Source organism: Cellulomonas sp. NPDC058312, from assembly GCF_042880135.1.
Classification (GTDB): domain Bacteria; phylum Actinomycetota; class Actinomycetes; order Actinomycetales; family Cellulomonadaceae; genus Cellulomonas.
In genome coordinates, this window is sequence record NZ_JBHVZE010000006.1 from 57,672 (window position 1) to 113,661 (window position 55,990).

54 protein-coding genes and 2 tRNA genes (2 of these 56 only partly in view) are annotated in these 55,990 nt (G+C 75.2%); 38 read left to right on the forward strand and 18 right to left on the reverse strand.

Annotation, left to right across the window (positions count from 1 at the left end; all coding sequences use genetic code 11):
* Positions 1-47 carry the beginning of a VIT1/CCC1 transporter family protein gene (locus tag ACFVXN_RS16690; RefSeq protein ID WP_389235003.1) on the reverse strand. The gene continues 571 nt to the left of window position 1, outside the view, so the window shows 47 of its 618 coding nt (coding positions 1-47); it begins with the start codon at positions 45-47; its stop codon lies off the left edge, out of view.
* 115 nt (positions 48-162) lie between these two features.
* Positions 163-2,751, reverse strand: a complete 2,589-nt coding sequence (locus ACFVXN_RS16695) for a DEAD/DEAH box helicase (protein WP_389235006.1) — start codon at positions 2,749-2,751, stop codon at positions 163-165.
* A gap of 44 nt (positions 2,752-2,795) precedes the next feature.
* Between ACFVXN_RS16695 and rnhA the strand changes: the two genes are divergently transcribed.
* Positions 2,796-3,257 carry a ribonuclease HI gene (rnhA, locus tag ACFVXN_RS16700; protein ID WP_389235009.1) on the forward strand — a complete coding sequence of 154 codons (462 nt, stop codon included), beginning with the start codon at positions 2,796-2,798 and terminating at the stop codon, positions 3,255-3,257.
* Positions 3,258-3,361: 104 nt separating this feature from the next.
* Positions 3,362-3,631: an HPr family phosphocarrier protein gene (locus tag ACFVXN_RS16705; protein WP_389235012.1), complete on the forward strand. Its 270-nt coding sequence runs from the start codon at positions 3,362-3,364 to the stop codon at positions 3,629-3,631.
* 91 nt (positions 3,632-3,722) lie between these two features.
* Here the strand turns inward: ACFVXN_RS16705 and ACFVXN_RS16710 are convergent, their stop codons facing one another.
* Positions 3,723-5,153: a PTS transporter subunit EIIC gene (locus ACFVXN_RS16710; RefSeq protein ID WP_389235014.1), complete on the reverse strand. Its 1,431-nt coding sequence runs from the start codon at positions 5,151-5,153 to the stop codon at positions 3,723-3,725.
* Between the two features lie 175 nt (positions 5,154-5,328).
* On the opposite strand from ACFVXN_RS16710, the gene ACFVXN_RS16715 reads away from it, so the two are divergent.
* From ACFVXN_RS16715 to ACFVXN_RS16735, 5 genes are all read left to right on the forward strand, one after another.
* On the forward strand, positions 5,329-6,135 hold the full coding sequence (locus tag ACFVXN_RS16715) for a GntR family transcriptional regulator (protein ID WP_389235017.1): 807 nt from the start codon (positions 5,329-5,331) through the stop codon (positions 6,133-6,135).
* A 17-nt stretch (positions 6,136-6,152) separates the two neighbouring features.
* On the forward strand, positions 6,153-6,398 hold the full coding sequence (locus ACFVXN_RS16720) for a PTS transporter subunit EIIB (protein WP_389235020.1): 246 nt from the start codon (positions 6,153-6,155) through the stop codon (positions 6,396-6,398).
* A gap of 74 nt (positions 6,399-6,472) precedes the next feature.
* On the forward strand, positions 6,473-6,703 hold the full coding sequence (locus tag ACFVXN_RS16725) for a glucose PTS transporter subunit EIIB (protein WP_389235023.1): 231 nt from the start codon (positions 6,473-6,475) through the stop codon (positions 6,701-6,703).
* Positions 6,703-7,167: a PTS glucose transporter subunit IIA gene (locus ACFVXN_RS16730; protein ID WP_389235026.1), complete on the forward strand. Its 465-nt coding sequence runs from the start codon at positions 6,703-6,705 to the stop codon at positions 7,165-7,167. Before ACFVXN_RS16725 ends, ACFVXN_RS16730 begins: the two co-directional genes overlap by 1 nt.
* 103 nt (positions 7,168-7,270) lie before the next feature.
* Positions 7,271-7,933 (forward strand): pyridoxal 5'-phosphate synthase, encoded by a 663-nt coding sequence (locus tag ACFVXN_RS16735; protein ID WP_389235029.1) that lies wholly within the window; start codon positions 7,271-7,273, stop codon positions 7,931-7,933.
* A 28-nt stretch (positions 7,934-7,961) separates the two neighbouring features.
* Here the strand turns inward: ACFVXN_RS16735 and ACFVXN_RS16740 are convergent, their stop codons facing one another.
* Positions 7,962-8,993, reverse strand: coding sequence for a heparan-alpha-glucosaminide N-acetyltransferase domain-containing protein (locus ACFVXN_RS16740; protein ID WP_389235032.1), 1,032 nt, complete (start codon positions 8,991-8,993; stop codon positions 7,962-7,964).
* 98 nt (positions 8,994-9,091) lie between these two features.
* On the opposite strand from ACFVXN_RS16740, the gene ACFVXN_RS16745 reads away from it, so the two are divergent.
* The 6 genes from ACFVXN_RS16745 to ACFVXN_RS16770 all read left to right on the forward strand — a co-directional run bounded on the left by ACFVXN_RS16745 (position 9,092) and on the right by ACFVXN_RS16770 (position 13,439).
* Positions 9,092-9,916: a methyltransferase domain-containing protein gene (locus tag ACFVXN_RS16745; RefSeq protein ID WP_389235035.1), complete on the forward strand. Its 825-nt coding sequence runs from the start codon at positions 9,092-9,094 to the stop codon at positions 9,914-9,916.
* Positions 9,917-9,933: 17 nt separating this feature from the next.
* A complete protein-coding gene (locus ACFVXN_RS16750) occupies positions 9,934-10,716 on the forward strand; it encodes a fumarylacetoacetate hydrolase family protein (protein ID WP_389235038.1) in 783 nt (260 codons plus the stop codon).
* A 41-nt stretch (positions 10,717-10,757) separates the two neighbouring features.
* A complete protein-coding gene (gene gltX, locus ACFVXN_RS16755; RefSeq protein WP_389235041.1) occupies positions 10,758-12,275 on the forward strand; it encodes a glutamate--tRNA ligase in 1,518 nt (505 codons plus the stop codon).
* Positions 12,272-13,006 (forward strand): HAD family hydrolase, encoded by a 735-nt coding sequence (locus tag ACFVXN_RS16760; RefSeq protein WP_389235044.1) that lies wholly within the window; start codon positions 12,272-12,274, stop codon positions 13,004-13,006. The genes gltX and ACFVXN_RS16760 overlap by 4 nt, the downstream gene beginning before the upstream one ends.
* 187 nt (positions 13,007-13,193) lie before the next feature.
* Positions 13,194-13,265: transfer RNA gene (locus ACFVXN_RS16765), tRNA-Gln, on the forward strand.
* Between the two features lie 101 nt (positions 13,266-13,366).
* Positions 13,367-13,439 (forward strand) — tRNA-Glu (locus ACFVXN_RS16770).
* A gap of 136 nt (positions 13,440-13,575) precedes the next feature.
* Here the strand turns inward: ACFVXN_RS16770 and ACFVXN_RS16775 are convergent.
* Positions 13,576-14,295, reverse strand: coding sequence for an IclR family transcriptional regulator (locus ACFVXN_RS16775; protein WP_389235047.1), 720 nt, complete (start codon positions 14,293-14,295; stop codon positions 13,576-13,578).
* A gap of 97 nt (positions 14,296-14,392) precedes the next feature.
* On the opposite strand from ACFVXN_RS16775, the gene leuC reads away from it, so the two are divergent.
* The 3 genes from leuC (at position 14,393) to murA (ending at position 18,029) form a co-directional block, all read left to right on the forward strand.
* The gene (gene leuC, locus ACFVXN_RS16780; RefSeq protein ID WP_389235050.1) at positions 14,393-15,844 is read left to right on the forward strand and encodes a 3-isopropylmalate dehydratase large subunit; all 1,452 of its coding nucleotides are present in this window, start codon (positions 14,393-14,395) and stop codon (positions 15,842-15,844) included.
* A gap of 48 nt (positions 15,845-15,892) precedes the next feature.
* Positions 15,893-16,558, forward strand: a complete 666-nt coding sequence (gene leuD / locus ACFVXN_RS16785) for a 3-isopropylmalate dehydratase small subunit (RefSeq protein WP_389235053.1) — start codon at positions 15,893-15,895, stop codon at positions 16,556-16,558.
* A 154-nt stretch (positions 16,559-16,712) separates the two neighbouring features.
* Positions 16,713-18,029, forward strand: a complete 1,317-nt coding sequence (gene murA, locus ACFVXN_RS16790; protein WP_389235056.1) for a UDP-N-acetylglucosamine 1-carboxyvinyltransferase — start codon at positions 16,713-16,715, stop codon at positions 18,027-18,029.
* A 6-nt stretch (positions 18,030-18,035) separates the two neighbouring features.
* Here murA and ACFVXN_RS16795 read toward each other — a convergent pair whose 3' ends face one another.
* The gene (locus tag ACFVXN_RS16795; protein WP_389235059.1) at positions 18,036-18,494 is read right to left on the reverse strand and encodes a MarR family winged helix-turn-helix transcriptional regulator; all 459 of its coding nucleotides are present in this window, start codon (positions 18,492-18,494) and stop codon (positions 18,036-18,038) included.
* Between the two features lie 66 nt (positions 18,495-18,560).
* On the opposite strand from ACFVXN_RS16795, the gene ACFVXN_RS16800 reads away from it, so the two are divergent.
* The 6 genes from ACFVXN_RS16800 (at position 18,561) to ACFVXN_RS16825 (ending at position 25,424) form a co-directional block, all read left to right on the forward strand.
* Entirely contained in the window at positions 18,561-20,096 is a 1,536-nt protein-coding gene (locus tag ACFVXN_RS16800; RefSeq protein ID WP_389235062.1) for an MFS transporter, read from the forward strand.
* A 185-nt stretch (positions 20,097-20,281) separates the two neighbouring features.
* On the forward strand, positions 20,282-21,616 hold the full coding sequence (locus ACFVXN_RS16805; protein WP_389235065.1) for an extracellular solute-binding protein: 1,335 nt from the start codon (positions 20,282-20,284) through the stop codon (positions 21,614-21,616).
* Positions 21,613-22,563, forward strand: a complete 951-nt coding sequence (locus ACFVXN_RS16810; protein ID WP_389235068.1) for a carbohydrate ABC transporter permease — start codon at positions 21,613-21,615, stop codon at positions 22,561-22,563. The genes ACFVXN_RS16805 and ACFVXN_RS16810 overlap by 4 nt, the downstream gene beginning before the upstream one ends.
* The gene (locus ACFVXN_RS16815) at positions 22,560-23,393 is read left to right on the forward strand and encodes a carbohydrate ABC transporter permease (RefSeq protein WP_389235071.1); all 834 of its coding nucleotides are present in this window, start codon (positions 22,560-22,562) and stop codon (positions 23,391-23,393) included. Before ACFVXN_RS16810 ends, ACFVXN_RS16815 begins: the two co-directional genes overlap by 4 nt.
* Entirely contained in the window at positions 23,390-24,427 is a 1,038-nt protein-coding gene (locus ACFVXN_RS16820; protein ID WP_389235074.1) for a glycoside hydrolase family 43 protein, read from the forward strand. The genes ACFVXN_RS16815 and ACFVXN_RS16820 overlap by 4 nt, the downstream gene beginning before the upstream one ends.
* 25 nt (positions 24,428-24,452) lie before the next feature.
* Complete coding sequence (locus tag ACFVXN_RS16825; protein ID WP_389235077.1) at positions 24,453-25,424, forward strand: LacI family DNA-binding transcriptional regulator; 972 nt, start codon at positions 24,453-24,455, stop codon at positions 25,422-25,424.
* Between the two features lie 52 nt (positions 25,425-25,476).
* Here ACFVXN_RS16825 and ACFVXN_RS16830 read toward each other — a convergent pair whose 3' ends face one another.
* From ACFVXN_RS16830 to ACFVXN_RS16840, 3 genes are all read right to left on the reverse strand, one after another.
* Entirely contained in the window at positions 25,477-26,337 is an 861-nt protein-coding gene (locus ACFVXN_RS16830) for an ANTAR domain-containing protein (RefSeq protein ID WP_389235080.1), read from the reverse strand.
* Positions 26,338-26,339: 2 nt separating this feature from the next.
* A complete protein-coding gene (locus ACFVXN_RS16835) occupies positions 26,340-26,510 on the reverse strand; it encodes a hypothetical protein (RefSeq protein WP_389235082.1) in 171 nt (56 codons plus the stop codon).
* A gap of 98 nt (positions 26,511-26,608) precedes the next feature.
* The gene (locus ACFVXN_RS16840) at positions 26,609-27,619 is read right to left on the reverse strand and encodes an ANTAR domain-containing protein (protein ID WP_389235085.1); all 1,011 of its coding nucleotides are present in this window, start codon (positions 27,617-27,619) and stop codon (positions 26,609-26,611) included.
* A 189-nt stretch (positions 27,620-27,808) separates the two neighbouring features.
* Between ACFVXN_RS16840 and ACFVXN_RS16845 the strand changes: the two genes are divergently transcribed.
* Both ACFVXN_RS16845 and ACFVXN_RS16850 read left to right on the forward strand, forming a co-directional pair.
* The gene (locus ACFVXN_RS16845; RefSeq protein WP_389235088.1) at positions 27,809-28,582 is read left to right on the forward strand and encodes a lysophospholipid acyltransferase family protein; all 774 of its coding nucleotides are present in this window, start codon (positions 27,809-27,811) and stop codon (positions 28,580-28,582) included.
* Positions 28,579-29,580 carry an NAD(P)H-dependent glycerol-3-phosphate dehydrogenase gene (locus ACFVXN_RS16850; protein WP_389235091.1) on the forward strand — a complete coding sequence of 334 codons (1,002 nt, stop codon included), beginning with the start codon at positions 28,579-28,581 and terminating at the stop codon, positions 29,578-29,580. The genes ACFVXN_RS16845 and ACFVXN_RS16850 overlap by 4 nt, the downstream gene beginning before the upstream one ends.
* Before the next feature lie 61 nt (positions 29,581-29,641).
* Here the strand turns inward: ACFVXN_RS16850 and ACFVXN_RS16855 are convergent, their stop codons facing one another.
* The gene (locus ACFVXN_RS16855; protein WP_389235094.1) at positions 29,642-30,814 is read right to left on the reverse strand and encodes a trans-sulfuration enzyme family protein; all 1,173 of its coding nucleotides are present in this window, start codon (positions 30,812-30,814) and stop codon (positions 29,642-29,644) included.
* 70 nt (positions 30,815-30,884) lie between these two features.
* On the opposite strand from ACFVXN_RS16855, the gene ACFVXN_RS16860 reads away from it, so the two are divergent.
* Positions 30,885-32,030 (forward strand): D-alanine--D-alanine ligase family protein, encoded by a 1,146-nt coding sequence (locus tag ACFVXN_RS16860; protein WP_389235097.1) that lies wholly within the window; start codon positions 30,885-30,887, stop codon positions 32,028-32,030.
* A 25-nt stretch (positions 32,031-32,055) separates the two neighbouring features.
* On the opposite strand, the gene ACFVXN_RS16865 is transcribed toward ACFVXN_RS16860, so the two are convergent.
* Complete coding sequence (locus tag ACFVXN_RS16865; protein ID WP_389235100.1) at positions 32,056-32,592, reverse strand: DUF3515 family protein; 537 nt, start codon at positions 32,590-32,592, stop codon at positions 32,056-32,058.
* 41 nt (positions 32,593-32,633) lie between these two features.
* On the opposite strand from ACFVXN_RS16865, the gene ACFVXN_RS16870 reads away from it, so the two are divergent.
* The gene (locus ACFVXN_RS16870) at positions 32,634-33,629 is read left to right on the forward strand and encodes a thiamine-phosphate kinase (RefSeq protein ID WP_389235103.1); all 996 of its coding nucleotides are present in this window, start codon (positions 32,634-32,636) and stop codon (positions 33,627-33,629) included.
* An 81-nt stretch (positions 33,630-33,710) separates the two neighbouring features.
* Here the strand turns inward: ACFVXN_RS16870 and ACFVXN_RS16875 are convergent, their stop codons facing one another.
* From ACFVXN_RS16875 to rpmB, 3 genes are all read right to left on the reverse strand, one after another.
* Entirely contained in the window at positions 33,711-36,680 is a 2,970-nt protein-coding gene (locus ACFVXN_RS16875; RefSeq protein WP_389235106.1) for a glycosyl hydrolase family 18 protein, read from the reverse strand.
* Between the two features lie 234 nt (positions 36,681-36,914).
* Entirely contained in the window at positions 36,915-37,433 is a 519-nt protein-coding gene (locus ACFVXN_RS16880; RefSeq protein WP_389235108.1) for a GNAT family N-acetyltransferase, read from the reverse strand.
* A 96-nt stretch (positions 37,434-37,529) separates the two neighbouring features.
* The gene (gene rpmB, locus ACFVXN_RS16885; protein WP_122150310.1) at positions 37,530-37,721 is read right to left on the reverse strand and encodes a 50S ribosomal protein L28; all 192 of its coding nucleotides are present in this window, start codon (positions 37,719-37,721) and stop codon (positions 37,530-37,532) included.
* Between the two features lie 366 nt (positions 37,722-38,087).
* Between rpmB and ACFVXN_RS16890 the strand changes: the two genes are divergently transcribed.
* The 11 genes from ACFVXN_RS16890 to mutM all read left to right on the forward strand — a co-directional run bounded on the left by ACFVXN_RS16890 (position 38,088) and on the right by mutM (position 48,749).
* Entirely contained in the window at positions 38,088-39,773 is a 1,686-nt protein-coding gene (locus ACFVXN_RS16890; RefSeq protein WP_389235111.1) for a DAK2 domain-containing protein, read from the forward strand.
* A complete protein-coding gene (locus tag ACFVXN_RS16895; protein ID WP_389235114.1) occupies positions 39,770-42,028 on the forward strand; it encodes an ATP-dependent DNA helicase RecG in 2,259 nt (752 codons plus the stop codon). Before ACFVXN_RS16890 ends, ACFVXN_RS16895 begins: the two co-directional genes overlap by 4 nt.
* An 89-nt stretch (positions 42,029-42,117) precedes the next feature.
* Positions 42,118-42,810 carry an ATP-binding cassette domain-containing protein gene (locus tag ACFVXN_RS16900; RefSeq protein ID WP_389235117.1) on the forward strand — a complete coding sequence of 231 codons (693 nt, stop codon included), beginning with the start codon at positions 42,118-42,120 and terminating at the stop codon, positions 42,808-42,810.
* Positions 42,807-44,501 (forward strand): DUF6297 family protein, encoded by a 1,695-nt coding sequence (locus ACFVXN_RS16905; RefSeq protein WP_389235120.1) that lies wholly within the window; start codon positions 42,807-42,809, stop codon positions 44,499-44,501. Before ACFVXN_RS16900 ends, ACFVXN_RS16905 begins: the two co-directional genes overlap by 4 nt.
* Positions 44,498-45,136 (forward strand): 16S rRNA (guanine(966)-N(2))-methyltransferase RsmD, encoded by a 639-nt coding sequence (rsmD, locus tag ACFVXN_RS16910; protein WP_389235123.1) that lies wholly within the window; start codon positions 44,498-44,500, stop codon positions 45,134-45,136. Before ACFVXN_RS16905 ends, rsmD begins: the two co-directional genes overlap by 4 nt.
* Positions 45,137-45,146: 10 nt before the next feature.
* Positions 45,147-45,653 (forward strand): pantetheine-phosphate adenylyltransferase, encoded by a 507-nt coding sequence (coaD, locus tag ACFVXN_RS16915; RefSeq protein ID WP_389235126.1) that lies wholly within the window; start codon positions 45,147-45,149, stop codon positions 45,651-45,653.
* Positions 45,650-46,135 carry a hypothetical protein gene (locus ACFVXN_RS16920; RefSeq protein WP_389235129.1) on the forward strand — a complete coding sequence of 162 codons (486 nt, stop codon included), beginning with the start codon at positions 45,650-45,652 and terminating at the stop codon, positions 46,133-46,135. The genes coaD and ACFVXN_RS16920 overlap by 4 nt, the downstream gene beginning before the upstream one ends.
* Before the next feature lie 186 nt (positions 46,136-46,321).
* Positions 46,322-46,822 (forward strand): YceD family protein, encoded by a 501-nt coding sequence (locus ACFVXN_RS16925; protein ID WP_389235132.1) that lies wholly within the window; start codon positions 46,322-46,324, stop codon positions 46,820-46,822.
* A gap of 2 nt (positions 46,823-46,824) precedes the next feature.
* A complete protein-coding gene (gene rpmF, locus ACFVXN_RS16930; protein WP_389235135.1) occupies positions 46,825-47,019 on the forward strand; it encodes a 50S ribosomal protein L32 in 195 nt (64 codons plus the stop codon).
* Between the two features lie 73 nt (positions 47,020-47,092).
* A complete protein-coding gene (gene rnc, locus ACFVXN_RS16935) occupies positions 47,093-47,812 on the forward strand; it encodes a ribonuclease III (protein ID WP_389235138.1) in 720 nt (239 codons plus the stop codon).
* A 13-nt stretch (positions 47,813-47,825) separates the two neighbouring features.
* Positions 47,826-48,749, forward strand: a complete 924-nt coding sequence (gene mutM, locus ACFVXN_RS16940) for a bifunctional DNA-formamidopyrimidine glycosylase/DNA-(apurinic or apyrimidinic site) lyase (protein WP_389235141.1) — start codon at positions 47,826-47,828, stop codon at positions 48,747-48,749.
* A gap of 51 nt (positions 48,750-48,800) precedes the next feature.
* Here mutM and ACFVXN_RS16945 read toward each other — a convergent pair whose 3' ends face one another.
* Complete coding sequence (locus ACFVXN_RS16945) at positions 48,801-49,748, reverse strand: phosphoglycerate dehydrogenase (RefSeq protein WP_389235144.1); 948 nt, start codon at positions 49,746-49,748, stop codon at positions 48,801-48,803.
* A gap of 167 nt (positions 49,749-49,915) precedes the next feature.
* Here ACFVXN_RS16945 and ACFVXN_RS16950 point away from each other — a divergent pair, with 167 nt between their 5' ends.
* On the forward strand, positions 49,916-50,545 hold the full coding sequence (locus tag ACFVXN_RS16950) for a response regulator (RefSeq protein ID WP_389235512.1): 630 nt from the start codon (positions 49,916-49,918) through the stop codon (positions 50,543-50,545).
* A gap of 51 nt (positions 50,546-50,596) precedes the next feature.
* On the opposite strand, the gene ACFVXN_RS16955 is transcribed toward ACFVXN_RS16950, so the two are convergent.
* The 3 genes in view from ACFVXN_RS16955 to cydD are tightly spaced (each overlapping or abutting the next) and all read right to left on the reverse strand, a layout consistent with a single transcriptional unit that may run on beyond the window.
* Positions 50,597-52,420 (reverse strand): GAF domain-containing protein, encoded by a 1,824-nt coding sequence (locus tag ACFVXN_RS16955; protein ID WP_389235146.1) that lies wholly within the window; start codon positions 52,418-52,420, stop codon positions 50,597-50,599.
* Positions 52,405-54,366 (reverse strand): thiol reductant ABC exporter subunit CydC, encoded by a 1,962-nt coding sequence (cydC, locus tag ACFVXN_RS16960; RefSeq protein WP_389235149.1) that lies wholly within the window; start codon positions 54,364-54,366, stop codon positions 52,405-52,407. Before cydC ends, ACFVXN_RS16955 begins: the two co-directional genes overlap by 16 nt.
* Positions 54,363-55,990: the 3' portion of a thiol reductant ABC exporter subunit CydD gene (gene cydD, locus ACFVXN_RS16965; RefSeq protein ID WP_389235152.1), read on the reverse strand. The gene runs 82 nt beyond the window's last position; the window shows 1,628 of its 1,710 coding nt (coding positions 83-1,710); its start codon lies beyond the right edge, outside the window — the gene reads right to left on this strand; the stop codon is at positions 54,363-54,365. The genes cydC and cydD overlap by 4 nt, the downstream gene beginning before the upstream one ends.

A 55,990-nucleotide genomic window follows, 5' to 3' on the forward strand; every position in this document is an offset into this window, starting at 1 on the left:
GCGGGGGTGCGGTCGGTGGTCAGCAGGAGGTTCGACAGCGTGCTCATGGCGCTCACGGTAGGCCGTTCCTGACGGCGTGTCATCACAGGAAAGGCTGCCCTGACCTGCACAAACGCAGGTTTGCCTTGCCTTGTCTGGAACGACTCCAGCCGTTCTCGCAGGTCAGAGCGGGCCCACCGCGAGCACCCGCAGCACGGCCTCGCCGGCGGCGTCCGAGGCGGGCAGGTCGACCAGCGCGTCGACCCGCCAGTCGTGGTCGCCGGCGGGGTCGTCGAGGATCTGCCGGACGAACCACAGGTCGCCCCGCCGCCCCGCCTCGCCGTGGCCCTCGGGGCGCTGGTCCACCTGGAACAGCGCCGGTCCGCGCGCGGCCGGTCCGGTGAGGATCTCGTCGTGGTCGTCGTAGAACGGGTCGAGCGCGTCGGCCCAGCGGTCGGCGGTCCACGGCTCGTCGGCGGCGTCCCGGTCGCCGAGCGCGGCCAGCGCCGGGTAGGCCTCGCGCGCGGCCAGGTCGACCCGGCGGAACAGGGCCCCGCGGACCAGCGCGCGGAACACCCGCGTGTTGGTGGTGACCGGCGGCGGCGCGTCGTCCTCGGGCCGGGAGGCGGTGACCGTCGCGTCGTCGAGGTCGGCGGGGTGCGCCAGGCGCTCCCACTCGTCCAGCAGGCTCGAGTCGGTGCGGCGCACCAGGTCCCCGAGCCAGTCGATGATCTCGTGCAGCTCCTCGGTGCGGGCGTCCTCCGGGACCGTCTGGCGCAGCGCCCGGAACGCGTCGGCGAGGTAGCGCAGCAGCACGCCCTCCGTGCGGTCCAGCTGGTAGAGCGAGACGTACTCGGCGAACGTCGCGGCGCGCTCGTGCATCTCGCGGACCACGGACTTCGGCGACAGCTCCTGGTCGGCGACCCACGGGTTGGTCTGCTTGTAGATCTGGAAGGACGCGCCCAGCAGCTCGGCGAGCGGCCGCGGGTAGCTGACGTCCTCGAGCAGCGCCATCCGCTCCTCGTACTCGATGCCGTCGGCCTTCATCGCCGCGACGGCCTCGCCGCGGGCCTTGTTCTGCTGGGCGGCGAGCACCTGGCGCGGGTCGTCGAGCGTCGCCTCGATGATCGAGACCACGTCGTGCGCGTACCCCGGGTCCTCGCGGTCCAGCAGGTCCAGCGCCGCGTAGGCGAACGGGGACAGCGCCTGGTTCAGCGCGAACGTCGGGGGCACGTCCACCGTGAGCCGCACCGTGCGGCGCAGGCGCTCGGGGCCGGGGCCGGGCTCGACGAACCGCTCGACCACACCCGCGGCCCGCAGCGACCGGTAGATCGCCACCGCCTGCCGGACGAGGCGCCCCCGGGAGGACTCCGGCTCGTGGTTGTCCAGCAGCAGGTGCCGCATCGCCTCGACGGGGTCGCCCTCGCGCGCGAGGACGTTCAGGACCATCGCGTGCGACACGGCGAACGACGAGGTCAGCGGCTCCGGCTCGGCGTCCCGCAGCCGCTCGAAGGTCTTGTCGGTCCAGTTGACCATGCCCGCCGGGGCCTGCTTGCGGACGATCTTCTTGAGCTTCTTCGGGTCGTCGCCGGCCTTCTGCAGGGCCTTGCGGTTCTCGATGACGTGCTCGGGCGCGAGCACCAGGACCTCACCGGTGGTGTCGTAGCCGGCCCGGCCCGCGCGCCCGGCGATCTGGTGGAACTCGCGGGCGGACAGGTGCCGCATCCGGACGCCGTCGTACTTGACCAGCGAGGTGAGCAGCACGGTGCGGATCGGGACGTTGATGCCGACGCCCAGGGTGTCGGTGCCGCAGACGACGCGCAGCATGCCCTTCTGCGTCAGGCGCTCGACGACCCGGCGGTACTTGGGCAGCATGCCCGCGTGGTGCACGCCGACGCCGTGCCGCAGCAGCCGGGAGAGCGTCTTGCCGAACCCCGGGCCGAACCGGAAGTCACCGAGCTCGGCCGCGATCAGGTCGCGCTGCTCGCGGCTCGCGAGGTTCGTCGACAGCAGCGACTGCGCGCGCTCGACCGCCTCCTTCTGCGTGAAGTGCACGACGTAGACGGGGGAGCGGCCGGTCTGCACCAGCATCTCCAGCAGCTCGTGCAGCGGCTCGATCTCGTAGGAGAACGTCAGCGGCACCGGCCGCTCCGCGCCGGCGACCACGGAGACGGGCACGTCGGTGCGCCGCTCGATGTCCTCCGCGAAGAACGACACGTCGCCGAGCGTCGCCGACATCAGCAGGAACTGGGCCTTCGGGAGCTCGAGCAGCGGCACCTGCCACGCCCAGCCGCGCTGCGGGTCCGCGTAGAAGTGGAACTCGTCCATCACGACCTGGCCGACGTCCGCGCGCGGCCCCTGGCGCAGCGACAGGTTCGCCAGGATCTCGGCGGTGCAGCAGATGATGGGCGCGTCGGCGTTCACGGCCGAGTCGCCGGTCATCATGCCGACGTTCGCGGACCCGAACGCCTCGACCAGCGCGAAGAACTTCTCGCTGACGAGCGCCTTCAGCGGGGCCGTGTAGTAGGTCCGGCGCCCCTGGGCGAGGGCGACGAAGTGCGCCGCGGTCGCGACGAGGGACTTCCCGGAGCCGGTGGGCGTCGACAGGATGACGTGCGAGCCGGTGACCAGCTCGAGCAGCGCCTCCTCCTGGTGCGGGTACAGGGTCAGGCCCTGGTCCTGCGCCCAGCCGGTGAACGCGGCGTAGAGCGCGTCGGCGTCGTGGGGGTCCGCCGGGACCCGGTCGGCGAGGGTCTGGCGGGAGGCTGGCACCCGTCGATCCTTTCACGCCGGGGGCGCCCCTACAGTGGTCGACCATGAGCGCCGCCGAGAACCCCCCGCCCGCCGTCGAGATGTGGACCGACGGGGCCTGCAAGGGCAACCCGGGGCCCGGCGGCTGGGGCGTGCTGCTGCGGTCCGGCGGCCACGAGCGCGAGCTGTTCGGCGGCGAGCCGCTGACGACGAACAACCGCATGGAGCTGACGGCCGTCATCGAGGGGCTGCGGGCCCTGACGACCACGTGCCGGATCGACCTGCACATCGACTCGCAGTACGTGATGAACGGCGTCACGAAGTGGATCGCGGGCTGGAAGCGGAACGCGTGGCGCACGGCGGACAAGAAGCCGGTGAAGAACCAGGACCTGTGGCAGGCGCTCGACGCCGAGGTCGCCCGGCACGCGATCAGCTGGCACTGGGTGAAGGGCCACGCGGGCGACCCGGGCAACGAGCGCGCGGACCAGCTGGCGAACAAGGGCGTGGACCAGGTCCGGGCCGGCTGAGCGCACCGTCGCGGCGGTCGACTTCCCCGGTAGTGGTCCAGACCAGTACCCTCGACGACGTGCCCACTGCCGGGCACGATCCCGCTCGCACCGGAGGTCGGTCAATGGAACGGTCCGTCGTCGTCGCCATCGCGGAGGGCCTGCACGCCCGCCCCGCCGCCCTGTTCGTCGCGGAGGCCGGCAAGCAGCCGGTCCCCGTCTCGGTGCGCAAGGGCGACGCCGCCCCCGTGCAGGCCGCGAGCATCCTGGGCGTCATGACGCTCGGGGCCGCCGCGGGCGAGACCGTCGTGCTGACCACCGAGGTCGACGGCCCCGAGGCCGAGGCGTCCCTGGACGCGCTCGAGGCGTTCCTCAGCCAGGTCGAGATCGCCTGACCGACCGCGTCCCGCCCCGCACAGGAAGGTCCTGCCCGACACGCCCGGCGTGTCCGGCAGGACCTTGCTGTCGGTGCGTGGTGGTCGACCGTCAGGGGGTGCGGCCGGGGGGCGCCGAGGTCGCGGCGGCGGTGCCCGCGGTCGCGGGGACCTCGACCTCCGACGCCGGGTCGGCGGTGGCGTCGGCGGCCGTGTCGTCCTCGCGGCCCGGCGTCTTGAAGTTGAACTTCACGATCATGAACCGGAACAGGAAGTAGTAGACGACCGCGTACCCGAGCCCGATGACGATCAGCAGCAGCGGCTGGTCGGCGATCCGGAAGTTCAGCAGGTAGTCGATCGCGCCCGCCGAGAAGCCGAAGCCGCTGCGGATCTCGAGCGCGTTGACCAGGGCCAGCGAGGTGCCGGTGAGCACCGCGTGGATCGCGTACAGCGGGTAGGCCACGTAGACGAACGCGAACTCCAGCGGCTCCGTGACGCCCGTGACGAACGCGACCAGCGCGGCCGAGCCCATGATGCCGGCGATCTTCTTGCGGTTCTGGGGCTTGGACGTGTGCACGATCGCGAGCGCGGCGGCCGGGAGGGCGAACATCATGATCGGGAAGAACCCGGTCATGAAGCCGCCGGCGGTCGGGTCGCCGTGCAGGAACCGGGCGATGTCGCCGTTCCACACCTGGCCGTCGGCCTCGTAGGCCCCGAACTGGAACCAGGGCAGCGAGTTCAGCAGGTGGTGCAGGCCGAAGGGCAGCAGCAGCCGGTTGAGCGTGCCGAACACGAAGCCGCCGACGACCGTCGACCCGGTGACCCACTCGCCGACGGACGTGAACCCGGCGTCGAACGCGGGGTAGATCAGGGCCGCGACGACGGCGATGAGGACGGCCGCACCCGCGGTGACGATCGGGACGAACCGGCGGCCGCCGAAGAACGCCAGGTACGGGGGCAGCTTGATCCGGTAGAACTTCTGGAACAGCAGCGCCGCGGTCAGGCCGATGACGATGCCGCCGAGCACGCCGTAGTTGATGAGCTCCTGCTTCGGGCCCGCCAGCGCCTCGGTGATCGAGTGCAGGACGAGCCCGTTGTAGTCGCCGTCGGCCGCCGCCTGGAGCGCCGCCGGGTCGGCCGAGTCGAGCACGCCCCCGGGCTCGACCGCCGCCGGCTTGCCGAGGATGTACGGGGACAGGGCGTCGGTGACGCCCTTGAACACGAGGTAGCCGATCAGGGCCGCGAGCCCGGTGGACCCGTCGGACTTGCGGGCGTACCCGATGGCGACACCCAGCGCGAACAGCAGCGGCAGGTTGCCCAGCAGCGCGTTGCCAGCCGCGGCGAGCACGTCGGCGACGGGCAGCAGCCAGTCCGCGTTCGCGCCGAGGCCGTCCGCGCCGAGCATGTCGGCCTGGCCGAGCCGGAGCAGCAGCGCGGCGGCGGGCAGGGAGGCGATGGGGAGCATGAGCGAGCGGCCCACGCGCTGCAGCTGCGCGAGCCCGGGGATGCCCCGCTTGGGGGTGTCCACCGTGGTGGCGGTCATGGTGACTCCTCGTCGAGAGAGGGGGAGGGGAGTGGTCGAACTTGCTTGTCGCCGTCGAGTCCGGCAAGTTGTCTGGACCAGTTGCGAGCAGACTGGTCTAGACCGGAAGATGTGTCAAGGACCACAGTGCGCACCGGTGCGCGGCCGACGACGACCGAGGTGGGAGGGTGAGCGCGTGCACGTCCAGCAGCCCAGCCCCGCCCTCGAGGCGCCGGTCGCCCCGGTCGCCGGCCACAAGTACCAGGCCGTCCGCTCCTACCTGATGGACCTCGTCGAGCGGTCGCTGCACGTCGGCGACGCGGTGCCGTCCGAGCGCACCCTCTGCGAGCGGTTCGGCGTCTCCCGGATGACGGTGCGGCAGGCGATCGACGCGCTCGTCGCCGAGGGCGTCCTGGTCCGCGAGCAGGGGCGCGGCACGTTCGTCGCCCCGCAGCGGATGGACTTCGAGATGCGGCTGACCACGTTCGGCGAGGAGATGCGCCGTCGCGGGATGCGCCCGGAGACCCGGGTGCTGGACGCCCGCACCGTGCCCGCGTCGCCCGAGGCCGCGGACGCGCTCGGCACCGACGTCGGCGCGCCGCTGCACCACCTGTGGCGGGTGCGCTACGCCGACGGGTCCCCGATGAGCATCGAGCAGCACTGGGTCGCCGTCGCGCTCGTGCCGGACCTGCTGGCCGACGGGCCGCCGCCGAGCATGCACGACGCCCTGCGCGCCGTCGGGCTCGACCCGTCGTGGGGCGAGGAGACGCTCACCGCGGCGGAGGCCACCGACGAGGAGGCCGCGCTGCTCGACCTGCGCGGCCCGCGCGCGGTCCTGCGCGCGACCCGGCGGACCTTCAGCACCGACACGCCCGCCATGTACTCGCGCGCCTGCTACCGCGGCGACCGGTACAGCGTCTGGGTGCCGCTCAGCGCACCCGGGCCCGCCCTGGTCCCGCGCATGCGGACCGCCGACGAGATCCGCGTGGGGGTCGAGCCGTGACCGACGGGAGAGACCGGATGAGCAACGCAGGGACCGGGCAGGCCGCGGCGATCCTCGCGGGGCTCGGCGGGGTCGCCAACATCGACGAGATCGAGCCGTGCACGACGCGGCTGCGATCCCTCGTCAAGGAGCCCGGCCGCGTCGACACCGCCGCGCTGCGGGCGGCCGGCGCCTTCGGGGTGATGGTGTCCGGGCGCGTGGTGCAGGTCGTGATCGGCCCCAGCGTCGACACCCTCGCGAGCGACCTCGAGGACCTGATGTGACCCGCCCCCGCTGACCGACCCACCCCCGACCGACCAGACCGACCGAACCACCAGATCCACCAAGGAGACACACCATGAGCAAGGCCGAGCAGATCCTCGCCGGACTGGGCGGGGACGCCAACATCGTCGACCTGGAGCCCTGCATCACGCGCCTGCGCGTCGAGGTCGAGGACCCGGCGAAGGTCACCGAGTCGGTGCTCAAGGCCGCGGGTGCCATCGCGGTCATGCAGCAGGGCAAGGTCGTGCAGGTCATCGTCGGTCCCGAGGCCGACACCCTCGCCTCCGACATCGAGGACCTGCGCTGATGGCGGGTCTGACGGTCCTCGCGCCCGTCACCGGCGTCGTGCACGCGCTCGCGGACGTCGACGACCCGGTGTTCGCGCAGGAGATCGTCGGACCGGGTCTGGCCCTGGCGCCGGACACGGGGACCGGCGTCGCCGGGGTCGTCGCGCCGGTGGCCGGCACGGTCGCGAAGCTGCACCCGCACGCGTTCGTGCTGCTCGCGGAGGGCGGCCGGGGCGTGCTGGTGCACCTCGGGATCAACACGGTGCAGCTCGGCGGCGAGGGATTCGTCCTGCACGTCGCCGAGGGCGACACCGTCGAGCCGGGCCAGCTGCTGGTCGAGTGGGACCCCGCGGCCGTCGAGGCCGGCGGCCGCTCGGCGATCTGCCCGGTGATCGGGCTGGAGGCGAAGCCGGACGCGCTGACCCGGCTGGTCGAGCCGGGCGCCCACGTCGCCGCCGGCGAGCCGCTGCTCGAACTGGCCTGACGCGGCCCGCTCGTCGCCCGGCCTCGCACGCCGAGGTCGGGCCGGCGGGTGGTCCCGGGCGGTGTCCCGGACGCGGGCGGCGCGGCGGATCGATACTGGGGCGATGGTGCCCCGACCGACCCTGCGCGAGTGGCTGCGCGGCCTGCCCGCGCTCACCGGCGACCTGCCCGAGGTGGACCCCTACGCGCTGCCGGCGGACCCGGTCCAGGCGTTCGAGGAGTGGTTCGTCGCGGCGGTGAGCGCCGGGGTGCCCGAGCCGCACGCGATGACCCTCGCGACGGCGGACGCCGGCGGGCGGCCCGCCGCGCGCGTGGTGCTGCTGACCGACGTCGCCGACGGCGCGTGGGTGTTCTCGACGGACGCGCGGGCGGGCAAGTCCCGGGACCTCGCGGCGAACCCGCGGGCGGCGCTCACGTTCTACTGGCAGCCGCTCGGGCGGCAGGTCCGGGTCGCGGGGGCGGTGCGGCTGCTCGACCCCGAGGAGTGCGCGGCGGACTTCCTGCGCCGGTCGCCCAGCGCCCGTGCCGCGGCGCTCGCCTCACGTCCGGGTGAGCCGCTGCGCTCCGTGGAGGACATGGTCGCGGCGGTCGGGGAGGCGCGTGCCCGGGTGGACCGGGACCCGCGGCTGGTGCCGTCGACCTGGCAGCTCTGGGCGGTCGAGGCCGACGAGGTCGAGCTGTGGCAGGGCGACCACGACCGGGCGCACCTGCGGGTCCGCTACTCCCGGGACGGCGACCGCTGGGACCGGCGGCTCGACTGGCCGTGACGCCGGGTGCCGCCGGGTGCCGGCGGGGTCAGCGGGGCGGCAGCGGGTCCGGGGCGACGTCCGACGCCCGGGCGGCGAGGGTGTGCAGCGCCCGCTCCAGCGGCCCGCGGCCGAAGGCCGCCCGCCACAGCCAGCAGCCCGCGAGCGTGACGACCAGGAACGCGATCCAGGTGACGACGTCGGGCTCCCACACCACCGCGGACCCGAGCGCGGCGATCCCGACGAGCTGCACCGTGTAGGCGGTCAGCGCCAGCGCACCCGTGGCGGCGACGGGGGCGACGAGCCGCGGCGCGGCGTCGGCGACCAGCAGGCACAGCGCCAGCACGGCGAGCCCGACGCCGGTGTTCGCGACCACCTCGAGCGGGCTGCTGGAGTGCGGCTCCGTGGTGACCAGCGCGCCGAGGCCGGTGCCGGGATCGAGGGTGCGGGTCAGGACCGCCGACGCCCCGTGCCCGAGGACCGCCAGGCCGGCGCCGACGCCCAGCAGCCGCAGCCGGACCGCACGGTCCCGCAGGTCGCTGCGGCCCACGGCGAGCCCGACGAGGACGTACGCGAACCAGACGACCGCGGGGTAGTACGCGCCGACGAGCAGGTCGGTCCACGCCCGGCCGGGCAGGCGCGCGAACGCCGGCTCCAGCGCGAGGCGCAGCACGGGTCCGACCAGCGCCACGACGACGGCGCCGGTCAGCAGCCGCCGCGGGCTCGCGCCGAGCAGGGGGACCGCGGCCGCGAACAGCACGGCGTAGGTGGGCAGGATCACGACGACGGGCGTGCCCAGCAGCACCGCCACGACGCCGATGCCGAGCACGCCGAACGCGCGGACCAGCAGCTTCGTGCGGGCCTGGACGCGCCGGGTGCCGACCACCGGGTCGGGGCCGCCGGAGATCAGCGCCACCGAGATGCCGGACAGCAGCACGAACAGCGCGGCCGACCGGCCGTCGGCGACCTGGGTCAGCGACCAGGGCCAGGGGGAGTCCGGCTCGCCCGGTCCGACGTGGGCGGTGAGCATCCCGAGGACCGCGAGCCCGCGGGCGACGTCCACGCCGGTGATCCGCTGCATGGCGGCCACGGTAGCCGCCGGACCCGCCTGTCTCGCCCACCGGGACGGCACGTACCGCGCACTGGAACGAGCACCCCGGGCGCCACTACCGTCGGGGGGTGACTGACACGCATGAGGCCGAGGTCTACACCCACGGCCACCACGACAGCGTGCTGCGCTCCCACCGGTGGCGCACCGCGGAGAACTCGGCGGCCTACCTGCTGCCCGCCCTGCAGCCCGGCCAGTCGCTGCTCGACGTGGGCTGCGGCCCGGGCAACCTGACGCTCGACCTGGCCGCGCGCGTCGCGCCGGGCCGGGTGGTCGGCGTCGACCGGTCCGAGGCGGTCCTCGAGCTGGCGCGCGCGGAGGCCGCGGCCACCGAGGGGGCGCCGGACGTGACGTTCGCGGTCGGCGACGCGTACGCGCTGCCGTTCGAGGACGGCTCCTTCGACGTCGTGCACGCCCACCAGCTGCTCCAGCACCTCGGCGACCCGGTCGCCGCGCTGCGCGAGCTGCGCCGCGTCGCCCGCCCCGGCGGCGTGGTCGCCGTGCGGGACGCCGACTACGCCGGGATGACCTGGTACCCCGCCTCGCCGGTGCTCGACGAGTGGTCCGCGCTCTACCACGAGGTCACCCAGGCCAACGGCGCGGAGGCCGACGCCGGTCGCCGGCTGAGCTCCTGGGCGCTGGCCGCCGGCTTCGACCCGGACGCGCTCGTCGCGACCGCGGGCGTCTGGTCGTACGCGTCCGAGGAGGACCGCACCTGGTGGGCCGGGCTGTGGGCGGAGCGCTGCGTCGCGTCGGACTTCGCGCACCAAGCCGTCGCGCACGGGCTGGCCGACGAGGTCGCGCTCGAGCAGCTGGCCGCCGGCTGGCGCGAGTGGGGCGACGCCCCCGACGGCTGGTTCGCCGTGCTGCACGGCGAGGTGCTGGCCCGGGTCTGACGGCTAGGGTTGTCCCCGTGCGTATCGCGAGGTTCACCACGGGGGACGACCCCCGCTACGCCCTGGTCGAGGGCGATCCCGGTCAGGAGCAGCTCGTCGTCATCTCCGGCGACCCCATCTACACCCCGGTGCAGCCCACCGGTGAGCGGATCCCGCTCGGCGACGGCGTCCGCCTGCTCGCCCCGGTGATCCCGCGGTCCAAGATCGTCGGCGTGGGGCGCAACTACGCCGACCACGCCGCGGAGATGGGCAACGAGGTGCCGACGGCGCCGCTGCTGTTCTTCAAGCCGAACACCGCCGTGGTCGGCCCGGACGACCCGATCGTGCTGCCCGACTGGACCGAGGAGGTCTCCTACGAGGCCGAGCTCGCCGTCGTCATCGGCAAGGTCACCAAGGACGTCAGCCCCGAGCACGCCCTGAGCAAGGTCTTCGGCTTCACCGTCGCCAACGACGTGACCGCCCGGGACGCCCAGCGCACCGACGGCCAGTGGGTCCGCGCCAAGGGCTTCGACACCTCCTGCCCGATCGGCCCGTGGATCGTGCCCGGCCTGGACGTCGAGGACCTGGCCGTGCGCTCGCGGGTCAACGGCGAGGCCAAGCAGGACGGCCGCACGTCGCAGATGGTGTTCGACGTGCCCGCCCTGATCTCGTACATCTCCGAGGTCGTGACCCTGCTGCCCGGCGACGTGATCCTCACCGGCACCCCCGCAGGCGTCGGCCTGATCGTCGAGCGGGACGTCGTCGAGGTCGAGGTCGAGGAGATCGGCACGCTGCGCAACCCGGTGCTGCGCCGGTCCTGAGGGTGCTCGGCACGCCGCCCACCCTCGCTAGGGTGGGCGGCGTGAGCGCAACTGATCTCGTCCCGTCCGCCGGCAGCGCCGTCCGGGTCCGTTTCTGCCCGAGCCCGACGGGGACGCCGCACGTCGGCCTCATCCGCACGGCGCTGTTCAACTGGGCGTACGCCCGGCACGTCGGCGGCACGTTCGTGTTCCGCATCGAGGACACCGACGCCGCACGCGACTCCGAGGAGTCGTACCAGCAGCTGCTCGACGCGCTGCGCTGGCTCGGCCTGGACTGGGACGAGGGCGTCGAGGTCGGCGGCCCGCACGAGCCCTACCGGCAGTCGCAGCGGATGGACCTGTACGCCGACGTCGCGGCCCGGCTGCTGGCCGCCGGCCACGCCTACGAGTCCTTCTCGACGCCCGAGGAGGTCGAGGCCCGGCACCGCGCCGCCGGCCGTGACCCGAAGCTCGGCTACGACGGCTTCGACCGCGCGCTCACCGACGAGCAGAAGGCCGCCTACCGGGCCGAGGGCCGCGAGCCGGTGCTGCGCCTGCGGATGCCGGACGAGGACGTGACGTTCACCGACCTGGTGCGCGGCGAGATCACGTTCAAGGCCGGCTCCGTGCCGGACTACGTGATCGTCCGCGGCAACGGGCAGCCGCTCTACACGCTGGTCAACCCCGTCGACGACGCGCTCATGGGCATCACCCACGTGCTGCGCGGCGAGGACCTGCTGTCCTCCACCCCGCGGCAGGTCGTGCTGTACCGGGCGCTGCTGGACATCGGCGTCGCGACGGTGGCGCCGGAGTTCGGGCACCTGCCGTACGTGATGGGCGAGGGCAACAAGAAGCTCTCCAAGCGCGACCCCGAGTCGAACCTGTTCCTGCACCGCGACCGCGGGTTCACGCCCGAGGGCCTGCTCAACTACCTGTCGCTGCTCGGCTGGTCGATCGGCCCGGACCGCGACGTGTTCTCGGTCGCCGAGCTGGTCGAGGCGTTCGACGTCGCCGACGTGAACCCCAACCCGGCGCGGTTCGACCTGAAGAAGGCCGAGGCGATCAACGCCGAGCACATCCGGCTGCTGGCCCCCGACGACTTCCGCGACCGCCTGGTGCCGTACCTGCACCGCGCCGGTCTGGTGCCCGCGGACGCGTACGCCGACCTGGCCGCCGAGCACCGCGCGCTGCTCGACGCGGGCGCGCCGCTGATCCAGACCCGCGTGACGCTGCTGGGCGAGGTCGTCGGGATGCTCGGCTTCCTGTTCGTGGCGGACGACGCCCTGGTGGTGGAGGAGGACGCCCGCGGGGCGCTCAAGGACACCGCCGCGCAGGTGCTGGACGCGGCCACGGAGGCGCTGGCGGCGCTGCCGGCGGACGGGTTCACCACCGAGGCCGTCCAGGACGCCCTGCAGGCCGCCCTGGTCGACGGGCTGGGCATCAAGCCGCGGTTCGCGTTCACCCCGCTGCGGGTCGCCGTCTCCGGGCGCCGGGTGTCGCCGCCGCTGTTCGAGTCGCTCGAGATCCTCGGGCGGGCCTCGACGCTGGCCCGGTTCGCGGCGCTGCGCGCCTCGCTGTGACGGGCCGGCCCGTCGACGGGGTCCTGTTCGACGTCGACGACACCCTGGTCGACACGCACGGGGCGTTCGCGCAGGCGCTGGCGGCGGTCCGGGAGCGGTGGCTGCCGCACCTCGACGCCGCGGGGGACACCGCGCTGCTGGACCACTGGCGCGCGGACGCCGGCGGTCGGTACCGGCAGTACACCCGGGGCGAGGTGGGCTACCGCGAGCAGCGGATGGCCCGCGCCAACGACCTGCACGCGGCGTTCGGCGGCCCGGTGCTCGACGACGCCGCCTACGACCGGTGGAACGCCCTGTTCGAGGAGCGGTTCACCGGAGCCTGGGCGGCCCACGACGACGCCGCCGCGGTGGTCCGGCACCTGCTGGACGCCGGGGTCCGGGTCGGCGCGCTGACGAACGCCGCGACGGCCTACCAGGTCGCCAAGCTGACCGCGGTCGGCCTGGTCGACGAGGTGCCGCTGCTGGTCGGCGTCGACACCCTCGGGTTCGGCAAGCCCGACCCGCGGGTGTTCGCCGAGGCGTGCAGCCGGCTGGGCACAGCGCCGGGCCGCACCGCGTACGTGGGCGACGAGCTGGACGTCGACGCCCGCGCGGCCGCCGCCGCCGGGCTGCGGGGCGTCTGGCTGGCCCGCCCGGGCCTGGGCGCGAAGGACGCGAACGCGGGGGAGCCGGCGCCGTCGGACGTGGTCATCACCACGCTGGCGGAGCTCCCGGGCGTGCTCGGCCTCTGAGCCCGGGGCGGCCCTCCCGGCGGCGTGATCCACGTCTCCCAGCGGCCGGTTTGGTGCCAGCGATCCCGTCCGGTAATGTTCTCGGTCGGTGAGGCGTCCGGTTGACGCCGCTCCTCCACTCGCAGATCGGCGCTCCGTGCGTCGCGCTGCTGGTGCGCGGGGTGGTCGAGATGGCGCTGAATACCATTGGGGTATGGTGTAATTGGCAGCACGACTGATTCTGGTTCAGTTAGTCTAGGTTCGAGTCCTGGTACCCCAGCAAGGCTTCGCAGAATGGCTCGGAAGAGCGATTTGAAAGAGCCGGGCAGGATGCAGTACAGTAGTTCCCGGTCACACCGCTCCGGTGGTGAGACCGTCCAGGCCCCCATCGTCTAGAGGCCTAGGACGCCGCCCTCTCACGGCGGTAACAGGGGTTCGAATCCCCTTGGGGGTACAGCGAAAAGGGTCGGTCACCGCAAGGTGACCGACCCTTTTCTGCGTGACCGTGACGGTCGAGGTCGAGGGTTTCGCGCCAAAGCCGGGGGTGAAACCCTCGACCTCGCGTGAAACCCTCGACCTCGACCGGCCGATCACTCAGCGGTGCGGCGGAGGACTTCCGTCAGGCGGTTGGCGGCGGAGGCGACCGCGGCGGCGTGCAGGCGGCCGGGCTGGCGGCTCAGGCGCTCGACCGGGCCGGAGATGGACACGGCCGCCACGACCCGGCCGGACTGGCCGCGGACGGGGGCGCTGACGCTCGCGACGCCGACCTCGCGCTCGGACACCGACTGCGCCCAGCCGCGGCGGCGCACGCCGGACAGGATCGTCGCGGTGAACTTGGCGCCCTGCAGCCCGCGGTGCAGCCGGTCGGGCTCCTCCCACGCGAGCAGGATCTGCGCGGCGGACCCGGCGGTCATCGTCAGCGTCGCGCCGACGGGGATCGAGTCGCGCAGGCCGATGGGCCGCTCGGCGGCGGCGACGCAGATGCGCTGGTCGCCCTGGCGGCGGTAGAGCTGGGCGCTCTCGCCGGTGTGGTCCCGCAGCGCGGCGAGCACGGGGCCCGCTGCAGCGAGCAGCCGGTCCTCGCCGGCCGCGCTCGCCAGCTCGGTCAGTCGCGGCCCCAGGACGAACCTGCCCTGCATGTCGCGCCCCACCAGGCGGTGGTGCTCGAGCGCGACGGCCAGCCGGTGGGCCGTCGGGCGGGCAAGATGGGTGGCGTTGACCAGCTGCGCGAGGGTGGCGGGTCCGGCCTCCAGGGCGTTGAGGACCGAGGCGGCCTTGTCCAGCACGCCGACTCCGCTAGAGTTGTCCATAGGTCGATATTGGCGTCTCGAAGGCTGAGACGCAAGTGCGACACCCAGAGAGGCACCGACGGCCCCCACCGTCGGACCAGCGGAGAGGACACCCGACATGGCCGGGACACTGGCGGAGAAGGTGTGGGAGAACCACATCGTGCGGCGCGGCACGGACGGCGCGCCCGACCTGCTCTACATCGACCTGCACCTCGTGCACGAGGTCACCAGCCCGCAGGCGTTCGAGGGCCTGCGCCTCGCCGGCCGCCCGGTGCGCCGGCCGGACCTCACCCTGGCGACCGAGGACCACAACACCCCGACGCTGGACATCGACCTGCCGATCGCCGACGAGACGTCGCGCACGCAGATCCAGACGCTGCGCAACAACGCCGCGGAGTTCGGCGTCCGGCTGCACTCGCTCGGCGACGCCGACCAGGGGATCGTGCACCAGGTCGGGCCGCAGCTCGGCCTGACGATGCCGGGCCTGACCGTCGTCTGCGGCGACTCCCACACGTCCACGCACGGGGCGTTCGGCGCGCTGGCGTTCGGCATCGGCACCTCCGAGGTCGAGCACGTGCTCGCCACCCAGACGCTGCCGCTCGCGCCGTTCAAGACGATGGCGATCACCGTCGACGGGCAGCTCCCGCTCGGCGCGACCGCGAAGGACATCATCCTGGCGGTCATCGCGAAGATCGGCACCGGCGGCGGGCAGGGCTACGTCCTGGAGTACCGCGGCGAGGCGATCCGGTCCCTGTCGATGGAGGGCCGGATGACGATCTGCAACATGTCGATCGAGGCCGGCGCCCGCGCGGGCATGATCGCCCCCGACCAGACCACCTTCGACTACCTCAAGGGCCGCCCGCACGCCCCCGAGGGCGCCGACTGGGACGCCGCGGTCGCGTACTGGTCCACGCTGCGCACCGACGACGACGCCACGTTCGACGCCGAGGTCGTGCTGCACGCCGCCGACCTGGAGCCGTTCGTCACCTGGGGCACCAACCCCGGGCAGGGCCTGCCGCTGTCGGGCAGCGTCCCGGTGCCCGAGGAGATCGCGGACGCCAACGAGCGCGTCGCCGCCGAGCGTGCCATCGAGTACATGGGCCTCACCCCGGGCCAGCCACTGCGCGAGATCGCGGTCGACACGGTGTTCATCGGCTCGTGCACCAACGGCCGCATCGAGGACCTGCGCGCCGCCGCGAAGCTGGTGCAGGGCCGCCGCAAGGCCGACTCGCTGCGCGTCCTGGTGGTGCCGTCGTCGGCGCGCGTGCGGCTCCAGGCCGAGGCCGAGGGCCTGGACCGGATCTTCCTGGACTTCGGCGCCGAGTGGCGCAACGCCGGGTGCTCGATGTGCCTGGGCATGAACCCCGACCAGCTCGCCCCGGGGGAGCGGTCGGCGTCCACGTCGAACCGCAACTTCGAGGGCCGGCAGGGCAAGGGCGGCCGCACGCACCTCGTGTCCCCGCTCGTCGCGGCCGCCACGGCCATCCGCGGCACGCTGTCCTCGGTGTCCGACCTGGGCCCGGACGTCGCCGTGCCCGACGGCTCCCCGCTGGACCTCCAGCCGGCCTGAGCCGCCGACGCCCCCGACGCCCCCTTCGACCCAGGAACGAGCACCGTCATGGAGAAGTTCACCCAGCACACCGGCGTCGGCGTCCCGCTGCGCCGCAGCAACGTCGACACCGACCAGATCATCCCGGCCGTCTACCTCAAGCGGGTCACCCGCACCGGGTTCGAGGACGCGCTGTTCGCCGCCTGGCGCGGCGACCCCGACTTCCTGCTGAACCAGGAGGCCTACAAGGCGGGCTCCGTGCTCGTCGCGGGCCCGGACTTCGGCACCGGCTCGTCCCGCGAGCACGCCGTGTGGGCGCTCAAGGACTACGGCTTCAAGGCCGTCCTCGCGTCCCGGTTCGCGGACATCTTCCGCGGCAACTCCGGCAAGCAGGGCCTGGTCGCCGCGCAGCTCGCCCAGGAGGACATCGAGCTGATCTGGAAGGTGCTTGAGACCACGCCGGGCACCGAGGTGACGGTCGACCTCGTCAGCCGCACGGTCACCTGCGACGACGTCGTGGTGCCGTTCCAGGTCGACGACTACACCCGCTGGCGCCTGATGGAGGGGCTCGACGACATCGGTCTGACCCTGCAGCACGAGGCGGAGATCACGGCGTTCGAGGCCACCCGCGACGCGTGGCGCCCGAAGACCCTGCCCGCCAAGCACCTGCCGCCGGTCGACATCAAGGCCGCGCGCCCCGTCGAGCTGACGCTGGGTCGCCGCCCCGGCGCCTGACGCCCGCACCGCCCGACGAGCCCGGTCCCGCGCACCGCGGGGCCGGGCTCGTCCCGTCGGGTCGGCCTGCGAGGTTTGTGGAGGTTTGGCACCACCTGTGCGGCGCGGGGCACGCGGTGCACGGGCACCCCCGCCGGTGAGCGACCATAGGCGGATGACCGATCTGCTCAACGTCCACGGCGGCACCCCGCTCTCCGGGGAGATCACCGTCCGTGGCGCCAAGAACTTCGTCTCGAAGGCGATGGTCGCCGCGCTGCTGGGCGAGACCCCGAGCGAGCTGCGCAACGTCCCGCAGATCCGCGACGTCGGCGTCGTGACCGGCCTGCTGGAGCTGCACGGCGTGCGCGTGGACGCGGACGCCGTCGCCGGCACGCTGCGGCTCGACCCGACGGACGTGGAGTCCGCGCACGTCGCCGACATCGACGCCCACGCCGGGTCCAGCCGCATCCCGATCCTGTTCTGCGGCCCGCTGCTGCACCGGCTCGGCGAGGCGTTCATCCCCGACCTGGGCGGCTGCCGGATCGGTGACCGGCCGATCAACTACCACCTCGACATCCTCCGGCAGTTCGGCGCCGTGGTGGACAAGCGCGAGAACGGCATCCACATCCGCGCGCCGCGCCGGCTCCAGGGCACCAAGATCACGCTGCCGTACCCGAGCGTCGGGGCCACCGAGCAGCTGCTGCTCACCGCCGTGCGCGCCGAGGGCATCACGGAGCTGACCAACGCGGCCATCGAGCCCGAGATCATGGACCTGATCCACGTCCTGCAGAAGATGGGCGCGATCATCTCGGTCGACACCGACCGGGTCATCCGCATCGAGGGCGTCGACCGCCTGGTGGGCTTCCAGCACACCGCGCTGGCCGACCGGATCGAGGCGGCGTCGTGGGCGTCGGCCGCGCTGGCGACCGGCGGCGACATCTACGTGCGCGGCGCCTCGCAGCCGGAGATGACGACGTTCCTCAACACGTTCCGCAAGGTCGGCGGCGAGTTCACGATCGACGACGCGGGCGTCCGGTTCTTCCACCCGGGCGGCGACCTGTCGTCGATCGTGCTGGAGACCGACGTGCACCCCGGGTTCATGACCGACTGGCAGCAGCCGCTGGTCGTGGCGCTGACCCAGGCCAAGGGGCTGTCGATCGTGCACGAGACGGTGTACGAGAACCGGTTCGGCTTCACGGACGCGCTGCGCGGCATGGGCGCGACGATCCAGGTCTACAAGGAGTGCCTGGGCGGGCGGCCCTGCCGGTTCGGCCAGCGGAACTTCTACCACTCGGCGGTCGTCTCGGGTCCGACCCCGCTGACCGCGGCCGACATCGAGGTCCCGGACCTGCGGGGCGGGTTCAGCCACCTCATCGCGGCGCTGGCGGCGCAGGGCACCTCGGCGGTGCGCGGGATCAGCCTGATCGACCGCGGGTACGAGAACTTCACCGCGAAGCTGGAGGCGCTGGGCGCGAAGTTCGACCGCGACTGACCTCCCTCAGCCCCGCGGTGCCAGGCCCTGCTCGACGCGCTCGAGCAGGGCCTTCGCCGTCCCCAGGCCCGTGGTGTCGCCGTCGAGGGCGGCGTGCAGGCGGTGCGCCCAGTGCGCCCGGAGCCGGGCGATGTCCTGGACGGCGCGCGCGGTCGGGCGCAGCACCACGGTCCGGCGGTCGTGCTCGTCGTGGGTGCGCTCGACCAGGCCCTTGGCCTCCAGCTGGCGCAGGGTGGTGCTGAGGTTGCTGCGGTGCAGGCCGGTGCCCTCGGCGACGCTGCTGGGGGACGCGCCGGGGTGTCGGTGCAGGTGCCGGATGACCGTCGTCTCGGTGGGGGTGAGCGGGGCGACGTCGGTGGTGCGCCGGCCCTGGAGGTCGCGGGCGACGGTGAGCACCAGGTCGGCGAGCTCGGCGAGGTCGGCGTCCGTCGGGGTCGGTTCCATGAGCGAGGTCACACGGTCCATCGTAGCGATCGTTATGAGTTGATAGTTATAGTTCCATAACTTATCCGATCGTCCTGGAGCACCCGCATGCCCTCGTCCACCCGTCCCGCCCGCGGCGCCCCCGGGCCCACGCTCGCCGCCGTCTGCTTCGGCCTGTTCATGGTCGGTCTCGACGGCACCGTCGTCTCGGTGGCCAACCCCGCCATCTCCGCGTCCCTCGGGACCTCGTTCGCCGAGCTGCAGTGGATCACCAACGCCTACCTGCTCGGCCTCGCCGTGTTCCTCATCCTCGGCGGCACGCTCGGCGACCGGTTCGGTCGGCGCCGGATGTACCTGACCGGGGTCGCCGCGTTCGCCGTCACGTCCGTGGCGATCGGCCTGGTCGGCAGCACCGGCGGGGTGATCGCGTTCCGCGCGCTCCAGGGCCTGAGTGCCGCCCTGCTGATGCCGCAGACCCTCGCGCTGCTGCGGGCCACGTTCCCGAAGGAGAAGTTCGGCGCCGCCGTCGGCGTCTGGGGCGGGGTGTCGTCGGTCGCGATCGCCGCGGGGCCGATCGTCGGCGGGCTGCTCGTCGACACGCTCGGCTGGGAGTGGGTGTTCTTCGTCAACGCCCCCATCGCCCTGGTCGGGCTGCTGCTGGGCGGCCGGGTCCTCGCGGAGAGCACCGCGCCCGGCCGGGCCCGCATCGACGTGCCGGGCGTCGTGCTGCTGGCGCTCGGGCTGTGCGCGGTCGTCCTGGCCGTCGTGCAGTCGGAGTCCTGGGGCTGGACCAGCCCGCTGACGCTCGGCGTGCTGGCCGCGGGCCTGCTGCTGCTCGGGGTGTTCGGCGTGGTCGAGACCCGGGTCGCCGAGCCGCTGCTGCCGCTGACGCTGTTCCGCGACCCGACCCTGACCGTCGGAGCCGTCGCGGTCGCCGCGAACTTCTTCGCGCTGTTCGGCGTGACGTTCTTCCTGTCGCTGCTCCTGCTCAACCTGCGCGGGGTCGACGGGCTCACCGCCGGCGTGATGCTCCTCCCGCTCAGCGGGGTCTCGGTCGTCGCGTCCCCGATCGGCGCGGCGCTGGTCGGTCGGTTCGGCATCCGGGTGCCGATGGCCGCGGGCCTCGGGCTGATCGCGGTCGCGCTGCTGGCGCTGACCGGCGTCGACGTGGACTCGCCGTACCTCGGCATGGCGGTGCCGTTCGTGGTGCTGGCCCTCGGGGTCGGCATGGTGATGACCGCCGGTGCCGACGCGGTGGTCGGCAGCGCCCCGGTGCGGCTGGCGGGCGTCGCGGGCGGGCTGCAGGCGACCTCGCTCCAGCTCGGCGGCGCGCTCGGCACCGCGGTGCTCGCGGCCGTCGTGACCGCGGGGACGTCCGCGCGGCTGGGCGGCGTCACGTTCGCCGGTGACGAGGGCGTCCGGCAGGGTCTGGTCCCCGACGGGCTGGACCCCGCCACCACGGCGCTGGCCCAGGACGCGTTCCTCGGCGGGCTGCACACCGCGTTCGTCGTCGCGGCGGCGGTCGCCCTGCTCGCGGCGGTCGCGGCGGCGCTGCTCGTCCGCACGCCGCGGGCGCACCACGACGCCGCCGAGGTGCTGGTGGAGGCCGAGAGCGCGCTCGCGGGCGGGCCCGCGCTGCGCTGACGCGCGGGTGGTGCGGGGCCGGTGCGGGGGCCGGTGCGGGGGTGCCGCGGGGTCGCGCGCTACTGATCTGGGGGTTTACAACGGGGGAACTCCCCGATACTCATAGGTCTGCACGCGACCCGCAGCACCGCCGGGGAGGCGAACAGCCGCCGCCCACCTGGCACCGATGGCGAAGGAGCCACCCCGTGAGCCAGACCTCGTCCACCCCCGCACGCCCGCAGCTCCCACCGGTGAGCCGGCGGGGCTTCCTCGCCGGCGTCGGCGCGCTCGGCCTCGGCGCCGCCGTGGCCGCCTGCGCCGGCGGCGGCCCGACCTCGGCCGGCGCCGCGAGCGCCGGCGGGAAGACCCCGCTCGCGTTCTGGACCGGCTTCACCGGCGGTGACGGCCCCGTGATGCAGGACCTCGTGGACCGGTTCAACGCCGAGCACGAGGGCATCGCCGTGACGATGACGACGATGGAGTGGGCCGACTACCACGCCAAGCTGCCCGCGGCCCTGACCTCGGGCCAAGGGCCGCACGTGGCGATCCAGCACCTCGACTCGCTGCCGACCTCCGCGGCACGGGGCCTCCTGGAGCCGGTCGACGACGTCGCCGCCGACCTCGCGCTGACCGCCGACGACTTCATCCCGACGGTGTGGGACGCGGGCATCTACGCCGGCGCGCGGTACGGCATCCCGCTCGACGTCCACCCGCTCGCGCTGTTCGTCAACACCGGCGTGGTCGCCGACGCGGGGCTCGACCCCGCAGCACACCCGCTGGACCGGGCGTCCTACGAGGGGGCGCTCGACACGCTGCTCGCGCGCGGGGTCGCCGGCCACTGGATGAGCCCGCACACCTTCACCGGCGGTCAGACCCTCCAGTCGCTGATCTGGCAGTTCGGCGGCGACCTGTTCGACGGCGAGGGCGCCACCGTCGCGTGGCACCGGGACGAGGGCGTCGAGGCGCTGTCCTGGATGGTCGCCGCCGTCCACCGCGGGTGGAGCGCCCGCGACGTCGGGCAGGACGCCGACATCATCGCGCTCCAGAACGGCCAGGCCGCGTACAACTGGAACGGCATCTGGTCCATCAACACCCTCGACTCCATCCCGTCGCTGACGTGGGACGTGAGCCGGCTGCCGCGGATCGGCAGCGTCGACGCCGCCTGGGCCGGGTCGCACAACTTCGTGCTCACCCGGCAGCGCGGCACGACGGACGCCCAGCTCGAGGCGGCGCGCACGTTCATCAGCTGGGTGTCCGAGCAGTCGGCCGCGTGGGCGGTCGGCGGCCAGGTGCCCGCGCGGCGGTCCGCCCGCGAGTCCGCGGAGTTCGCCGCCCTCGCGCCGCAGGCCGCCGTCGCGGAGCAGGTCGACGACCTCCGGTTCATCCCGTCGGTCCCGGGGATCGGCGACGCGGTGGGCGAGCTCTACACCGCGCTGAACGAGGCGGTGCTGCTCACGAAGGCCCCGGCGGAGGCGCTCGCGGACGCCGCGCGGCGCGCCGACGAGGTCCTGGCCGACAACCGCGACCGCTACGCCCGATGACCGCGGCCCCGTCCGGGGCGCCCGCCCGCCGACGCCCCCTGCGGCGCGGTGCGGTGTGGACGCCGTACCTGTTCCTGGCCCCGTTCCTCACGGTCTTCGGGACGTTCGTGGCCTTCCCCGCGCTGCGCGGGCTCTGGATGTCCCTGCACGACTGGGACCACCTGATGCCGACCCGCCCGTTCGTCGGGCTCGCCAACTACACGGACCTGCTCGACCCCGCGAGCGTGCTGTACCAGCGGTTCTGGGACGGCATGGCGGCGACCGGGATCTTCGTCGTCGCGTCGGTGCCGCTGCTGCTCACCGCGCCTCTGCTGCTGGCGATGGCGCTGAACCGGCGGTTCCCCGGGCGGACGTTCCTGCGGGCCGTGGTGTTCCTGCCGTACGTGCTCGGCGTCGCGGTGGTCGCCGTGCTGTTCCGGTTCGTGCTCGACCCCAACCTCGGCGTGCTCAACCACCTGCTCGCCACGACCCGGCTCGACCGGGTGCTGCACGCGCTCGGCGCCGGCGACCCGGTGCCGTGGCTGACCGCCCAGCCGTGGGCGTGGGTGTCGCTGGTCGGCGTCACGCTCTGGTGGACGATCGGGTTCAACACGATCATCTACCTCGCCGGCCTGCAGGACGTCCCCGCGGAGCTCTACGACGCGGCGCGGGTGGACGGCGCGTCCGCGCGCCAGCGGTTCCGGCACGTGACGCTGCCGGGGCTGCGGCCGGTGCTGGCGTTCGTCCTGACGATGACCGTGCTGGCCTCGGCGAACATGTTCGGCCAGTCCGACCTGATGACCGGCGGCGGTCCCGGGACCTCCACCCGGACCGCGCTCATGGTCATCCTCGACACCGGCATGGGGCAGTACCGGATGGGCGCCGCCGCGGCGATGGGCTACGTCCTGTCCGTCGGGCTCGGCGTCGTGTCGATCGTCAGCTTCGTCGCGCTGCGGGAGCGGTCGTGAGGCGCCGCGGTCTCGGCGGCGCCGTCGTCGCGGCGCTGGTGCTCGTCGTGGTGCTCACGTTCCTCGGCCCGCTGGTCTGGATGCTGCTCACCTCGGTCAAGTCCTACGGGGAGGCCACCGCGTCGCCGCCGACCCTGTGGCCGCAGGACGTGGACCTGTCCGCGTACGACCGGCTGCTCGGCCTGGACGGCCCGTACCCGGTGCTGCGCTGGTTCCTCAACTCGCTGGTCGCCGGGGTGCTGCACACGGCGCTGGTGCTCGTGGTCGCCTCGACCGCGGCGTTCGCGCTGGCGCGGATGCGGTTCCGGGGGCGCGGGCTCGTGTTCGGCGTCATCGTCTCGACCCTGTTCCTGCCGGCGTTCGTGTTCCTCATGCCGAACTACCTCACCATCGACGCGCTCGGCTGGACCGACTCCCTGTGGGCGCTGGTGGTCCCCGGCGCGGCCGGTGCCTTCGGTGTGTTCTTCCTGCGGCAGTTCTTCGTGGGGCTGCCCGCGGAGCTGGAGGAGGCCGCGGCGCTCGACGGGGCGAACCAGTGGCACGTGTTCACGCGGATGGTGCTGCCCAACACCCGCCCCGCGCTCGCGACGCTCGCCGTGCTGGCGTTCCTCGGGAACTGGAACGACTACATCTGGCCCGTGTACGTGCTGTTCAGCCCGGAGCGGCTCACGCTGCCCGCCGGGCTGAAGCTGCTCCAGGGCGCGTACGCCACGGACCACCCGACGGTGATGGCCGGCGCCGTGGTGGCGTCGGTCCCGGTGATCGTCCTGTTCCTGCTCACCCAGCGGTTCATCATCGAGGGCGTCGCCCGGAGCGGGCTGAAGGGATGAGCGCCGCGACCCGGTCCCGCGGGGCCACGCTCCTGGCCGCGATCGCGCTCGCGGGGTGCGCCGGTCCGGGGCCCGACCCGGTGCTCCGCGACGAGGCGACGGTCACCGGCTTCACCAACCCGGTCCACGACGGGGACCTGCCCGACCCGTTCGTGCTGCGCACCGAGGGGTCCTGGTACCTCTACGGCACCCAGGGCCGGCTCGGCACGATGCCGGTGCTGCGGTCCGACGACCTCGTCACCTGGGCGCCGGTCGGCGACGGGATGCCGGTGCTCGCGTCGTGGACGGCGCCCGGGCGGCACTGGGCGCCCGAGGTCGTCGCCCTGGACGGCCGCTACCTCGCGTACTACACCGCCACCGAGCGGGCGACGCAGCAGCAGTGCATCGGCGTCGCCGTCGCGGACCACCCGGCGGGGCCGTTCGTGGACGACGCCGACGCCCCGCTGGTCTGCGAGCACGAGGAGGGCGGGTCGATCGACGCGTCCCCGTACGTCGACGTCGACGGCACGCCCTGGCTGCTGTGGAAGAACGACGGCAACCACATCGGGGTCCGGTCGTGGATCCGGGCGCGGCAGCTGGCCCCCGACGGCCGGACGCTGGTCGGCGACGGCCCCGTCGACCTGGTGACCCACGACCAGGACTGGGAGGGCGCGCTGGTCGAGGGGCCGACCGTGCACGAGCACGACGGCCGCTACCACCTGCTCTACTCCGCGAACGACTACGGCTCCGTGGACTACGGGGTCGGCTGGGCCGTCGCGGACGCGCTCACCGGGCCCTGGACCAAGCCGCTGGACCGGCCCGTGATGCGCAGCACCGCGGACGCCGCGGGGCCCGGGCACGGCAGCGCCGTCACCACCGCCGTCACCACCGCCTGCGGGGCGACCTGGTACGTGCACCACGCCTGGCGGCCCGACGCGGTGGGCACCGGGTACCCCGGACGGCAGACGTGGCTGACCCCGCTGCGGTTCGGTGCCGACGGCGTGCCCGTGCTCGACGGGCCGGCCGCGTCCGTGGCGGTGACCCCGTGCGGGTGACGTCGTGGGTGTGACGCTGCGGGACGTGGCCGCCCGGGCCGGCGTCTCGTTCAAGACGGTGTCCAACGTCGTCAACGACCGCCCGCACGTCACCGACGCCACGCGGGCGCGGGTGCTCGCCGCGGTCGACGCGCTCGGTTACCGGCCCAACGCCAGCGCGCGCAGCCTGCGGCACGGCCGGTCCGGCATCCTGGCGCTGGCGGTCCCCGAGCTCACCTCGCCGTACTTCGCCGCGCTGGCGTCGGCGGCGGGCCGGGCTGCCAAGGAGCACGGCCGGGTGCTGGTGATCGAGGAGACCCGCGGTGAGCTCGAGGGGGAGCGGGTCGCGCTCGTCGACCTGGCGTCGCGGCTGGTGGACGGGGTGATCCTGTCGCCGCTCGTGACCCCCGAGCGCGTCGTGGCCGAACGGATCGGCGCGACTCCGCTCGTGATGCTCGGCGAGCACCGGTACGGCGCCGGGGCGGACCACGTCGCGATGGACTCGGAGCGCGCCGCCCGGGAGCTGACCGCGCACCTGCTCGCCACGGGACGGCGGCGGATCGCCGTCGTCGGGCGGGAGGACGCGCCCGGCACCGGGGCCGAACGCTGGCGCGGGCACGTGGCAGCGCTCGCGGACGCCGGGCTGCGCCCCGACTGGCGGCTCGACCTGCGCGTGCCGGCCTACCGCCGCGAGGACGGCGTCCGGGCGGTCCGCGCGCTGCTCGGCGGCGGGGACCGGCCCGACGCGGTGCTGTGCTTCAACGACCTGCTCGCCCTCGGCGCGGTGCACGCGCTGCGGGACGCCGGGCTGTCGGTGCCCGGCGACGTCGCGGTCGCGGGGTTCGACGACATCGAGGAGTCTCGGTACGCCGGGCTCACCACGGTCGCGCCGGATCTCGGGCTGCTCGCCAGGGAGGCCGTGCGGCTGCTCGTGCGGCGTGTCGAGGACCCGGCGCGGGCACCCGAGCGCGTCGACGTGCCGTTCCGGGTGGTGGTGCGGGCGTCGACGGTCGGGTGAGCGGGGTCGCGGCGCGCGGGCGGGAGCCGGGACCCGGACGAGCGGGCGCGGCTCAGCCGGTCGGCCGGTCCCGGAACTCGTGCGCGCTGTGCGCCTCGGCGCCGGACACCTGCGCGACCACCAGCGCCGCCACGTCCCGCAGCTTGGCGTTGCGGTGCTGGGAGGCCCGCCGCAGGATGCCGAACGCCTCCTCGGGGCCGCACCGGTTCTGGGCCATGATGACGCCGAGCGCCTGGTCGATCACCGCGCGCGAGGCCATCGCCTGCTTGAGGTCGGTGTTCACCTGGGTCTGCTCCTCGACCCGTGCGGCGACCGCGACCGCGCCCGCGGCGTCGTCGGCGAACCGGCCCACCGCGGCCAGCGCCTCGGGGTCCCAGTCGCCGAGCGTCGGGCGGTACAGGTTGATCGCCAGGTCGAGGTCGGCGCCCGCGCGCGAGGAGGCGGGCACGGCGGCGGCCGACGCGAAGCCGTTCGCCAGCGTCGTGTCCCGCCACTGCGGCCAGCGCTCGTCCGCGGACACGTCGGGCACGGTGATGAGCCGCTCGATGCGCGCGGCCTCCAGGCACGGGCCGTCGCCGGCCGCCTGCTCCGCGTGGTCGCACGCCGAGGCGGCCTCGTCGGTCGTCGCCGCGACGGCCGAGCGGCCGCCGAGCCGCACCGTGATCGCGGCGGAGACCCGGTCCCCGGCCCGCTCGGCGGCGCGGCGCACGATCACCTCGAGCAGGGCGTCGAGCTGGACCGTCGTCGCGAGCATGCCGTGCAGCTCGCCCAGGGCCTCGACCCGCCAGGCGTCCACGGGGCCACGCAGCGCACCGGCCAGGTCCGGGACCTCGTCGGCGCTCGCGGCGCGCGGCGCGTCGGGTGCGTCCGGCCGGGGGTGCGCGCCCTGCTCCCCGGGGGTGCGCGCGTCCACGCTCACCGTCCGTCCGGGTGGGTCGTCCCCGGCGACGTCTCCTCGTCGGTGGGCGCCACGTACCCGGACTCGGGCCCGTCGCCCTCGGAGCCGGGGGTGCTCTGCTCGGCCGTGTCGTCGGGGTCGCCGTCGGGCAGCACGCCCGTCGGTCGGTCGGTGGGGTCCTGCGTCATGGAGGTCCTCCTCGGTCGGTTCCGGTCACATGCTGCTGCTCCCGGCCCGGGTCCGCATCCCGGCAGGGGCGTCGGGCCCTGCGGGGCGTGTGCGGCGGTCACCTCCCCGGCGTCGCCCCGTCCGGTGTCACCACCTGGACCTGCACGCCCGCGTGCTCGGCGCGGCGGCGCAGCCGCGTCAGGTGCAGCGCCGCGACCGGGCCGATCCGGTGCAGCGCCGAGGCATCGAGCACCAGCCGACCGCGGGCCGGCACCGCGCGCAGCGCCTCGGCGAGGCCGGCGACCAGGTCCGGGGCGGTGGCGCCGTCCACGGTCCCTACCAGGCGCACGTGCACCGTGCGGCCCTCCGGGACGTGGTGCACGACGAGCCGGGCGGGGCGGGGGACCGCGGCCGCGCCCACGCCCGGGGTGCCGGGTCCGGTCGCGGCGGTCGCCGGGTCGACCGACCCGCCGGCCAGGCTCGCGAGCGCCGCGTCCAGCAGCTCGCGCGGGTCGGACCCGTCGGGCCGCCCCGGCAGCGCGGCCAGCAGCCGCTCCGCGAGGGTGCGGACCTTGACGTTCAGGTGCTCGGAGTGCCAGCGCAGCAGGTCGAACGCCGCGTCGCCGTCCAGCCCGTAGGCGAGCATGGCCGCGCCCTTCGCCTGGTCGATGACCTCCCGCGACGCGATCGCCGCGGACAGCATGTCGTCGGCGCGGCGCGCGGCGGTGGCGCCGATCTCCGCGCCGAGGTCGACCAGCACGCCCAGCACGCCCGTGGTGCCGGCTGCCTGGCCGTCGCCGGGGACGGCCGGCGCGGGTGCCGTGAGCACGGCGAGCACCGCGTGCTCGCCGCCCGTCGCGTCCAGCAGGCGGTACCGGACCGAGCGGCCGGTGTCGGCGGCGGAGGGCGCCCCGCGGAGCACCGCGGCCAGCGCGGGCCGGTCGTCGCGGTGGCAGTGCGCCAGCATCAGGTCCGCCGACGGCACCACCTCGCCCGGCTCGAACCCGTGCAGCCGGAAGACGTCCGGCGTCCAGGTCAGGGAGCCGTCGGCGAGGAGGTGGAACGTGCCCGGCGCCGGGAGGGACCGGCGGTCGGACGGGGAGGTGGGGGGACGGGTCGACAGGGACATGCGTGCTCCGGAGCCGGCGCACGACGCAGCACAGGCGTCGCGCGGTTCTGCTCGCGCGGCTCGCTTCGTCCCAACGATGCGCGGTCGGTCCCGGCGGGATCATCCCCACCGGACCAGGTCCGATAGTGCCAAATCCGGGCGCCGGACGCACACCGGCCCCGCGGACCCGCCCGGGTAGCATCGGCTCCCGTGCACCCGCCCCGCGCCAACCGCGCCTACCGGAACATCGCCCGCATCCTGCGTCCCGTGCTCTACGGGATCACGCGGCGCGACTGGCGCGGCACCGAGCACCTGCCCACGGGCACGGGGTTCATCGCGGCGAGCAACCACATGACGAACGTCGACCCGATCACGTTCGCGCACTACCTGTACGACAACGGCGTCGCGCCGAAGATCCTCGCGAAGTCGTCGCTGTTCACCGTCCCGGTCGTCGGGTGGGTGCTGCGCGCGTCCGGGCAGATCCCCGTCTACCGGAACACCTCCCAGGCCGGCGACTCGCTGCGCGCCGCCGAGGCCGCCCTCGGCGAGGGGGAGTGCGTGGCGGTGTTCCCCGAGGGCACCCTCACCCGCGACCCCGACCTGTGGCCGATGGTCGCCAAGACCGGCGTCGCCCGGCTCGCGCTCAGCTCCCGGGTCCCGGTGGTCCCCGTCGCGCAGTGGGGCGCGCAGGACCTGCTGGGCCGGTACGCCAAGGTGTTCAAGCCGTTCCCGCCCAAGCGGGTCACGATCGTCGCGGGCCCGCCCGTCGACCTCAGCGACCTGTACGACCGCCCGCACGACGCCGCGACGCTGCGCGAGGCGACCGCCCGCGTGATGGCGGCGATCACCGCGCTGCTGGCCGACATCCGGGAGGGGACGCCGCCCGCGCGGCCGTTCGACATGCGGCGCCCGGGCGGCGCGGGGACGGACGGCACTGCGACGGACGGCACCGCGGCGGACGGCACCGCGGCGGACCGGCCGTGACGCGCGCGGCCGTCCTCGGAGCCGGTGCGTGGGGCACGACGTTCGCCGCGGTGCTCGCCGACGCGGGCTGCGACGTGACCGTCTGGGGCCGCGACGCCGCGGTGGTCGCGGACATCGCCGGGCAGCACCGCAACGAGCGCTACCTCCCCGGCGTGGACCTGCCGGCGCGGGTGACGGCGGACGCCGACCCGCGGGCTGCCGTCGCGGGCGCCGACGTGGTGGCGGTCGCCGTCCCCTCGCAGTCCGCCCGGGCGGTGCTCGCGCCGCTGGCCGACGCGCTCGCGCCCGACGCGGTCGTGGTGTCGCTGATGAAGGGCGTCGAGCTCGCCACGGACCGCCGGATGAGCGAGGTCATCGCGGAGTCCCTCGCGATCCCCGCGGACCGGGTCGCCGTGCTGTCGGGCCCGAACCTCGCCGCGGAGATCGCCGCCCGGCAGCCGACCGCCACCGTGGTGGCCGCCACCGACCCGCGCACCGCCGAGCGGGTCGCCGCCGCGTGCGCGACCGGGTACTTCCGGCCGTACACGAACGACGACGTCGTCGGCGTCGAGCTCTGCGGTGCCGTCAAGAACGTCATCGCCCTGGCCGTCGGCATCTCGCAGGGGCGCGGGCTCGGCTACAACACGATGGCGACCGTCATCACCCGCGGACTGGTGGAGATCACGCGGCTCGGGCAGGCGCTCGGCGCGCGCGCGGAGACGTTCCCCGGGCTCGCGGGCATGGGCGACCTGATGGCCACGTGCGCGTCGCCCGACTCGCGGAACCACCGGCTCGGGCTGCACGTCGGGCGCGGGCTCGGCCTGGACGAGGCGATCACCGCGACCGGCGGCACCGCCGAGGGCGTCAAGTCCTCCCGGTCGGTCCTGGACCTGGCCGAGCGTGCCGGTGTCGAGATGCCGATCACGCACGCCGTGGTGCAGGTCCTGCACGAGGGCCTGCCCGTCGACGCCCTGGCCCCGCTGCTCCTGGGCCGCCCCCGCAAGCCCGAGGGCGCCTGACCCACCGCCGCCCGCACCCGGCACCCGCGCCGCGCATCCGCCACCCCGGCGGCGGGGCGGGTCAGGCGCGGAGCGCGGCGTCCAGGTCCGCCCAGAGGTCCTCGACGTCCTCGATGCCGACCGACATCCGCAGCAGGTCCTCGGGCACCGTCGGGGACTCGGTGGCGAACCGGCGCCGGCGCTCGATGCTCGACTCCACGCCGCCGAGGCTCGTCGCGGGCACCCACAGCCGCAGCGCCGCGACGAGCGCGTCCGCCCCCGCGGCCCCGCCGGCGGGACGCAGCCCGATGATCGAGCCGAAGCCGTCCATCTGCGCCGCCGCGCGGGCGTGGCCCGGGTCGCCCGGCAGCCCGGGGTGACGCACCTCGACGACGCCCGGGTGCTCCGCGAGGCGACGCGCGAGCTCCAGCGCGTTGGCCTGCGACCGCTCGACCCGCAGCGCCAGGGTGCGCACGCCGCGCAGCGCGAGGTAGACCTCGAACGGCCCGGCGATGGCGCCGTGCACCGTCCGGTAGGTGTGCAGCCGCTCGTGCAGCGCGGGGTCGTCGGCCAGCGCCGCGCCGAGGACGACGTCGCTGTGCCCGGCGAGGTACTTGGTCACCGAGTGGATGACGACGTCGGCGCCCAGCGTGAGCGGCCGCTGTACCAGCGGCGTCGCGAAGGTGTTGTCGACGCCGACCAGCGCGCCGACCGCGTGCCCGGCGGCGATCAGCGCGGGCAGGTCGGCGACCTCGAGCATCGGGTTGGTGGGCGACTCGACCCACAGCAGCGACGTCGCGCGGCCCGTCGGCGAGGCGGCCGGGTCCAGCGCGGTGACCACCGCGTCCGTGTCGGCGATGTCGACCTGCTGCAGCTCGACGTCGGACCGCTCGGCGAGGTCGCGGGCGTACCCGAGGGTCACCTGGTAGGCGTGCCGGGGCAGGACCAGCCGGCCGCCGCGGGGCACCAGCGACAGGGCCGCGGCGATCGCCGCCATGCCCGAGCCGAAGACCAGCGCGCGGTTCGCCGACCGCTCCAGGGCGCCGAGGGTCAGCTCGAACGGCCCCCACGTCTCGGTGTCCGCGCGGGCGTACATCAGCTCGCCCGGCTGCGGGACGCCCTGCGAGACGTACGTCGAGGACAGCACGACCGGCGGGTTCACCGGGGCGCCCTGCGTGCGCGCCGGGCGGCCGGTGGTCACCGCGACGGTCTCGGGGGCCAGTGCGGACGGGTGGGTCGGGTGCGCGTCGGTCACGCGCGCAGGGTAGCCCCCGGTCGGCGGCCCGGGCCCGGACCGTCCCACCCAGCGGATAGGCTCGCGGGCGATGTCCAGCACCGAGCAGCCCCAGACCCCGTCCACGCCGACGCGCCCGCGGGTGCTCGTCCTGTTCGGGGGGCGGTCCAGCGAGCACGCGATCTCCTGCGCCACCGCCGGCGCCGTGCTGCGGGCGGTGGACCGCGAGCGGTACGACGTGCTGCCCATCGGCATCACCCCGCGGGGCCGCTGGGTGCGCGTCGCCGACGACCCGGACCGCTGGGCGATCGTCGACGGCCGGCTCCCCGAGGTCGAGGCCACGCCCGAGCAGGTGCTGCTGCCCCAGGAGGCCGGCTCCCGCGAGCTGCGCGTCCTGGAGGCCGGCTCGCCCGCGACCGCGATCGGCGAGGTCGACGTGGTGCTGCCCCTGCTGCACGGCCCGTTCGGGGAGGACGGCACGCTCCAGGGCATGCTCGAGCTCGCCGACGTCCGGTACGTCGGCGCGGGCGTGCTCGCCTCCGCGGTCGGCATGGACAAGCACTTCATGAAGGTCGCGCTCGCCGGCGCCGGGCTGCCCGTCGGGCCGTTCGTGACGCTGCGCGGCGACGACCTGGCCCAGGACCGCGACGGGGTGCGCGCCCGGATCGCCGCGCTCGGCCTCCCGCTGTTCGTCAAGCCCGCCCGCGGCGGCTCCAGCATCGGCATCACCCGCGTGGTGGACCCGGCCGCGCTCGACGCCGCCGTCGCCACCGCGCAGGAGCACGACCCGAAGGTGGTCGTCGAGGCCGGGATCGTCGGGCGCGAGATCGAGTGCGCGGTGCTCGGCGGCCGGGGCGGCGCGCGCCCCCGGGCGTCGCTGCCGGGGGAGATCGTCGTCACCGACGGGTCGCACGGGTTCTACGACTTCGAGGCCAAGTACCTCGACGAGGCCGCGGTGCAGCTGTCCTGCCCGGCGGACCTGCCGGCGGACGTGATCGCCCGCGTGCAGGACGTCGCGGTCCGGACGTTCGAGGCCGTGGACTGCGAGGGGCTCGCGCGGGTCGACGTGTTCGTCACCCCCGACGGCCAGGTCGTCGTCAACGAGATCAACACGATGCCCGGGTTCACCCCGTTCTCGATGTACCCGCGGATGTGGCAGCAGAGCGGGCTCGCCTACGCCGACCTGCTGGACGAGCTGCTGCAGCTCGCGCTCGAGCGGCCGACCGGGCTGCGCTGAGCCCCCGCGCCCCGGGTCGCACGGGTCACAGGCAGGAGCGCGTCGCCTCCACCTGGGCGATCGCGGGGCTGAGGGCGTCGAGGAACGACGTCGACCGCTCGGCCACCACGGACGCCGGCACGTGCACCTCCACGGCGGGGTCGCGGCCGTAGGTCACGAACGTCCAGTCGGACGAGCCCGGGTCGAGCGCCAGGTCCGGGTCGTCGCCGGCGCCGTCCGCGGGCTCCGCGTCCGCGCGCACCAGCCAGTCGATGGTCGTCCCGCTCGCCGTCTCGACGGTCACGCACTGCTCCGTGGTCGGACCGGGCACCTCGACGCCGCACCGCAGCGTCACCGGGTCCGCGGGGTCGCCCCACGCGGCGGTCGCCTGGCTGGTCGTCCGGTGCTCGGCGAGCCCGTCGCCCAGCGACTCGGGCACGGTCAGGACGACCCGGGCGCAGTCCGGGTCCGTCGCGTCGGGGGCGACCGCGACGCCGACGGACTGCGCGCAGCCCGCCAGGAGCGGGACCGCCAGGAGCAGCAGCGCCGCGGACGTCACGGCGGGGCGGGGAACGAGGGTCACCGCGCCAACCTAACCCGGCCCGCGGCACTACCGTGTCCGGCGTGACCGACCCCGCAGCCTCTCCCGGACCCCACGTGGCGGACCTCACCGAGACCCAGCTGCTCGGGCGGATCTTCCCCCTGCTGCCCGCCGGCGGTGACACCCTGGTCGGCCCGGGCGACGACGCCGCGCTGCTCGCCGCCCCGGACGGACGGTTCGTCGTCTCGACGGACGTGCTGGTCCAGGACCGGCACTTCCGGCTCGGCTGGTCGTCGGGGGAGGACGTCGGCTGGCGTGCCGCGATGCAGAACCTCGCGGACGTCGCGGCGATGGGCGCGCGGCCGACGGCGCTCGTGGTCGCGCTCGTGGTGCCCGGCGACCTGCCCGTGGCCTGGGTCGAGGGCCTGGCCCGGGGCCTCGCGGCCGCCTGCGCGACCGTGGGGGCCGGTGTCGTCGGCGGCGACCTGTCCGGCGGCGACGCGGTCGTGGTCGCCGTCACCGTGCACGGCGACCTCGGGGGACTCGACCCGGTGCTGCGGTCCGGTGCGCGCCCCGGGGACGTGCTGGCGCTCGCGGGGACCGTCGGGCGGTCCGCCGCGGGCCTGGCGCTCCTGGAGGCCGGGCGCGCGGACGTCGACCCGCACGTGGTCCGGGTGCACCGCCGCCCGGAGCCGCCGCTCACCGCCGGCCCGGCCGCGGCCCGGGCGGGCGCGACGGCGATGCTCGACGTGTCCGACGGGCTGCTGCGCGACGCGGGCCGGGTCGCGGCCGCCAGCGGAGTCGTGCTCGATCTCGCGGACCCGGCGGACGTGCTGGCGGGGGACCTCGCGGCGGTCGACCGCGCGGCGCGGGCGGTCGGCGGGGACGCGCGCGCCTGGGTGCTCGGCGGCGGCGAGGACCACGGGCTGCTCGCCACGTTCCCGCCGGGCGCGCTGCCCGCGGGCTTCCGGGTGGTCGGGACGGTGCGCGAGCCGGGGCAGGGTGCGCCCGCCGGGACGGTGCTGGTGGCCGGGTCGGCTGCGAGGACGAGCACCGGGTGGGACCATTTCGGGCGGTGACCGGTCCGCCCGTCGGGCGAGCGTCCTGCGGTGCGTGGAGCACCGGCAGGACGCCCGCCGCGTTCGGCCGACCTCCTGCTGCTACTTCACGAAGGTCAGCGTCGCGCTGCCGGTCGGGAGGGGGACCGAGTCCACAGCCGACGAGACGGTGAACGCTCCAGGAGTCGTGGAGGTGATCCTCGCCTCGTACGTGCCCTCGACGGAGGTCTCGACGAACGAGCTGACCTTCACCCCCATGATGCCCAGAGTGCCGGTGCCGGACACCTTGAGCGTGACGGGCGGGGTGCTGCCCATTCCGGTGATGGGGTCGCCCGCGGCGTTCTTCAGGGTGACCACGTACGTGATGGGGCTCGCGCCGTCGGCCTTCTGGGGGCCGCCGGTCACCCTGGCGGTCGACCTCCCCGCATCGGGCTTGGTGTGGGGGTCCTGGACGAACTGCGCGGCCACCGAGGTCCCGATCGTGGTGTCGTTCAGCTGGACGTACAGCTTGGCCGTACCAGCCCTCTTGGACACGACGTCAGCGGTGTACACGCCCGGCGCGCCCTCCGTGAACGCACCGACCTGGGCCGTCGCGCCGGTGACCTTCACCACGGCCGGGAAGCTCGCGCCACCCAGACCGGTGACCGGAGCACCGGTGGCGTCGTTGAGCGTCACCGTCAGGGGGAGGGACTGCAGGCCGTCACCGACCACGAAGCCGGGGGTGCCGCGGACGGTGGACGTGGACGCCACCGGCGTCAGCGGCCCCGGCGCGATCGACACCGTGTGGGTCGCGAGCGTCTGGTAGAACGCGGTCGACGCCCCGGGTCCGAGGTCGGCGAGCCGGACCTCGACGACGTCGCCGTCAGCCGGCGCCCGGGAGACGGCGATCTGCGTGGTGGCCCCGTCCGAGGTGGCGGAGGCCCCGTACGCGCGTCCCTGGTAGGTCTCGGCCACGAGCTCGTCGTTGACGGTGACGAGGAAGCGCTTCGCCTGCGTGAACTGGTTCGTCGCGAGTGCCACGGTGAGGGTGCCGTCGGACCAGTCGAGTCCCTTGACGGCTGCCTTCTCCACGGCTGTCACCGTCGGCTGGAACTCCACCTCCCGGAAGGTGACCTCGACGCCGTCGTCGTGCCGGTCACCGGGCTTGCCCGTCGCGCGGACGAGGGTCACCTCGTTCGTCCCCGTGATCGCGAGGCGGCGGCTGATGGTGACGCGCCCGGACGGCTCCTCGGTGACCGTCGCCGACGGCGCCGTCCCCTGGTGGATCTCGAACAGGTAGTCACCGCCGAAGCGCACGACGTACCGGTCGGCGTCCGCGTACTCGGCTGCGGACATGGAGAGGGACACGACGAACGACGACCTGTCCTTCGTGACGTCCAGCGACGGCACGGCGTCGTCGAGCAGCGAGCCGACGATCGACGACAGCTCGTGCTCGTCCGAGTCGCCGGACAGCTCCCAGATGATCGCGCCGCCGTACTCGTTCTCGCGGATGAAGTCGACCTTGTGCTGGATCGACGTCGGGTCGTCGTAGGTGAAGAACTCCTGGGTGGTGCTGCTGTAGAGGTAGGGGACCTTCGCCTCGTCGTCCCAGTACTTCGTGAACGCCGGGTCGCTCTCCAGGTCGCGGAGCGTGTACCAGGGGTTGGTCCCGGTGGCCTCGCCCTCGTCGTCCCACTGACCCTTGACCGTCGCCGTCCCCGGCGCCCCGAGGCCCGGCAGACCGGGGATCAGCTCGGTCGGCTCGACGTCGCCCCACCCGCGGCCGTAGAACCCGATGCCGGCGAGCAGCCGGTGCTTCGGCACGCCCCACCGGGTGTGCAGCTCGTCCATCGCGCTCTCGACGTCGAGCTTCTGGTCCTCGACCAGGGACCCGGCGTACAGCGGGGAGTTGTGGCCGGTGACCGGGTCGAACGCCCCGTGGAAGTCGTACGACATGACGTTGATCGAGTCGACGAGGTCGACGATGACCTTCGGCTTGATGAACTCCATCTTGGTGTGGTTGGGCGTGACGGCGACCGACAGCGGGTAGTACGCGTCGTTCTGCAGCCCTCGCTCGGTGAGCAGCGCGCGCAGGCGCACGATCAGGTCCTCGAACTGGTCGGCGTCGGCGCTGCTGGACGGGTACTCCCAGTCGACGTCCAGGGCGGTGAAGTCGTGCTCCAGCATGAAGTCGACGATGCCGCGCGAGAGCTGTTCACGCTGCTCGACCGTCCGAGTGGCGTCCTGCCACTGCGCGTCGACGCTGTTGTTCCAGCCGCCCACCGACAGGACGTTGCGGACGCCGTGCCGTGCGGTGGCCTCGGCGACCTGGCGGTACAGGCCGTCCTCGCCGAGCGCCGCGCCTTCGTCGAACGTCTGCAGCGACCAGTCGCCCGCCCCGGGGGTGGACTCCTTGAGCGCCGCGAACCCGTAGTTGAGGTGGGTGATCTCCTCGAAGGGGACGTCGTCGACGCCGTAGTTGTCGTGCGCGTCGTAGACCCCCCACTCGGGGAAGTAGCCGACGACACGCGTCGACGACCGCTCGGTGTCCCGCTCCTGCCGCTGGTGGTTCGCTGCCTTCATGCCCCCCCAGGGGGTGAACTCGAAGTCGGCGACGAGGTCACCGACGAGCTCCTCCCCGAAGGCCCACGCGAACTCGCGCGGTCCGGTCATCGCCCCCGGGGGCGCGCCCTCGACCCACCACTTCGCGGTGAAGACCCTCCCGCCCCACTGGACGACACTGCCCTTGGGGTACGCGGTGTCGGCGTTCCACACCGGGATGGTGATCGCGTCCTCGTTCAGCGGGGCGACGGCCACCCGCTGGGCGCCGGGGAAGGTCTGGCCGGGCGAGCCCCGGTGCCACACGTTGTGACCCTTCGGCCCCTGGTAGTCCGCAGCCCACATGTGGTCCGCGGTCAGACCGGTGATGGTGTTCGTCTCGTCGTCCTGCGAGAGCGACGGGGTGGCGGCGCCCGCCGCGCCCGCACCGAGCGGGACGGTGACGGTCAGCGCGAGCGCCGAGGCGACGACGAGGCCGACGGCGTGCCGGCCTCGGCCTCCGGTGCAGCTGCGCGTCTGTGGGGATCTGGTCATGGTCTCCGCTTCCTGGGGTCCGCGCGAACGCGGTCGCCGACGTCCGGCGCGGGCACCTGTGTATCGGCGGTGGGGGTGCTCCCGACGGCACCCGCTGGCCCGGTGGGTGCACGTGGAGGCCTGATTAGGTGGCAGGCAGTGGCCGATGAGTAGCGCGGCTGACCACGTGCAGGACGGCGTCGAGGTCCGGGCTCGAGCCGGCCCGAGCGCCCCGGTGAAGCTGACGACCGGCGGTCAGCGCCGCCGGTAGCGCAGCTGCAGCAGCTCGGTGCCGCCGACGTCCTCGGTGCGCTCGACCCCGTCGGGCTGGAACCCGTGGCGGCGGTAGAAGTGCCGGGCGCGCTCGTTCTCGGCGAACACCCAGAGGGTGACGGGCGTCCGCGGCCCGATGCCCTCCAGCGCGGTCCGCAGCAGCTCGCGGGCCGCGCCCGAGCCCCAGACCTCGGGGTCGAGGTAGGTGGCGTAGACCTGCAGCGTCCCGGGGTCGGCGTCCTCGTCCAGCGACGGACCCGTCGAGACGAAGCCGAGGACGTCGTCGTCCGCGACCGCGACCCACGCGCGCACCCGGTGCCCGGGGGACAGGTCCCGCCGCCACTCCTCGGCGCGCTTCTCGACGTCGAGCGCGTCGAGGTAGTCGCCCGGGACGATCCCGACGTAGGCCTGCTGGAGGCTCAGCACGTGCACGCGGGCGATCCCCGCCGCGTCCCCCGCCTCGGCAGGCCGGACCGTGTGCTCGCGCCGCTGCTCGCTCATGCGCTCAGGGTGCCACACCGGATCGGCGTGCCGCAGGCCCCCGGGCAGCACGAAGGCCCGCGCGGCGAACCGCACGGGCCTTCGGTCGGTCTGACGTCAGACGGCGCGCTGCACCTTGCCGGCCTTGAGGCACGAGGTGCAGACGTTCATCCGCTTCCGGGTGCCCGCGACGACGACGCGCACGCGCTGGATGTTCGGGTTCCAGCGCCGCTTCGTGCGCACGTGCGAGTGCGAGATGCTGTGCCCGAAGCTCGGGCCCTTGGCGCAGACGTCGCAGTTGGCAGCCACGGTCTTCTCCTGATCGGTCATTGCACGCCGCTCGGAAGGGTCCCGCGCGGCAAGTCCTGGTGGTTTCGGGGCGTCCGTCCCGGTGGTCCGAGGACCGGCCGAAGGACACCACCCGTGCCCGGCAGTGGCCAGGCAACCGGACAAGACTAGCCCACGACGGGGCCGACCCTCAAAACGACCTCCGTCACACCGGCCTCCTCGCTCTCCCCGCCCTGCCGAGGTCGAGGGTTTCGCGCGAGGTCGAGCGTTCCAGGCCGCCTCGCGGTGCGAACCCCTCGACCTCGACGGGGTGCGTCGTGCTGGTGCGGCAGAGTAGGGCGGTGGGTGAGACGCCCGACCGGATCGAGGAGAGGACTGCGCGCGGACGTGCCTGGACGACTGGTGGACGCCGACGTGCTGCGCGCCTGGCTGGACGGTGCGGAGCTCGCCCTCGAGGACGCGCGCGGGCGGATCGACGCGGTCAACGTGTTCCCGGTCGCGGACGGCGACACCGGGACCAACGTGCTGCTGACGGTGCGCGGCGCGGCCGAGGCGGTCCGCGCGCTGGACCCGGACGCGCCCGGCGAGGAGGTGCTGCGGGTGCTCGCCCGCGGGGCGCTGCTCGCGGCCCGGGGGAACTCCGGCGTGATCGTCAGCCGCTACCTCGCCGGGCTCGCCGAGGGCCCGCACGGCGCGCTGCCGGACGTGCTCGTGCGCGCCGCCGCGGCGGCGCGCACGGCGGTGCACGAGCCCGAGGACGGCACGGTGCTCACCGTCGCGGCCCGGGTGGCGCGCGGTGCGGCGGACGCGGCCGGCGCCGTCGGGGTGCGGGACGACGGCGCCCGGGTGCCGGCCCGAGCCGCTGACGCGCTGCCCGATGACGCCGGGCTGCTGCGCGCGGGAGCGGCCGCGGGCCGGGCCGACCTGGTCGCGATCAGCGCGGCGCACCCGGTGCTGCACCGGGCGGGCGTGGTCGACGCCGGGGCGTGCGCGCTGCTGGTGCTGCTCGACGCGCTCGCCGCGGCGCTCGGCGGCGCGGACGCGCGGGTCGACGTGGCGTGGCTCGACCGGCTCGCGGCCCCGGCGCAGGACCCGGCCGCGCCGTCTGCGACCCCGGTCACCCCCGTCACCCCAGGGCCGCCCGTGACCCCGGGGCCGCCCGTGACCCCAGCGACGTCCGCAGCGCCCGACGCCCCGCCCGCGCCCGACGCGTTCGAGGTGATGGCGGTGCTGCACGGGGCGGGCGCGGCCTGCGGCCCGGACCTGCGCGCGGCCCTCGCGGCCGTCGGCGACGCCGTCGCGGTGGTCGACGGCGTCGGGGTGCTCACCGCGCACGTGCACACGCCCGACCCGGCTGCCGCGCTCGCGGCGGTCGCCGGCTGCGGGGGCCGGTGGACGGGCGCCGTGGGCAGGCTCGCCGGTGAGGCCCGCGCCGTGGTCGCGTGCACGGCGCACCCGGTCCTCGCCCGGGCACTGGCCCGCACCGGCGCGACGGCCCTCGTCGTGCCCGACGGGGTGCCGGTCGCCGAGGTCCGGGCCGCGGTCCGGCGCGCGGTGCAGGACGCCGGGGTGCCCGCGCACGCCCCCACGCCCACGCCCGGCGCCGCGCGCGTCCACGGTCCCGCCGCCGTGCTCGTGCTCCCGGGCGACCGCCTGGACGGCGTCGACCCGGGGGAGGGCTGGACGCCGGTCCCGGGCGCGGACGACGACCTCCGGGTGCTCGCCGCCGTCGGCGACGCGGACCCGGACGCCCGGCCCGGGACGACCACGACCACCTCCGCCCCGGGGCCGGACGCCGCCCTCGCCGCGGCGGTCCGCCTGGCCGCGGGCTCCGGCCCGGGTGCGCGGCTGACCGTGCTGCTGGGCCCGGGTGCGGCCACCGACGACGGCCTCGACCTCGTGGACCGGTTCGCGCCGACGCACCCGGGTGTCCGGGTCGAGGTGGCCGGGCCCGTCCCCGCGGGACCGGCGTTCCGGCTGGCGCTGACCGCCGGCGCCGCGCACCCGGCCCCCACCGCAGACCCGTCCACCCCGCCCACCCCGTCGAGCTCCCCCGCACAGGCACGCCCGTGACCGTCCCCGACGACGCCGTCGTCCGCCCCCTGCCGTTCCTCGAGCGCGACGTCGCGTCCATCGCCGGCACCCGCGGCACCAAGCTGCTCGCCAAGCTCGGCCTGCACACGTTCGGGGACCTGGTCCGGCACTACCCGCGGCGCTGGCGGCGCTGGGGCGAGATGACCCCGATCGACCACCTGGTCGTCGGGGAGCACGTCACGGTCGACGCGGTGGTGGAGCAGGCGACGACCCGGACCATGCGGTCCCGGGGTGGCGTCATCCTCGAGGTCGTGGTGCGCAACGGCCCGCACCGGGTGCACCTCACCTGGTTCGCCAAGCACGCGGGTGCGCTGCGGACCATCGAGCGCGAGCTCGCCCCGGGGACGCCGGGGATGTTCTCCGGGGTGGTCAAGGAGTACCGGGGCCAGCTCCAGCTGACGCACCCCGAGTACGAGGTGCAGGACCTGGGCGACGTCGTGGACGAGGCGATGCGGATCCTCGAGGCGGAGCGCCCGCGGCCCGTGTACCCGTTGACCGCCGGCCTGGTGAACAAGCAGATGACGACGCTCGTGGCGTCCGTGCTCGACATGATGACCGAGGAGGACGTGCCCGACCCGCTGCCCCTGGCCGTGCGCCGCGACCTGCCCCGGCTGTTCGGTGCGCTGAACGCGCTACACCGGCCGCACGACCAGGTCGAGCTGGAGCAGGCGAAGCAGCGCCTGCGGTACGAGGAGGCCTTCGTCCTCCAGGTCGAGATGGCCCGTCGTCGCGCGCGGGTCGCCGCCCAGGCGGCCGTCGCGCGCCCGCCCCGGACCGGCGGGCTGCTCGACGCGTTCGACGCCCGGCTGCCGTTCGAGCTCACCGCGGGCCAGCGGGAGGTCGGTGCCGAGATCGCGGCCGAGCTCGCCGAGGACCGGCCGATGCAGCGGCTGCTGCAGGGCGAGGTCGGCTCGGGCAAGACGGTGGTCTCGGTCCGCGCGATGCTGCAGGTCGTGGACGCGGGCGGGCAGGCGGCCCTGCTCGCGCCGACCGAGGTGCTGGCCGCCCAGCACGTGCGGACGCTGCGGAGGCTGCTCGGCGACCTCGCCGAGGGCGGGATGCTCGGCGGCGCGCAGGACGCGACCCGGGTGACGCTGCTGACCGGCTCGCAGGGGTCCGCGGCGCGGCGGGCGGCGCTCGCCGAGGCCGCGGGCGGCGCGGCCGGGATCGTCGTCGGCACGCACGCCCTGCTGTCCGAGCACGTGCAGTTCGCGGACCTCGGGCTGGTGGTCGTCGACGAGCAGCACCGGTTCGGCGTCGAGCAGCGCGACGCGCTGCGCGCCAAGGCCGGCGGTGTCCCGCACCTGCTGGTGATGACCGCCACGCCGATCCCGCGCACCGTCGCGATGACGGTGTTCGGCGACCTGGAGACGTCGGTGCTGCGCGAGGTGCCCGCGGGCCGCGCGGACGTCGCCACGCACGTCGTCCCCGCGCAGCGACCGGGCTGGCTCGAGCGCACCTGGCAGCGGGTGCGCGAGGAGGTCGACGGCGGGGGCCGCGCGTACGTGGTGTGCCCGCGGATCGACGGCGACCCGGCGACGGGACGGGCGCGGGACGACGGGGACGGCGCCGACCTGGTGACGGACGACCCGCCCGAGGGCGACGAGCGCCCGAAGCGGCCGCTGCGCGCCGTGCTGGAGGTCGCCGAGGAGCTGCGGTCGGGCGCCGCCCTCGCGGGTGTGCCGGTGGGGGTGCTGCACGGCCGGATGACGTCGGAGGAGAAGGACCGCGCGCTCGCCGACTTCTCGTCCGGCGCGGTCCCGGTGCTGGTGTCCACCACCGTGGTCGAGGTCGGTGTGGACGTCCCGGAGGCGACCGTGATGGTCGTGCTGGACGCCGACCGGTTCGGCATCTCCCAGCTGCACCAGCTGCGCGGGCGGATCGGGCGCGGGTCCCGGCCCGGGGTCTGCCTGCTGGTCGCGGACGCCCCGGAGGGCACGCCCGCGGCGATCCGGCTCGGGACCCTGGCGGGCACGCGCGACGGGTTCGAGCTCGCGGCGGTCGACCTGGAGCTGCGGCGCGAGGGCGACGTGCTCGGCGCCGCGCAGTCGGGCGGGGCGACGTCGCTGCGGCTGCTGCGGGTCACCCGCGACGCCGACGTGATCGAGGTCGCGCGCCGGGACGCGCGCGCGGTGGTCGAGGTCGACCCGGAGCTGCAGACCCACCCGGCGCTCGCGGCGGCGATCCGCACGATGCTGGCGGGGGAGCGCGAGGAGTACCTGGAGCGGGCCTGAGGCCGGACCAGTCCCGCCGGCGCGGCCGGCCGCGCCGGGTCCCGGTGGTCCCGGCGGGGCACCTCCGACCGGTGCGTAGGCTGCACCCCGTGTCGAAGCAGCCCGTGATCCGTGCCGTCGACCTGCTCGTCGGCTACGGCGGGGAGCCCGTGTGCGCTCCCGTCTCGTTCACCCTCCCGCCCGGGAAGGCCCTGGCCCTCGTGGGCGCCAACGGCTCCGGGAAGTCGACCGTGCTGCGCGCGGTCCTCGGCCTGCTGGAGCCCGTCGGCGGCCGGGTCGAGGTGCTGGGCCGGACGGTCGACGAGCGCGAGGTCGGCTTCCGGACCCGGGTGTCGAGCGTGCTGGACGACGACGCGTACTTCCCGGCGCTGACCGTCGCGGAGCACCTGTACCTGACCGCCCGCGGCCACGGGGTGCAGGGCGCGGACGCGGTGGTCGACGAGGTGCTCGAGGAGTTCGGGCTGACCGAGCACGCCGCCGCGCTGCCCGTGGCGCTGTCCTCGGGCCAGCGCCGTCGCCTCCTGCTCGCCGCGGGCCTGGTGCGGCCCCGGTCGCTGCTGGTGCTCGACGAGCCCGAGCAGCGGCTCGACGTGGCGATGCGCGACCACCTGGCGCAACGGCTGATCGAGGAGAAGCAGTCCGGCGGGTCCGTGCTGCTCGCGACCCACGACCCGGAGCTGCTGCTCGCGGTCGCGGACCGCGCGGTGCTGGTCGCCGACGACGCGTCCCGGCTGCTGAAGGTCGCGGACGCCGTCGAGGCGCTGCGGCCGGGCGTGCTGTGACCGAGCGGCCCGGCGCCGAGGTCGACGAGTTCGCGGCGACGTCCGCCGACCTCGCGGCCGACCCCGCCGCGTCCTGGGACGACGCCCCCGAGCCGGCCGTCCAGGCGTCCGGCGGCACGACCCCCGTCCCGGCCGCGCGGTCGATCCGGCGGTTCACGGCCGCTGTCGCCCGCAGCCGCTCCGGCGCCGGCCTCGGGGAGGTCCTCGGCGACGTGTACTACGCGGTGCTGGTCACCGCCGTGGGCGTCGGCGTCGCGCTCGGCGTCGCCGGCCAGATGCGCGCCGCGCTGCCGCACGTGCCCGACCAGGCGCTGCCCACGGGCATCAGCCTGCCGACGGTCGTCGCGGTGTTCGCGGTCGTCATCGCCGGCACGGTGCTGTCCGTCGGTGCGCGTCTCGGCCCGGTGGGCGCGGGCGGCGCGGAGGCGACGTGGTGGCTCGGCACGCCCGTCGACCGGCGCGGCCTGCTGCGGCCCGCGTCGCTGCGCCTGCCGGTCGTCGCGGGCGTCGTCGGCGGACTCGTCGTGGCGCTGCTCGACGGCGGCCTGCTCGCGGACCACGGCATCGGGCACGTGCTGCGCCTCGGCGCGACGGCGGGACTCGTGTGCGCCGCGCTGGTGCTGCTCGCCGGCCACCTGCAGGCCCGCGGCGTGGCCCGGCGCACCACCGCGGGCGCGGGGGACGCGGTGATCGCCGTCGCGCCGGTGCTCGCGCTCGGCGCGGCGTTCGCGGGCTGGCGGCTGTCCGCCCTCCCGGACGTGCCGGTGTGGGCGCTCGCGGCGCTGGCGGTGGCGGTCGGCGGCCTGGGCTGGTGGCTCGACACCCGGCTCGGACGGATCCGGGGCCGCGACCTGCGCGAGAGCGGCTCGGTCGCCACGCAGGCGGCCGGCGCGGTCGCGTCGCTGGACTCCCGCGAGCTCGGCCGCGCGCTCATGGACTCCGCCGCGCGCCCGCGCCGGCGCCGGGTCCGCCGGATGCGGCTGGTCCGCGGTCCGGTCACGGCGGTCGTCGTCGCCGACCTCACGGCGCTGCTGCGCTCCCCGCGGCACCTCGTCCAGCTCGTGGTCTCGGCGCTGGTCCCGGTGGTGGTCGTCATCACCCCGCAGCTGGCCGGCGTGCTCGGCGTGGTGCTGGCGGTGCTGATCAGCGGCTACGTGGCGATGCTGGCGACGTCCGAGGGCGCGCGCCGGGCGGAGATGTCGCCCGTCGTCGACCGGCTGCTGCCGCTGTCCGCGCAGCAGGTCCGTCGCACCCGCCTGATCGTCCCCGCGGCGGCGATGCTGCTCTGGTCCGTGGTCGCGTTCGCGGCGATCGGCCGCTGGGAGGGCGACGTGCTGCCGTGGCTGCTGCTCGGCGTGGCCTCGTCGCCCGTGTGGGCGGCCGCCGCGGTGCGTGCCGCCTACCGCCCGGCCCCGAACTGGGAGGGCCCGCTGATCGCGACCCCGGCGGGCGCGCTGCCCGGCGGCGTCGCGGCGGTGCTGTCCCGTGGCCCGGACGTCGCGGTGCTCGGGATGGTGCCCGTCATCATCAGCGTGGTGCTGGGGTCCGTGGTCCCGACGGTGCTGGTCGTGCAGGTGGCGGTCGCCGCCATCGCGCTCGCGGTGGGCGCGAGCACCAGCACGAAGACGATGATGGACCGGCTCTCGGAGGCCTCCGAGAGCGCGGAGGCGGACAAGCGGAGGCGCGCGTGACCCGGATCGTGGCCGGATCGGCGGGGGGCCGGACGCTGGCCGTCCCGCCCCAGGGCACCCGCCCCACGAGCGAGCGGGTGCGCGAGGCGCTGTTCTCCCGGCTCGAGCACCTCGACGCGCTCGACGGGGCCCGGGTGCTCGACGGGTACGCGGGGTCCGGCGCGCTCGGCCTGGAGGCCGCGAGCCGGGGTGCCGCGCACGTGGTGCTCGTGGAGTGGGGGCGGGTCGCGGCGGACGTCTGCCGGAAGAACGTCGCCACCCTCGGCCTGGGGGACCGCGTCGCGGTGGTCAAGGACCGGGTGGAGGCGTACGTCGCGCGGCCCGTGCCCGCCCCGTGGGACCTGGTGCTGCTGGACCCGCCGTACGACGTCCCCGACGCGACGCTGGCGCAGGTGCTCGAGGCGCTGGTGCCCGCGCTGACGGTCGAGTCCGTCGTCGTCGTGGAGCGGTCCACGCGCAGCGCCGCACCGCCGTGGCCCGACGGGATGCACGGGTTCGACACCCGCAGGTACGGCGAGACGGCCGTCCACCTCGGGGCGCGCAGCCCCGACCCGGAGGGCGACGCGTCCGACGGCTCGGTGGACGACGCGCCCGACAGCGCGCCCGGTCAGGACCCGGACGCGCCCCGGAGGTAGATTCGGGCCCGTGGTCCTCGCGGTGTGCCCCGGCTCGTACGACCCCGTCACGCTCGGCCACCTGGACGTGGTGCGCCGTGCGCGGCGCCTCGCGGACGAGGTGGTCGTGCTCGTCGCGCACAACGCCGCCAAGCGGCCGCTGCTCGACGTCGCCACCCGGGTGGCGCTGATCGAGGACGCGGTGGCCGACCTGCCGGGCGTCCGGGTCGCCTCGTCGGCGGGCCTGCTCGCGGACGAGCTGCGCGCCCTGGGCGCCGACCTCGTCGTCAAGGGCCTGCGCGGCGGTGCCGACTTCGACGCCGAGCTGCCGATGGCCCTGATGAACCGCCACCTGTCGGGGGTCGAGACGGCGTTCGTCGTCGGCGACCCCGCGCTGTCGCACGTCGCGTCGTCCCTCGTGAAGGACGTGGCGCGGCACGGCGGCCCGATCGACGACCTCGTGACCCCCGCGGTCGCCGCCGCCGTCCGCAGCGCGCTCGCCGCCGCCGCAGCACCCGGAGAGGGGAGCCCCGCATGACCGAGCCCACCGCCGACGCCGCCACCCTGACGTCCGTCCTGGACGCCCTGGAGGACGCCGTGCAGGCCGCACGCGCGATGCCGATGTCCTCCTCGGTGCTGGTCAGCCGTGCCGAGCTCCTGGACCTCGTCGAGCAGGCCCGCACCGCGCTGCCGACCCAGCTGCGGCGCGCGGACGACGTGCTCGCCGCCGCCGACGCCGAGCGCGCGGCCGCCCAGGCCGACGCCGAGCGGATCGAGGCCGCCGCGCGCCGCCGCGCCGCCGAGCTGGTCGAGCAGGAGTCCGTCGTCGCCCTGGCCGAGCAGCGCGCCGCGGAGATCGTCCGCGAGGCCGAGGAGACCGCGCGCGGGCTGCGCCGCGACGCCGACGACTACTGCGACCGCCGGCTCGCCGACTTCGAGATCGACCTCGGCAAGGTCCTGAGCCAGGTGCAGGCGGGGCGGGCCAAGCTCGCCGGGCGCCTCGACGACCCGACCGGCTGACTGTGACGGACGCCCGATTGGGTGGAGCCGTCGCGGTGCCGTACGCTTGACCGTTGGTCCTGCCGGTTGCGCAGGTGCCGAACCCCTCAGGACAGGAACGTGGACGTGGAGCGCGCGACGACTCACCTCGATCCCCGCTCGCCCTTCGTGCTCGACACCCACGAGCTCGGGCGACGCCCGGGATCGATGCGTCGTGTGCAGCTCACGGCCCCTGCCCCCGAGGACCTCGGCACCGACGTGATCGGCGTCCCCACCGGTGACGACGTCGAGCTGGATCTCCGGCTCGAGGCGGTCATGGAGGGGGTCCTGGTCTCCGGCTCCGCGCGGGCACGGGCGGTCGGGGAGTGCGTGCGGTGCCTGGACGAGGTGGTCGACCACGTCGACGTCTCGATCCAGGAGCTGTTCGTCCACCCCGGTCGCGCCGAGGTCGCTCGGGAGGACGGGGACGACGAGGAGGAGCTCCGCGAGCTGGACGGCGACCTGGTCGACGTCGAGCCCGTGGTCCGGGACGCGGTCGTGACTGCGCTACCCTTCCAGCCGTTGTGCCGTGTCGACTGCCCCGGGCTCTGCTCCATCTGCGGAGCGCACCTGGCGGACGACCCGGACCATTCGCATGAGACCCTTGATCCTCGGTGGGCCGCCCTCGGCGGACTGCAGAGCACGCTTGACGAGAAGAGAGAGAGCTAGCCGTGGCTGTTCCGAAGCGCAAGATGTCGCGCAGCAACACCCGTGCGCGTCGGTCGCAGTGGAAGACCACTGCCACGACGCTCACGACCTGCCCGCAGTGCAAGTCGAACATGCGCCCGCACCAGGCGTGCCCGACCTGCGGCGCCTACGCCGGTCGCCGCTACGCCGAGGCCATGCGCACCGAGCACGCCGGCTGACGACCCGCTGATCCGTCCTCTCCGCCGGTCCTCGACCGGACGTGCAGGGGGCAGCACCAGCGCGGCAGCACGCATGAGCACCGCAGCAGCACAGCTCGCCCAGCAGCTCGGGGTCCGTCTGGACCCCGAGCTGCTGGTGCTCGCCCTCACGCACCGGTCGTTCGCCCACGAGGCGGGCGGCATCCCCACGAACGAGCGCCTGGAGTTCCTGGGCGACACGGTCCTGGGTCTCGTCGTCACCGAGGAGCTGTACCGGGTCCACCCCGCGCAGTCCGAGGGCGAGCTCGCGAAGATGCGGGCCGCGACGGTGTCGCAGCGCGCGCTGGCCGAGGTCGCCCGCACGCTCGACCTCGGGTCGTACGTGCTGCTCGGCAAGGGGGAGCTCGCCACCGGCGGTCGGGACAAGGACTCGATCCTGTCCGACACCCTCGAGGCCCTGTTCGGCGCCGTCTACCTGTCCCACGGGCTCGAGGCGTCCCGCGAGGTCGTCCTGCGGCTCGTCGGCCCGACGCTGACCGCCGCGGCGGACCTCGGCGCCGGCCTCGACTGGAAGACCAGCCTGCAGGAGCTCACCTCGGCCCTCGGGCTCGGCGCCCCGACGTACCACGTGTCCAGCGACGGCCCGGACCACGCCCGCACCTTCACCGCCGAGGCGGTCGTCGCGGGTGAGGTGCACGGCACGGGCACCGGCACCGCGAAGAAGCTCGCCGAGCAGCGCGCCGCCGCGCTGGCGTACACCGCCCTCGAGGCCGCCGGCGAGTCCGCCGCGGCCACCGCGCCCGCGGCCGACTGACCCCGCCCGGCCCGTGCCCGAGCTGCCCGAGGTCGAGACCGTCCGCGACGGCCTGGCGCGTCACGTCGTCGGCCGCACGGTCCGGTCGGTGGACGTCCGGCGCCCGTACAGCGTGCGCCGGCACCTCGCGGGGCCCCTGGACCTCGCGGGCCGCCTGACCGGGCGCACCCTCACGGCGGCCGCGCGACGGGGCAAGTTCCTCTGGCTGCCGCTCGACCACCCGGGTGCCGCCGGGGCCGAGCCCGACGACGCGCTGCTCGCGCACCTCGGCATGAGCGGCCAGCTGCTCGTCCGCGCCACCCCGACCGACGTCGAGACCGGTGGTACGCACCCGCACCTGCGGGTCCGGCTGCTGCTCGACGACGGCGGGTCGCTGGACTTCGTCGACCAGCGGACCTTCGGGCACCTGTCGGTGGTCGACCTCGTGCCCACCCCGGACGGCCGCGCGGGCGGCGCCGGGACCGACCTGCCGCTCGTGCCCGCGCCGGCCGTGCACATCGGCCGGGACCTGCTCGACCCGGCCGCCGACGCCGACGCCGTGGCACGGGCGATCCGCCGGCGTCGCACGCAGGTCAAGCGGGCCGTGCTCGACCAGACCGTGATGTCCGGCGTCGGGAACATCTACGCCGACGAGGGCCTGTGGCGCGCCCGGGTGCACCCCGCGACACCGACCGCCGAGCTGGACCAGGCGACGGCGCTGCGGGTGCTGGACGGCGTCACCGGCGTGATGCGCGACGCCCTCGCCCAGGGCGGGACGAGCTTCGACGCGCTGTACGTCAACGTGAACGGGGCGTCCGGCTACTTCGACCGGTCGCTCGCCGTGTACGGGCAGGCGGGGGAGCCGTGCCCGCGGTGCGGGACGCCGGTCGTGCGGGAGCCGTTCATGAACCGGTCCTCGCACTTCTGCCCGCGGTGCCAGCCGGCGCCCTCGGCCTGACGGCACGCCGACCGGGCGCCGGGCCTGTCGCGGGCGTGGGGCCCGGGCGGGTCAGCGCCGCACGACGTTGCGCAGCGGCTCGCCGCGGACGAACGCCCCGATATTGTCGGCCAGCAGCGTGTCGGCGCCGATCGGCCGACCGCCGGCCGCGTGCGGGGTGACGAGCACGCGCGGCTCGTCCCAGAACGGCGAGTCCGCGGGCAGCGGCTCGGTGGCGAACACGTCGAGCGCCGCCCCCGCGAGCCGTCCCTCGCGGACCGCGGCGAGCAGCGCGGCCTCGTCCAGCGTGCTGCCCCGGCCCACGTTGACCACCCACGCGTGCGACGGCAGCTGCGCGAACACCTTCGCGCCCAGCAGGTTCCGGGTCGAGGGGGTGGACGGCAGGATGCCGATCAGGACGTCCGTGCCCGGCAGGGCCTGCGGGAGCTCGTCGGCGGCGATCACCGGGTAGCCGGCGCGCTCGCCCGACCGGGTGGCCACGCCGATGACCTGCGCCCCCAGCACGGTCAGCAGCGGCGCGAGGCGCGCCGCGATCGACCCGAACCCCCAGATGAGCACCCGGGCGCCCGACAGCGAGCGGAAGTCGCCGCCCTCGTGCGGGGAGCGCTGCATCCCGCCGAGCTCCGACGCCCACCGGTGCGCGTCCTGGGCGCGGACCAGCTCCGGGAGCCGGCGGGCGGCGGCCAGCACCAGCGCGAGCGTGTGCTCCGCGACCGGGCCGTCGTGCAGCCCGCGGCCCGACGTGACCTGCACGTGCGGGGCGAACCCGGCGGCCAGCACGGCGTCCGGGCCCGCTGCCAGCGTCTGGACCCAGCGCAGCGACCCCATCCGGCGCGCGGCGTCGGCGAGCAGCACGGGAGGGTTGCCCCACGCCACCAGCGCCTCGGCGTCCACGAGGTCGTCGGGGAGCGGCTGCTCGACGTCGTAGGTCACGGCGCGCACCCCGTCCGGGAGCGCGGGGGACAGGGCGATGGACGACGGCAGCAGGACGGTGGTCATGGGCAGAGAGTTCCCTACCGGCGGGCGCGCCGCCAGGTGAACTCCGCAGTCCGGGCCGTCGGCCGGTGCGGCGGTGCGCGACCAGGCTGGACGCTGTCGATACGATGCTCCACGTGTCCGCCACGAACAGCGCAGTCCAGCCGGCCCGCACGGGACCGATCTCGGTGATGATCGTCGACGACCACGAGGTCGTGCGGCGGGGGATCGCCGAGGTCGTCGAGCGCGCCGACGGCATGAAGGTCGTCGCCGAGGCGGGGTCGGTGGCCGACGGCGTGCGCCGTGCCGGCCTCGTCCACCCCGACGTGCTGCTGGTGGACCTGCAGCTCCCCGACGGCACCGGGATCGACCTGATGACGCAGGTGCGGACCACGCTGCCGACCGCGCGGGCGATCGTCCTGACCTCGTTCGACGACGACGACGCGCTGGCCGCCGCGCTGGACGCGGGCGCCGCGGCCTACCTGCTGAAGAGCGTGCGCGGCGCGGAGATCACCGACGTGATCCGCGCGGTGGCCGCGGGGCGGACCCTGCTGGACGAGCGCACGGTCACGCGCCGCCGCGCCGGTCACGAGGACCCGACCGAGAACCTCACGCCGAGCGAGATGAAGGTGCTCGACCTGATCGGGGACGGGCTGTCCAACCGGGAGATCGCCGAGCGGCTGGGCGTCGCCGAGAAGACCGTGAAGAACCACATCACGTCGCTGCTGGCGAAGATGGGCCTCCAGCGCCGGACGCAGGTGGCCGCGTGGGTCGCCGCCCGTCGGCACAGCGGCTGGCGCGCGGAGACCGGCCACAGCTGACCGCGGCTCCCTCGTCTCGGCGAGCCCGGACGCCCGGGTGCGCCGGGACGCTCAGCCGAGCGGGACCTCCCACGACAGGAGCGTCCCGGTGCCGCCGGGGGCGACCCCGAGCGTGAACGTGCCGCCGTGCTGCCGGGACCGGGCCGCCAGGTTGCCGGTGCCGGAGCGCCGGTCGCGCACCTTCGGCAGGCCGACGCCGTCGTCCTCGACCTCGACCCGGACGGACCCCGTGGGCCCGACGCCGTGCACCGCGATCCGGACCCCGACCGAGGACGCGTGCGCGTGCCGGGCCGCGTTGGCGAGCCCCTCGCGGACCACCGCCACGACGTCGTCCGTCCGGTCCGGGCCGATCCGCTCGTCGATGAGGTCCGCGACGATGTAGTCGCCGTCCGCGACGGCCTCGTCGTCCAGCGTGACCACCAGGGACGGGGCGAAACCGAGCCCGGTCCGGGCCAGCGACGCCTCCCGTCGGAGCCGCTCGACGATGCCGGTCGCGGCGTCCGGGTCGCGCAGCGCGTAGACGATCTGACGGATCTGCCGGACCGAGGCGTCGACGTTGTCGAGCGCCTCCTCCACGATCCCGGTGAGCTCGGAGGGGTCGACGCCGCGCGCGGACCGGCGGCGCACCGTCTCGAGCTGCATGCCCGTCGCGAACAGCTGCTGGATCGCCAGGTCGTGCAGGTCGCGGGCGATGCGCTCGCGCTCGTCCAGGAGCGCCGCGACGTCCTGCGCGTGCCGGGCCTCGGCGAGCACGAACGCCAGCGCGGCCTGCGCGGCGAACGACTCGGCCGTCGCGAGGTCGTGCGCCTCGAAGCCCAGGGTCCCGACGCGCCGCAGCAGGATGAGCACGCCCACCCCGCGGCCCGAGGTCTGCAGCGGGGCGAACAGCGCGGACCCGAACGCGCGCATCGCGGGCACGGTGATCCGGCGCGAGGTCGACAGCGAGTCCATCAGCAGACCGGTGCCCTCCTCCATCACGGACCACGTGGGCCCGCCGGGGGTGAGGTGCGCGCCGACGAGGGTGTCGGCGTTGTGGCCGTCGGCCAGCTCGATCAGCAGCTCGCCGCCGACGCCCGGCAGCGCGAGCGCGGCGGTGTCGGCGTCGGCGACCTCGCGGGCGGTCGCGGCGATGTGGGCGAGCGCGTCCTCCTCGTCGGCGCCGGACAGCAGCATCGTCGTGATGTCCTGGCCGGCGCGCAGCCAGTGCTCGCGGCGTGCGGCGTCGGCGTACAGCTGCGCGTTCGCCACGGCGACCCCGGCGGTCGCGGCCAGCGCGATCACGGTCGTCGCGTCCCGCTCGGTGAACCCGCCCTCCTTCTCGGAGAGATACAGGTAGCCGTAGACGTCGTCGCGGACCCGGACGGACGCGCCGAGGAACGACCCCATCGGGGGGTGCTCGGCGGGCCAGCCGCGGAACGCCGGGTGCTGCGTCAGGTCGTCGAGCTTGAGCACACCGTGGGTCGGGATGTGGCTCAGCACGCCCTGGGCGTGCGGCGGGTGCCCCATCATCGCCGCGGCGGCCGCGGGGACGCCGGTCTGCACGAAGGTCGTCGACTCGCCGCGGGAGTCCAGCACGTTGATCGCGCCGTACCGCGCACCGGTGAGCTCCACGGACACCCGCACGAACCGCTCGAGCACCCCGGGCAGCTCGAGCCCGGAGGCGACGGACAGGACGGCGTCCAGCAGGTCGGCCAGCTCGTCGCCGGTCTCGGAGGCGGTGCCGAGCTCCAGGTGCGACCGGCCGCCCGGCGCGCGCACGTGGATCGTGGTGGTCACGCCGGGCCCGTAGGACGGCTCCGGGAGGTCGGCGGCGGACCCGTGCCCGCCGTCGGGTCCGTACCCGCGGCGGCGCGGTCCGGTCAGGTCGTCGGCCATGTCCTCGTCGTCCCCGTCTCACCGTCGTGCTGCTCGCTGGCGTGCGCCTCACCGTAGCGGGCGTCGGTGGCCAGCAGGTGCGCGTGCGTGCCCCGCGCGTCGACCCGGCCGTCGCGCAGCACGACGACCTCGTCCGCGGCGGCGAGCGGCGCGAGGCGGTGCGTGACCACGAGGACGCCGCGGGCCGCGGGCCGCTCCGCGTCGGCGTGCGGGGTGGTGAGCAGGTCGGTGACGAGGCGGTCCGCGGTGGCCGGGTCCAGGTGCTCGGCCGGCTCGTCGACCAGCAGCAGCGGGGCGGTGGACAGCAGTGACCGCGCGAGCAGCAGCCGGCGGCGCTCGCCGCCCGACACGCTGCGGGCATCCGGACCGAGGGCCGTGCCGACACCGTCGGGCAGGCCGGCGAGCCAGTCGCCGAGCCCGGCGCGGACCAGCGCGTCGACCGCCTCGTCCTCGGTCGCGTCGCCGCGGGCGACCCGCAGGTTCTCCAGCACGGTCGTCTCGAAGACGTGGGCGTCCTCGGTGGTGAGGGCGAGCCGCGCGACCCGGACGGTCGGGTCGACCGCGCGCAGCGGCACGCCGTCGAGCAGCACCTCCCCGGCGCGCGGCGGCAGCAGGCCCGCCAGCGTCAGCAGCAGGGTCGTCTTGCCGACGCCCGACGGGCCGACGACCGCGAGGCTGCGGCCCGGCGCCACGATGAGGTCGAGGTCCCGGACCACGGGCTCGCGACCGGGCCAGCCCACGGCCAGGCCGCGCGCCTCGAGCAGGGCGCCGGGGGACTCGGGAGCCGGGGCGTCGGGTGCGGTGGCGTCGCGGTGACGCACGGCCGAGGCCGTGGTGGGGACGGGGTCGGGGGTCGCTCCGGAGACGCCCGTCGAGGCGCCCGTGCCCGGCACGGCCTCCTCCGGCACGGCGGCGGCGTCCAGCACGGCGGCCAGTCTGGCGGCCGCGACCCGGGAGCGGTGCAGCTGGATCGCGGCGGCGGGCAGCACGCTCGTCGCCTCGAACGCGGCCAGCGGCGTCAGCACGACCACCGCCAGCTCGACCGGCGCGAGCGTGCCCGCGACGGCGGCGGGGACGCCGACGAGCAGCGCCGCGAGCACCGCGACGCCGACGGCCAGGTTGCCGAGCGCGGCGGCGAGCGCGGCGGGGCCGGCGCCGGCGTCGGTGGCGCGCGCCAGGTCGGCGTCGGCAGCCCGCAGACGCGCGAGCTCGGCGTCGGTGCGGCCCTGGACCGCCAGCGGGCCGGCGTCCTCCAGCAGGCCGAGGGCGGTCGCCGCCATCTGGGCGCGGGCGCCGGCCGCGCGCTGCTCGGTGGTGCGGGCCGCGCGCTGGGCGAGCCACGGGGCGAGGACGCCGGCGACCAGGAGGCACGCGGCGAGGGTGAGCCCGGCGGCGGGCAGGAACAGGCCCATCGCGACGGCGGACCCGAGCCCCAGCACCGCGGCGACGGCGGCGGGCAGCAACCCGCGGACCACGACGTCGCCCACCGCGTCCACGTCCGCGCCCACGCGCGCGAGCAGGTCGCCGCGCCGCAGTCCGAGCGTCGCGCCCGGGCGACCCTCCGCGAGCCGCGTGTACAGGGTGGTGCGCAGCGTGCTCATGCCGCGCAGGGCGACGTCGTGCGAGACCAGCCGCTCGAGGTACCGGAACAGGCCCCGGCCGATGCCGAAGGCCCGCACCGCGACGGTCGCGACGGACAGCTTGAGCACGGGTGGCATCTCGGACGCGCGCACGATCAGCCACGCCGAGACCGCGGCCAGGGCGACCGCGCACCCGAGCGCCAGGACCCCGAGCAGCACGGCCAGCGCCACCCGGCGCGTGTCCACCTCGAGCAGCCGGACGGCGCGCCACAGCGGGTCGGCGGCGAGGCGTCGGCCGAGGCGCGTGCGGGGTGCCGGGGCGCCGGTCGCGCGGGCCGTCGGCGTCGGGCGGGTCGTGGCGCTCACCGGTCCACCGCCGCGGCGAGGGGAGCGGGGTCGGTCGCGGCGGCGTGGACGGTCACGACGTCGTCGGCCAGCGCGATCAGCGACGGACGGTGCGCGACGACGACGACCGTGCGGCCGGCCGCCGCCAGGGCCCGGACGGTCGCGAGCACGACCTGCTCGCCGGCGGCGTCGAGGTGCGCGGTGGGCTCGTCCAGCACGACCAGCGGGGCGTCGGACAGCAGCGCCCGGGTGAGCGCGACCCGCTGGCGCTGGCCGACGCTCAGGCCGGCGCCGCCGCGCCCGAGGTCGGTGCCCCAGCCGGCGGGCAGCGCGGCCACGACCGCGTCCAGGCCGGTGAGCGCGGCGGCGGCGTCGCGGCGGGCGCGGTCGTCGGCGTCGAGCTCGTCGTCCTCGGCGCCGGAGACCAGCCGGGAGACGGTGGCGGGGTCGAGCACGGGCCGCTGGGGGAGCCAGGCGACCTGCCGCCAGTACGACCGGGGCTCGACGTCGGCGAGCGGGACGACCGTGCCGTCCCCGGCGACGACCTCGACGGCACCGGTGTCCGGGCGCAGCAGCCCGAGCAGCAGGTCGACGGTCGTGGACTTGCCCGCGCCGCTCGGGCCGGTGACCGCGACGGTCCGGCCGGGTGCGACCGTGAGGTCGAGGTCGTGGGGCGCCAGCACGTCGCGGCCCGGCGCGCGGACGGTCACGCCGCGCAGCCGGACCGTCGCGGTGCGCAGGTCGGGAGCGGGCGTGCTGCCGGTCGCGGGCACGGGCGTCTCGAGGACGCGGAACACCTGGTCCGCCGCCGCGACGCCGTCCGTGGAGGCGTGGAACTGCATGCCGACCTGGCGCAGCGGGAGGTACACCTCGGGGGCCAGCACGAGCACGGTGAGGGCGGTGACGAGGTCGACCTGCCCGTACACGAGGCGCAGGCCGATGCCGACGGCGACGAGGGCCACGGCCAGCGTGGTCAGCAGCTCGAGCACCATGCCGGACAGGAACGCGATCCGCAGCGTGCCCATCGTGGCCTTGCGGTGCGCGTCGCCGAGCGCCTGCACCCGGGCCGCGGGGCCGCGCTCGCGACCGAACGCCTGGAGCGTCGGCAGCCCGGCCACCAGGTCGAGCACCTGCGAGCCGAGCCGCTGCATCACGCGCAGGCTGCGGTCGGACCGGCCCTGGGTGAGCTGCCCGATCAGGACCATGAAGATCGGCACCAGCGGCAGCGTGCCTGCGGCGAGGGCGGCGGAGATCCAGTCGAGGTCGAGGATCACGACGAGCACCGCGGGGGTGACGGTCGCGGACAGGACCAGCTGGGGGAGGTACTTCACGAAGTAGGGCTCGAGCGCGTCGAGGCCCCGGGTCGCGAGGGTGACGACGCGGGTGCCCTCGCCCTCGGCGAGCCAGCGCGGCCCGAGCTCGGCGGCCCGCGCGACGACCTGCTCGCGCAGCTCCGCGACCGCCCGGGTCGCGGCCCGGTGGGCGTACCGCTCCTGCACGCCGGTCGCGAGCGCACGCACCGCCACGACGGCGGCCAGCCAGCCGATCTGCGGGAGCAGGTCGGTCAGGTCGGCGCCGTCGTGGGCGGCGGCCGCGAGGACGCGGGCGAGCAGGATCGCCTGGGCGACGACCAGCCCGGCCGTGA

Excerpts from the sequence above, each read along its gene's own strand:
- rnhA (WP_389235009.1), top strand. The coding sequence starts at position 2,796 with ATGAGCGCCGCCGAGAACCCCCCGCCCGCCGTCGAGATGTGGACCGAC.
- ACFVXN_RS16705 (WP_389235012.1), top strand. The coding sequence starts at position 3,362 with ATGGAACGGTCCGTCGTCGTCGCCATCGCGGAGGGCCTGCACGCCCGC.
- ACFVXN_RS16710 (WP_389235014.1), bottom strand. The coding sequence starts at position 5,153 with ATGACCGCCACCACGGTGGACACCCCCAAGCGGGGCATCCCCGGGCTC.
- ACFVXN_RS16720 (WP_389235020.1), top strand. The coding sequence starts at position 6,153 with ATGAGCAACGCAGGGACCGGGCAGGCCGCGGCGATCCTCGCGGGGCTC.
- ACFVXN_RS16725 (WP_389235023.1), top strand. The coding sequence starts at position 6,473 with ATGAGCAAGGCCGAGCAGATCCTCGCCGGACTGGGCGGGGACGCCAAC.
- ACFVXN_RS16730 (WP_389235026.1), top strand. The coding sequence starts at position 6,703 with ATGGCGGGTCTGACGGTCCTCGCGCCCGTCACCGGCGTCGTGCACGCG.
- ACFVXN_RS16735 (WP_389235029.1), top strand. The coding sequence starts at position 7,271 with ATGGTGCCCCGACCGACCCTGCGCGAGTGGCTGCGCGGCCTGCCCGCG.
- ACFVXN_RS16740 (WP_389235032.1), bottom strand. The coding sequence starts at position 8,993 with ATGCAGCGGATCACCGGCGTGGACGTCGCCCGCGGGCTCGCGGTCCTC.
- ACFVXN_RS16775 (WP_389235047.1), bottom strand. The coding sequence starts at position 14,295 with ATGGACAACTCTAGCGGAGTCGGCGTGCTGGACAAGGCCGCCTCGGTC.
- leuC (WP_389235050.1), top strand. The coding sequence starts at position 14,393 with ATGGCCGGGACACTGGCGGAGAAGGTGTGGGAGAACCACATCGTGCGG.
- leuD (WP_389235053.1), top strand. The coding sequence starts at position 15,893 with ATGGAGAAGTTCACCCAGCACACCGGCGTCGGCGTCCCGCTGCGCCGC.
- murA (WP_389235056.1), top strand. The coding sequence starts at position 16,713 with ATGACCGATCTGCTCAACGTCCACGGCGGCACCCCGCTCTCCGGGGAG.
- ACFVXN_RS16795 (WP_389235059.1), bottom strand. The coding sequence starts at position 18,494 with ATGGACCGTGTGACCTCGCTCATGGAACCGACCCCGACGGACGCCGAC.
- ACFVXN_RS16800 (WP_389235062.1), top strand. The coding sequence starts at position 18,561 with ATGCCCTCGTCCACCCGTCCCGCCCGCGGCGCCCCCGGGCCCACGCTC.
- ACFVXN_RS16810 (WP_389235068.1), top strand. The coding sequence starts at position 21,613 with ATGACCGCGGCCCCGTCCGGGGCGCCCGCCCGCCGACGCCCCCTGCGG.
- ACFVXN_RS16820 (WP_389235074.1), top strand. The coding sequence starts at position 23,390 with ATGAGCGCCGCGACCCGGTCCCGCGGGGCCACGCTCCTGGCCGCGATC.
- ACFVXN_RS16835 (WP_389235082.1), bottom strand. The coding sequence starts at position 26,510 with ATGACGCAGGACCCCACCGACCGACCGACGGGCGTGCTGCCCGACGGC.
- ACFVXN_RS16840 (WP_389235085.1), bottom strand. The coding sequence starts at position 27,619 with ATGTCCCTGTCGACCCGTCCCCCCACCTCCCCGTCCGACCGCCGGTCC.
- ACFVXN_RS16860 (WP_389235097.1), top strand. The coding sequence starts at position 30,885 with ATGTCCAGCACCGAGCAGCCCCAGACCCCGTCCACGCCGACGCGCCCG.
- ACFVXN_RS16875 (WP_389235106.1), bottom strand. The coding sequence starts at position 36,680 with ATGACCAGATCCCCACAGACGCGCAGCTGCACCGGAGGCCGAGGCCGG.
- ACFVXN_RS16880 (WP_389235108.1), bottom strand. The coding sequence starts at position 37,433 with ATGAGCGAGCAGCGGCGCGAGCACACGGTCCGGCCTGCCGAGGCGGGG.
- ACFVXN_RS16920 (WP_389235129.1), top strand. The coding sequence starts at position 45,650 with ATGACCGAGCCCACCGCCGACGCCGCCACCCTGACGTCCGTCCTGGAC.
- ACFVXN_RS16925 (WP_389235132.1), top strand. The coding sequence starts at position 46,322 with ATGCGTCGTGTGCAGCTCACGGCCCCTGCCCCCGAGGACCTCGGCACC.
- rnc (WP_389235138.1), top strand. The coding sequence starts at position 47,093 with ATGAGCACCGCAGCAGCACAGCTCGCCCAGCAGCTCGGGGTCCGTCTG.
- ACFVXN_RS16945 (WP_389235144.1), bottom strand. The coding sequence starts at position 49,748 with ATGACCACCGTCCTGCTGCCGTCGTCCATCGCCCTGTCCCCCGCGCTC.
- ACFVXN_RS16950 (WP_389235512.1), top strand. The coding sequence starts at position 49,916 with ATGATCGTCGACGACCACGAGGTCGTGCGGCGGGGGATCGCCGAGGTC.
- ACFVXN_RS16955 (WP_389235146.1), bottom strand. The coding sequence starts at position 52,420 with ATGGCCGACGACCTGACCGGACCGCGCCGCCGCGGGTACGGACCCGAC.